41 protein-coding genes (2 of these 41 cut by a window edge) are annotated in these 57,671 nt (G+C 32.3%); 20 read left to right on the top strand and 21 right to left on the bottom strand.

What is annotated here, in order from left to right:
• The 3 genes from asnB to secDF form a co-directional block, all read left to right on the top strand.
• A protein-coding gene (asnB, locus tag F0000_RS04515) for an asparagine synthase B (RefSeq protein WP_149623514.1) crosses the window boundary here: on the top strand, positions 1 to 207 show its final stretch. Its footprint begins 1,461 nt before the window's first position; the window shows 207 of its 1,668 coding nt (coding positions 1,462–1,668); its start codon lies beyond the left edge, outside the window; the stop codon is at positions 205 to 207.
• 260 nt (positions 208 to 467) lie between these two features.
• Positions 468 to 1,088: a hypothetical protein gene (locus F0000_RS04520; protein WP_149623515.1), complete on the top strand. Its 621-nt coding sequence runs from the start codon at positions 468 to 470 to the stop codon at positions 1,086 to 1,088.
• A gap of 181 nt (positions 1,089 to 1,269) precedes the next feature.
• Positions 1,270 to 4,365: a protein translocase subunit SecDF gene (secDF, locus tag F0000_RS04525; RefSeq protein WP_149623516.1), complete on the top strand. Its 3,096-nt coding sequence runs from the start codon at positions 1,270 to 1,272 to the stop codon at positions 4,363 to 4,365.
• Positions 4,366 to 5,291: 926 nt separating this feature from the next.
• On the opposite strand, the gene F0000_RS04530 is transcribed toward secDF, so the two are convergent.
• From F0000_RS04530 to F0000_RS04590, 13 genes are all read right to left on the bottom strand, one after another.
• Complete coding sequence (locus F0000_RS04530) at positions 5,292 to 5,783, bottom strand: DUF192 domain-containing protein (protein ID WP_149623517.1); 492 nt, start codon at positions 5,781 to 5,783, stop codon at positions 5,292 to 5,294.
• A 148-nt stretch (positions 5,784 to 5,931) separates the two neighbouring features.
• Positions 5,932 to 6,834: a tail fiber domain-containing protein gene (locus F0000_RS04535; RefSeq protein WP_149623518.1), complete on the bottom strand. Its 903-nt coding sequence runs from the start codon at positions 6,832 to 6,834 to the stop codon at positions 5,932 to 5,934.
• A 669-nt stretch (positions 6,835 to 7,503) separates the two neighbouring features.
• A complete protein-coding gene (locus tag F0000_RS04540; RefSeq protein WP_188112020.1) occupies positions 7,504 to 9,075 on the bottom strand; it encodes a DUF3843 family protein in 1,572 nt (523 codons plus the stop codon).
• 157 nt (positions 9,076 to 9,232) lie between these two features.
• On the bottom strand, positions 9,233 to 10,591 hold the full coding sequence (creD, locus tag F0000_RS04545) for a cell envelope integrity protein CreD (protein WP_149623520.1): 1,359 nt from the start codon (positions 10,589 to 10,591) through the stop codon (positions 9,233 to 9,235).
• Positions 10,592 to 10,617: 26 nt separating this feature from the next.
• Positions 10,618 to 11,271: a DUF1361 domain-containing protein gene (locus F0000_RS04550; RefSeq protein WP_149623521.1), complete on the bottom strand. Its 654-nt coding sequence runs from the start codon at positions 11,269 to 11,271 to the stop codon at positions 10,618 to 10,620.
• Positions 11,271 to 11,585 (bottom strand): hypothetical protein, encoded by a 315-nt coding sequence (locus tag F0000_RS04555; RefSeq protein ID WP_149623522.1) that lies wholly within the window; start codon positions 11,583 to 11,585, stop codon positions 11,271 to 11,273. The genes F0000_RS04550 and F0000_RS04555 overlap by 1 nt, the downstream gene beginning before the upstream one ends.
• On the bottom strand, positions 11,582 to 12,055 hold the full coding sequence (locus F0000_RS04560; RefSeq protein ID WP_149623523.1) for a hypothetical protein: 474 nt from the start codon (positions 12,053 to 12,055) through the stop codon (positions 11,582 to 11,584). The genes F0000_RS04555 and F0000_RS04560 overlap by 4 nt, the downstream gene beginning before the upstream one ends.
• Positions 12,056 to 12,140: 85 nt before the next feature.
• The gene (locus tag F0000_RS04565) at positions 12,141 to 12,437 is read right to left on the bottom strand and encodes a transcriptional regulator (RefSeq protein WP_149623524.1); all 297 of its coding nucleotides are present in this window, start codon (positions 12,435 to 12,437) and stop codon (positions 12,141 to 12,143) included.
• 28 nt (positions 12,438 to 12,465) lie between these two features.
• Complete coding sequence (locus tag F0000_RS04570; protein WP_149623525.1) at positions 12,466 to 13,071, bottom strand: hypothetical protein; 606 nt, start codon at positions 13,069 to 13,071, stop codon at positions 12,466 to 12,468.
• A 249-nt stretch (positions 13,072 to 13,320) separates the two neighbouring features.
• Entirely contained in the window at positions 13,321 to 17,967 is a 4,647-nt protein-coding gene (locus F0000_RS04575; RefSeq protein ID WP_149623526.1) for a CHRD domain-containing protein, read from the bottom strand.
• Positions 17,968 to 18,446: 479 nt separating this feature from the next.
• Positions 18,447 to 19,235 (bottom strand): DUF5777 family beta-barrel protein, encoded by a 789-nt coding sequence (locus F0000_RS04580; protein WP_255452616.1) that lies wholly within the window; start codon positions 19,233 to 19,235, stop codon positions 18,447 to 18,449.
• 76 nt (positions 19,236 to 19,311) lie between these two features.
• On the bottom strand, positions 19,312 to 19,857 hold the full coding sequence (locus F0000_RS04585) for a YceI family protein (RefSeq protein ID WP_149623528.1): 546 nt from the start codon (positions 19,855 to 19,857) through the stop codon (positions 19,312 to 19,314).
• Positions 19,850 to 20,284: a hypothetical protein gene (locus F0000_RS04590; protein WP_149623529.1), complete on the bottom strand. Its 435-nt coding sequence runs from the start codon at positions 20,282 to 20,284 to the stop codon at positions 19,850 to 19,852. Before F0000_RS04590 ends, F0000_RS04585 begins: the two co-directional genes overlap by 8 nt.
• Positions 20,285 to 20,826: 542 nt before the next feature.
• Between F0000_RS04590 and F0000_RS04595 the strand changes: the two genes are divergently transcribed.
• Both F0000_RS04595 and F0000_RS04600 read left to right on the top strand, forming a co-directional pair.
• Positions 20,827 to 21,951 carry a LytTR family DNA-binding domain-containing protein gene (locus tag F0000_RS04595; RefSeq protein ID WP_149623530.1) on the top strand — a complete coding sequence of 375 codons (1,125 nt, stop codon included), beginning with the start codon at positions 20,827 to 20,829 and terminating at the stop codon, positions 21,949 to 21,951.
• 190 nt (positions 21,952 to 22,141) lie between these two features.
• Positions 22,142 to 22,504 carry a DUF1801 domain-containing protein gene (locus F0000_RS04600; RefSeq protein WP_149623531.1) on the top strand — a complete coding sequence of 121 codons (363 nt, stop codon included), beginning with the start codon at positions 22,142 to 22,144 and terminating at the stop codon, positions 22,502 to 22,504.
• Here the strand turns inward: F0000_RS04600 and kdsA are convergent.
• The 3 genes from kdsA to F0000_RS28085 form a co-directional block, all read right to left on the bottom strand.
• Entirely contained in the window at positions 22,491 to 23,309 is an 819-nt protein-coding gene (gene kdsA / locus F0000_RS04605) for a 3-deoxy-8-phosphooctulonate synthase (protein ID WP_149623532.1), read from the bottom strand. The two genes, F0000_RS04600 and kdsA, sit on opposite strands and share 14 nt — an antisense overlap.
• 138 nt (positions 23,310 to 23,447) lie before the next feature.
• Positions 23,448 to 24,179, bottom strand: coding sequence for a CAP domain-containing protein (locus F0000_RS04610; RefSeq protein ID WP_149623533.1), 732 nt, complete (start codon positions 24,177 to 24,179; stop codon positions 23,448 to 23,450).
• A gap of 283 nt (positions 24,180 to 24,462) precedes the next feature.
• Entirely contained in the window at positions 24,463 to 26,727 is a 2,265-nt protein-coding gene (locus tag F0000_RS28085; RefSeq protein ID WP_223148871.1) for a carbohydrate-binding protein, read from the bottom strand.
• Between the two features lie 940 nt (positions 26,728 to 27,667).
• On the opposite strand from F0000_RS28085, the gene typA reads away from it, so the two are divergent.
• On the top strand, positions 27,668 to 29,467 hold the full coding sequence (gene typA, locus F0000_RS04630) for a translational GTPase TypA (protein WP_149623534.1): 1,800 nt from the start codon (positions 27,668 to 27,670) through the stop codon (positions 29,465 to 29,467).
• Positions 29,468 to 29,893: 426 nt separating this feature from the next.
• A complete protein-coding gene (locus F0000_RS04635) occupies positions 29,894 to 30,829 on the top strand; it encodes a GNAT family N-acetyltransferase (RefSeq protein WP_255452617.1) in 936 nt (311 codons plus the stop codon).
• Here F0000_RS04635 and F0000_RS04640 read toward each other — a convergent pair whose 3' ends face one another.
• The gene (locus F0000_RS04640; protein ID WP_149623536.1) at positions 30,830 to 31,975 is read right to left on the bottom strand and encodes a glycosyltransferase; all 1,146 of its coding nucleotides are present in this window, start codon (positions 31,973 to 31,975) and stop codon (positions 30,830 to 30,832) included.
• 185 nt (positions 31,976 to 32,160) lie between these two features.
• On the opposite strand from F0000_RS04640, the gene F0000_RS04645 reads away from it, so the two are divergent.
• Genes F0000_RS04645 through F0000_RS04660 form a run of 4 tightly spaced genes read left to right on the top strand, consistent with a single transcriptional unit; the run spans position 32,161 to position 36,107 of the window.
• Positions 32,161 to 33,279 carry a DegT/DnrJ/EryC1/StrS aminotransferase family protein gene (locus F0000_RS04645; protein WP_149623537.1) on the top strand — a complete coding sequence of 373 codons (1,119 nt, stop codon included), beginning with the start codon at positions 32,161 to 32,163 and terminating at the stop codon, positions 33,277 to 33,279.
• Between the two features lie 4 nt (positions 33,280 to 33,283).
• The gene (locus F0000_RS04650; RefSeq protein WP_149623538.1) at positions 33,284 to 34,588 is read left to right on the top strand and encodes an O-antigen translocase; all 1,305 of its coding nucleotides are present in this window, start codon (positions 33,284 to 33,286) and stop codon (positions 34,586 to 34,588) included.
• Positions 34,589 to 34,614: 26 nt separating this feature from the next.
• On the top strand, positions 34,615 to 35,694 hold the full coding sequence (locus F0000_RS04655) for a glycosyltransferase (protein ID WP_149623539.1): 1,080 nt from the start codon (positions 34,615 to 34,617) through the stop codon (positions 35,692 to 35,694).
• Positions 35,664 to 36,107 carry an FdtA/QdtA family cupin domain-containing protein gene (locus tag F0000_RS04660; protein ID WP_149623540.1) on the top strand — a complete coding sequence of 148 codons (444 nt, stop codon included), beginning with the start codon at positions 35,664 to 35,666 and terminating at the stop codon, positions 36,105 to 36,107. The genes F0000_RS04655 and F0000_RS04660 overlap by 31 nt, the downstream gene beginning before the upstream one ends.
• On the opposite strand, the gene F0000_RS04665 is transcribed toward F0000_RS04660, so the two are convergent.
• Entirely contained in the window at positions 36,090 to 37,040 is a 951-nt protein-coding gene (locus F0000_RS04665) for a glycosyltransferase family 2 protein (protein WP_188112021.1), read from the bottom strand. The two genes, F0000_RS04660 and F0000_RS04665, sit on opposite strands and share 18 nt — an antisense overlap.
• A complete protein-coding gene (locus F0000_RS04670; RefSeq protein WP_149623542.1) occupies positions 37,040 to 37,918 on the bottom strand; it encodes a glycosyltransferase family A protein in 879 nt (292 codons plus the stop codon). The genes F0000_RS04665 and F0000_RS04670 overlap by 1 nt, the downstream gene beginning before the upstream one ends.
• Before the next feature lie 59 nt (positions 37,919 to 37,977).
• Between F0000_RS04670 and F0000_RS04675 the strand changes: the two genes are divergently transcribed.
• Complete coding sequence (locus F0000_RS04675) at positions 37,978 to 38,808, top strand: 2OG-Fe(II) oxygenase (protein WP_149623543.1); 831 nt, start codon at positions 37,978 to 37,980, stop codon at positions 38,806 to 38,808.
• Between the two features lie 67 nt (positions 38,809 to 38,875).
• On the opposite strand, the gene F0000_RS04680 is transcribed toward F0000_RS04675, so the two are convergent.
• Both F0000_RS04680 and F0000_RS04685 read right to left on the bottom strand, forming a co-directional pair.
• Positions 38,876 to 39,583: a methyltransferase domain-containing protein gene (locus F0000_RS04680; RefSeq protein WP_149623544.1), complete on the bottom strand. Its 708-nt coding sequence runs from the start codon at positions 39,581 to 39,583 to the stop codon at positions 38,876 to 38,878.
• 36 nt (positions 39,584 to 39,619) lie between these two features.
• Entirely contained in the window at positions 39,620 to 40,303 is a 684-nt protein-coding gene (locus F0000_RS04685) for a cell division ATP-binding protein FtsE (RefSeq protein ID WP_149623545.1), read from the bottom strand.
• Between the two features lie 229 nt (positions 40,304 to 40,532).
• Here F0000_RS04685 and F0000_RS04690 point away from each other — a divergent pair, with 229 nt between their 5' ends.
• The 8 genes from F0000_RS04690 to F0000_RS04725 all read left to right on the top strand — a co-directional run.
• A complete protein-coding gene (locus F0000_RS04690; protein WP_368668068.1) occupies positions 40,533 to 41,855 on the top strand; it encodes an MBOAT family protein in 1,323 nt (440 codons plus the stop codon).
• A 3-nt stretch (positions 41,856 to 41,858) separates the two neighbouring features.
• Positions 41,859 to 42,803 (top strand): hypothetical protein, encoded by a 945-nt coding sequence (locus tag F0000_RS04695; protein ID WP_149623547.1) that lies wholly within the window; start codon positions 41,859 to 41,861, stop codon positions 42,801 to 42,803.
• A gap of 164 nt (positions 42,804 to 42,967) precedes the next feature.
• The gene (locus F0000_RS04700; RefSeq protein ID WP_149623548.1) at positions 42,968 to 45,982 is read left to right on the top strand and encodes a tetratricopeptide repeat protein; all 3,015 of its coding nucleotides are present in this window, start codon (positions 42,968 to 42,970) and stop codon (positions 45,980 to 45,982) included.
• Between the two features lie 24 nt (positions 45,983 to 46,006).
• Positions 46,007 to 47,749, top strand: coding sequence for a TonB-dependent receptor (locus F0000_RS04705; protein ID WP_149623549.1), 1,743 nt, complete (start codon positions 46,007 to 46,009; stop codon positions 47,747 to 47,749).
• 735 nt (positions 47,750 to 48,484) lie between these two features.
• Positions 48,485 to 51,703 carry a LamG-like jellyroll fold domain-containing protein gene (locus F0000_RS04710; RefSeq protein WP_149623550.1) on the top strand — a complete coding sequence of 1,073 codons (3,219 nt, stop codon included), beginning with the start codon at positions 48,485 to 48,487 and terminating at the stop codon, positions 51,701 to 51,703.
• A gap of 327 nt (positions 51,704 to 52,030) precedes the next feature.
• Positions 52,031 to 54,586 carry a PQQ-dependent sugar dehydrogenase gene (locus F0000_RS04715; protein ID WP_149623551.1) on the top strand — a complete coding sequence of 852 codons (2,556 nt, stop codon included), beginning with the start codon at positions 52,031 to 52,033 and terminating at the stop codon, positions 54,584 to 54,586.
• Between the two features lie 544 nt (positions 54,587 to 55,130).
• On the top strand, positions 55,131 to 55,943 hold the full coding sequence (locus tag F0000_RS04720; protein WP_149623552.1) for a M23 family metallopeptidase: 813 nt from the start codon (positions 55,131 to 55,133) through the stop codon (positions 55,941 to 55,943).
• 175 nt (positions 55,944 to 56,118) lie between these two features.
• Positions 56,119 to 57,671 carry the 5' portion of a DUF885 family protein gene (locus F0000_RS04725; RefSeq protein ID WP_149623553.1) on the top strand. 247 nt of this gene lie beyond the right edge of the window, so 1,553 of the gene's 1,800 nt are visible here — the first part of the coding sequence; it begins with the start codon at positions 56,119 to 56,121; its stop codon lies beyond the right edge, outside the window.

Here is a 57,671-nt window from a genome sequence, read left to right on the forward strand (position 1 = left end):
CAGACACCACAAAATAAAGAAGAGTTTTATTACAGAACTATTTTTGAAGGACATTTTCCTAGTGATGCAGCTGCCTTAAGTGTTCCACAGGAACCTTCAGTGGCTTGTAGTACCAAAATAGCGTTAGAATGGGACGAAGCTTTTAAAAACATGAATGATCCTAGCGGTAGAGCAGTAGCCAATGTGCATGATGAAGCGTATAATTAGTACCATCTGGGTTTTAAAATATTGAAAATAAAATTGAGCCATAGCTACTGCTATGGCTTCTTTATTATAGAGTTTCAACAAAGAAGAAAGTAAACTTTACATAAGGATCTGATAGTTATTAAAAATTGAAATGTATTTATGATACAATTTATTCAAAATTTTATAGTTTCCCTTTTTATCTCTTACATAATTTAACTAGTGTATATGATATTTATGCGAAGACGTTATAAATGCAATTTTTATTTTTTTATATTTGCGGCATGAAGAAAAAATGGTACTTCGGCACTTTGCTGTCTGCACTTGCATTATTTGTTGTTATTCAACAACAAGCTGTGGTACCTAACCAGGAAATTGTATTAGAATTTGTTCACAATGAAGTTAGTTCTACAGAAGCCCAAAATGCGGTTTCTATTGTAAAGAAGCAATTACAATCAATAGGGGTTCAGTATACAAGAATAACAAGAGGTTTTAAAAAAGGCACTTTCAAAATTGCATATTATAGTGATGAAGATGTAGCCTATATAAAAAGAATTCTCTCAGAGGAAGAAAACCTGACATTAGATCATGTTTTTTATGATCACCATCAGGATGAGGATCAATCCCCTTCAGATGAAAAGTCAAAAGAGTATAATCTGAATGTTTATGAAATCCATAAAAATACTGATTTTGACACCAATATTAATAACAAATATGTTTTAGAAGTTGTACCTGAGCAATATGGAAATTCTAATACTAGTTTGTACGGTTTTCTGCCAGAAATTGATATAAATATTACAAATAAGCTCACAAAAACAGCTTATAAAATAAATACGAATATTGCATTAGCAATAGATACTACTTCACATACAATTCCAGAAGTAAGAGCTGGACCCATTACGTAATTAAAATAAATATTTTATATAAATTTTCAAAAAACAGTTACTGTTTTTTGTCAAGTAGCTTATCAATATTCGTTTGATAAAGTTTACACTCACACACTATCAATACATTACTAATTATCAAACCTGAGATAAATTTTATAAATATGAATTATAAAAGGTTTGACCAAAAAATAAACAAATAATGCAAAATAAAGGACTCATTAGGGTATTTGCGATTTTATTCGGTTTGGTATGTTTATACCAATTATCGTTTACGTATTTAACCTATACAAAAGAAAAAGAAGCAGAAAATTATGCTTTAACGAAATACCCGGGAGCTGATGCTTCTAAGGAAAGAGAAATTGCAGAAGGTGCTTACCTGGATTCTATAGGAAAAGAACCAATTTTTGCAAATTTTAGCTACAACGATGCTAAAAGTAAAGAGCTTAATAAAGGACTTGACCTTAAAGGAGGAATCAATGTTATTTTACAAATCTCTGTAAAAGATATATTAAAAGGATTGGCAAATGATTCTAAAGATCCTTCTTTTAATCAGGCACTGGCTGCTGCGGATCAGACACAGAAAAATAGTCAGAAGACGTATGTAGAAGATTTCTTTATTGAGTTTGAAAAAATTCCGGATGCGCAATTAGCTTCTCCAGATATTTTTGCGAATAAAAACTTAAGTGATGATATTACTTATGATATGTCTAATGATGTTGTAAAACCGATACTGAAAAGAAAGATTGATGAATCTGTGATTTCTGCATTTGAGGTATTACGTAAACGTATTGATAAGTTTGGGGTTACACAACCTAATATACAACGTTTAGGAGAATCAGGGCGTATTCTGGTAGAGTTGCCAGGAGCAAAAGATGTAGATCGTGTTAAGAAATTATTACAGAGTACAGCTCAATTAGAGTTTTGGGATGTATTTAATATTAATGAAATGTCCTCATTTCTTGGGGCAGCAAATAATGTATTAAAACAGGATCTTGAAAAATCTAAGAAAGAAGGAAAAGAGGAAGAAGTAAAAAAAGTAGTAGATACTACTCAGGTTGATACAACAAAAACGGCTAAAGACAGTGCGGTTGATAGTTTGTTAAAAAAAGAAGTAGATTCTACTCAGGTAGATACTGCAAAAACGGATAAAGATGATGCCATTGCTGATTTATTAGAAGATGCAGAAGATTCTACGGATGTGGTGGCACAGGTAAATCCAATTTTTGATCTTTTCTCAGAGCAATCCAATGTATATCAGGGGGGACCTATTTTGGGAACAGTTGCTATCAAGGATACAGCTCAGTTTAATAACTATCTTAAACACCCGAAAGTAAAGTCTTTACTATCCGGAGATCAGCGTTATGCTAAGTTTGTTTGGAGTAAGCAGTCAAAAGATGCCAATGTTGTTGATCTATATGCGCTAAAAGGGAATCGTGATAATACCCCAGAATTGAGTGGAGGTGTAATTACAGATGCTACTCAAACCTATGATCAGTTAAATCAGGTGGTAGTATCTATGCAGATGGATGGAAAAGGAGCTAAGAAATGGGAAGAAATGACTGGACGTGCCTTTACGCAAAGAAGTCAGATTGCTATTGTACTTGATAATATTGTGTATTCTGCTCCAGGAGTATCTAAAGGAGCTATTAGTGGAGGAAGAAGTGAGATTTCTGGTGATTTTACTGTAGAAGAAGGACAGGATTTAGCGAATGTGCTAAGAGCCGGTAAATTACCTGCCTCTGCAGATATTATACAGAGTGAAATTGTAGGGCCCTCATTAGGGCAAGAAGCTATAGATAGTGGTATTATGTCTTTTGCTATAGCATTGGTATTAATACTAATATGGATGATTTTTTATTATGGTAAAGCTGGAGCCTTTGCAGATGTTGCGTTAGTGGTGAATATTCTGTTTATTTTTGGAGTATTAGCTGGATTAAAAGCAGTATTAACGCTGCCTGGTATTGCAGGTATTGTATTGACAATAGGTATGTCTGTAGATGCCAATGTACTGATTTTTGAAAGAATCAAAGAAGAGCTCGCAAGAGGTAAATCACAAGCAGATGCTATCAAAGATGGATTTAATAATGCATTATCATCGATACTCGATGCCAATATTACGACAGGTCTTACCGGTTTAATTTTATTGTTAATCGGGACAGGTCCAATTAAAGGTTTTGCAACTACTTTATTAATAGGTATTCTTACTTCATTATTCACGGCTATTTTTATCACTAGATTGTTCATTGATGGATATGGTAAAAATGGTAAAGAATTAGCCTTTTCTACTGCTGCCACTAAAAACTTGTTTAGAGATATCAATATCAATTTCTTAAGAAAAAGAAAGATGGCATATGTTGTTTCTGCTATCATTATTTTGGCAGGTATAGGTTCGCTTATTACTCAGAGTTTGGATTATGGTGTAGACTTTGTTGGAGGTAGAACGTATACGGTTCGTTTTGCAAAGGATGTAGTACCAACCGATGTGGAGAAAGATTTAGTAACAACCTTTGGGAGTGCTCAGGCAAAAACACTTGGTGCTAATAATCAATTAAAAATTACCACAAAATATAAAATTGACGAAGCTGGTGAAGCAGTAGATTCTGAAATCTCTAATAAGCTATATGAATCTCTGAAACCTTATCTTACTAATGGATTGACATATGGTGAATTTATAAATGGAGATGAAGATAAGCAGGTAGGGGTTATGTCTTCTATGAAAGTAGGGCCTACTATTGCGGATGATATTAAGCAGGCTGCTTTTTGGTCGGTTTTAGCTTCATTAATTGTAGTATTCTTGTATATCTTATTTAGATTTAGAAGATGGCAGTTTAGTTTAGGTGCTGTAGCTGCGGTATTCCATGATGTATTAGTCGTATTAGGTATATTCTCATTAACCTATAAGTTTATGCCTTTTAATATGGAAATAGATCAGGCATTCATCGCAGCAATATTAACGGTTGTAGGATATTCTCTGAATGATACGGTGGTCGTATTTGATAGAATTAGAGAGTATTTGAACGAACATACAGGGTGGACATTAGATAAGAATGTAAATGCGGCATTAAATAGTACATTAGGTCGTACATTAAATACTTCATTAACTACTTTACTGGTACTTATTGCAATCTTTATTTTTGCTGAACCATTAAGAGGATTTATGTTCTCATTAATTATAGGTGTGGTAGTAGGTACCTATTCTTCATTATTCATTGCAACTCCAGTGATGTATGATACTGTGAATAAGGTAGGTCTTAAAGAAAAGAAAAAACCTGAAGCAGTAGAGGTAGAAGCATAGATACTATATTTTATCTTAATATATATAGAAAAGCTAGTTGCAATTGTAACTAGCTTTTTCTTTATACACAAGTAATACGATTTATAACTAAAAATTTCGCATATTCATCGTTTCTTTTTCCTTTCTACTTCGTTTAAAAAATAAACCGTAGCTATAGCTATGCTTGATTTTTTTGCCTTGCATAAAGAAAAAATAATTCAATGAATTTATACGAATTTTTTAATCACAAATCGTATAATACAAATTCTCAAATGAAATTACCTGCCAAAATCATTTCTTTCTCTTTCACTCACACTTCAAAATAAAGGGTTTCGATAAGGCTGCTATTTATGAATGTTCTTTCTCGCTTGAATTAAAAAATAATTTGATTCAGTTTGCGATGATTTTATCTAAGAACGAGTCAATGATATTGAAATAATAACCTGAACTCGATTATTAATGTTCAAGATTAAAATTCGTTAATTTGAGACATCCAATAAAATTTTTATTCAGTGTTTAAATTGACAAAAGAAACATGTGTTAAGAATCGGCTTTTGAACCAGAGGGACTTGTTTTTTGTACAAAATTCTTATCAGAATTTTATTCAAACTGATGCGTTTGGCACTAATTGAACTCGCTCCATCAATATAAAGACCGAAAAAAGCTATTTATCAAATAAAATCTGCATAGAATATTACTCGATAATCGAGATTTAAACCCTCCGGCTTGTCTCAACATCAAAATGTTTTTTTTTCAATAAATACCTAGTAGATTTGTCCCGAGGTAGTTTGCTAACTATCAACTAAAAACGCTTTATTTAATTTTTTTGTAAAACATTATATCGAAACTAAGTTTTTAGCTGATAATCTAGGTTGAAATACTATGAGACTTACTCAGAGATATTACCAGTTTGATGAATATTTAACGTAGTCGGATATTACTTCTTTTTATATTTTTTTAAAAGAAATAGAATCTCCAACTGCCAAATTTAATTTGTCAGATAATCCAGCATTGATCTCCAAAACATATTTAGCGGGTTTTCCAGAGGGTAAAGAAGTTTCATCTAATGGTTTTGCTTGTTTCTGAAAACTTACAATTTTAAAATTAGTATCTATATAAATGATATCCAGCGGTATTAAAGTATTCTTCATATAGAAGCTTTGTGGTCTGAATTGCTTCTGAATAAATAGCATACCTTGATTAGACTCCATAGATTTTCTATACATCAAACCAGTTTCTCTCTCATACTCATTATCTGCAATTTCTATATCAATTTTTTTAATCAATGTTGGGATAGTGTCTTTTTTAGTATATAAAGATAATTCTCCTTCTTTAGAGAATAAGATTTCTTTTGTAGAAATATTGGTATTTTCTGATTGTTGCTTGCATCCTAGAAAGATAATTATCCCAAAGACTGCAATTGTATATTTAAGTAACATATTACTTTTTTGGGATAAAGATATTTAAAAAAATAAGTAAATCAAGGTAAGTGCTTATTGCAGTCAAAAAGAACTTGCTATAAAGTAAGCGGGGAAGTGAATAGTTCGCTTCCCCGCTTTTATGAAACAATTTAACCAGATGTTTTATTTATTTTTTAATTATTTTTTTACTGTCAATTTTTTTGTTATCTATAAGCAAAGAATAGAAGTAAATACCAGGGGTCAGTTTTTGATTATTGATATCTAAAAAAACATTTCCTCTTTTGGCCACAGGATATGTGTCTATAGTAGTACCCATATTATCAATTAGTACAATTTTAGCATCCGTGATAGTATCGTCCAGGTATAATTCTATGGTTGAAAACCCTTGCGTAGGATTAGGATAACTTCTTATTAGTTTAGATGATGATGTATTATTAGGATTGTTTGTATTAGTGTTGTTAATCTTTTGTTCAAGTTCTGTTACCTTTAACTGTAAACTTTTGATAAGTTCTTGCTGCTCTTTTAACGCTTCTACAAGAATAGGAGTCATATGCGAATAAGAAATTGATTTTCCTTCTATTCCTTCGACGCTTCTTACGAGCTCTGGGAATACTTTTTCGACATCCTGAGCCAGAAAACCAATCTCTTTCTTTTTGGATGCATCTTTTTTCCAGTTATAACTTACCGCATTAAGTTTGGATAATTTATTGATATAAGAATCATCGATCTCCGTGATATTCTCCTTATCATTTTTGTCTGATCTCTCATATAGTGTTTTAGCGTAGATGTCTATAAAAGATGCTCTGGGAGTATTGAAGAATACAATATATCGTTCTGATTCCAATCTGGGATCTGCCGCAGTTGTATTGATATCAAAAGCACGTCTTCTATAAGGAGATGTATTGCTAAATCGTACTCGTAAAGATCCACCTTCTATATCAAGCTTCTTTCCAGGAGAAGTGGTACCGATTCCGACTCTTCCATTTGAATCAGTATATATTTGAGCGCTTATGTCATTGGTAAATGATAATACGAGTGCAAAAAATAGTGTAAAGAATAAGTTTTTCATGATTTTTTAGTTTTAAGAATTAATCTTGGTTTTAAGGTTAAATTGTTGTCATAGTCTTTTTTAATGTGTGTTTAGGTATTAATGTTATATTCCAAATATATTTTATAAACAGGGATATTTCCCCACCCTTTTCGGGTAGTTTTTATCAGTATTACGTTAAAGGGAGCTTTTTTTGAAATTTAGAAAGAATAGATAACGATTTCTCTATTCGGTAAGTTTTTCATACCATGTTAATAGAAATTAGATAGAATAAATAATAAACCCATTTTAAAGAATGTGTATTGATCAATCATCAGGTTAGTTTCTCGGTATCATAGTATAGATTACTTCAATTTCTAAAAAATCGTTTTTGTAAAATATTTTTGCTATTTGATTTGAGGGAATTTTTAAGAGTATGTTTAAAGGTTGTAATAGTGATGACTAATAGGCAGCAGGGTTTTAAACAGACTCTAATAAAGATTAAGCCAGTACATTGAATTCATTTTAATCCTTATCAGAAAAAAGTTTTACTTACGGACATAAGATACTTTTCCAAAATATATCCGAAACATGGGGTTGATTTTGAAAAAACTACTAACTCTTATTGTACAAAAGGTTAGATCGTTTTTTTACTGTATGATCAGGTTAGTAATTATAATGCAAGAATCGGAAATTTAGAATATAACATTTTTACAAAACTGTTATCGCTGGTTTTGTCTCGTAGTAATCACATTTCCAAAACCGAAGTAAGAAGTCAATATCTTCCAGAATTTTTTTACCATTTTGTGTTTTTAAATATTGTATGTGATCACCATAATTTTCAATGGCATACAATGCTAATTCTGTAGAAAGATTAGAATCCATCAAAAGGTACTTAAAGTCTTCTTCTTCTGTTTCCGGATCATAAAAAGGATTTTCTGATGTAGGGAATGCGCTATTAATATCAAAACCATATTCAATACCTCCATTGGGGTTAAAGAAAAGCAAAGCTCTTTCGTCGGTTGCTGTTTTGCCGGGTTCGAAAGAATATTTTTGATTAGGATCAATTTTATTATTCAATCTATCATTATGGAAGGATATGAATTTTTTATGAAACGAATCCAACGCTCCCGATGGTAAAAATACAATCAGGGAGTTGTTGTTAAACTCCAGAAAGGATTCTTGCATCTTTTTTAAAGTCTCTATATTCTGCTTTTTAATTTCGGGATTTAATGAGTTTACTTTATTGATCTCTATCAGAGATTTTTTTTCTTGATCAACTATTTTTTGATCATACTGATAAGATAAAAAAGATCCGGAAAGCCACCACTCTTCTTTCCAGAATGACATGCCGAAATATAAGATATCGTCTATTTCCTTAGGATAATTGTCTTTAGAAAAAGATTTTTTAGTAAGGTTGAACATTTTTCCTGACGCTATATGTTGGGTAAAAATTGTTTTTTCATCCGCTCCTTTGTAAAAAAACATACCTCTTATTTTTCTGGGAAGTTTGCAAATATCCTGATATAAAGGATGACTGACACCAATAATCTCTAATATCCATTCATCTCCGGATATAGAGAGTAATGCTGTTTTACTTTCATTGATGATTCCATCAATTGCATCATAAAGAACTTGAGGTTTATACCTAGAATCGATAGAATCGTTTTCGATAATAGATATTTTTTGTTCTGTATATCTATATAGAGTGTCTGGAAAAAATAAATAGCTTTTTAGGAGAATAGTTTCACAAAATTTTTTAACCTCATAATATGCATCGTCTTCATTGATTATTGATAATCGATAATACGATTGAAGAAGTGTATTCTCTGGGGCATATTCGTACTCCTCTTCTAAAACGATCATAACTTCATTGGCCAGCAACATTATCAGAGGGTGATTTGATTCTAAAAAAGAATCTCTATCCAGACAATTTATAAAATACCAAATTAAGAAAGCAACATCTTGATGATTAATTTCTTTTTCTATATATTCTGATGTGTCAAAAAATGGTAATGGTTTTCCATACTTTTTTTTATGAAGCGAAATAAAAGAATTCCAGAGATTCGTCTCAGAAATTTGATCTTCAAAATAAGATACCAAAAAACAACATAATGCGTTAATCTCTTTACTAGATAGAAATTTGCTGAGTTCATTATAGCACAGAGGACTGATATTTCTTTTTACTTCATTGCTTAATTTCAGGTAGTATATATCAGTAGTAGTTTGCTTGCTATAGGGTTTAAAGAAACTCCATTCTTTAATATAAATTTTTTTATTCAAAATCGGTTAAATTTGTTTTTTTTCAAAGGCTAGAAACATACTGATTTATTATAAAAAAGTCTTTTTTCGTATCAGAAATAAGACTTTTTAATTACCCCCAATTTTATGTTTTTGTGAGCTGTTTAATATTTTAAGAAAGTTTGTTTTTTGGACTGAATTATTCTCCCCAGTCAATTTTACGAGATATCATCATAATCGTACCTAAAATTAAGAACAATCCGATACTTCCTACAAGCAGCGCATAGTTCTCTAATTGAATAATTACAAAAATAAAAGCATATAGTGCCGCAAGTGATGCTCCTATTAATCCCATAAATTTTAAACTTTTAAGAATTGCTTTGGAGTAGGTTGCTATTAATAGTATTACAGAAGAACCGGCAATTCCATATGCGTATAAAAAGCTAGAATGTTCTGAAATGGATATTAATAAGGTGTAAAACATCGTTAGCGCTAATCCGATCATTAAGTATTGGAAAGGATGAATATTGATCTTGCTTACTGCTTGAATCAGGAAGAAAACCAGAAAAGTAAGTGCAATTACAAGATATCCGTATTTAGTTGCTCGTTCGCTTTTTTGGTATTCATCTACAGGTATGAATAGTTTTACTCCAAAAGCGGATGAGTTTATCTGTGGCAGTTCTCCGTAGAATTCTTGTTCGAATTCTCTGTTGATTTCTAATACTTTCCAATTGGCTTTAAAACCATCTTTAGAGATGACTTTAGTTTTTGTATCTGGTAAATAATTACCATAAAAACTTGGCGAAGCCCAGTTAGAATTCATAGAAACATTGGTTTCGCTACCCACAGGTATAAAACGTAGATGTTCACTGCCGTTAATTTTTAAATCCAGATTAAAATCTATTGTATTTTCTTTTGGTAGCGAAGCTTCTTTTAGAAAGGTTGTTTCCAGCGTGTTTGTATATGAATTCTGAGTATAACGAGAACGCAAGGGATAATGTTCTGCGCCTAACTGTAATTGCAAATTGCTTTTGATTCCTTTTAGGTTTGTAGAGTTTATAATTACGGTTGCTTTATTCCATAAAATATCCTCTTTAGGAATATCCTGAGTTTCAAAAGTTGGAATAGTAAAAGTGCCTTTTATTTTCATGGTAGCAGTATATACAGCAGATTTATAGATTCCTCTTTTCAGATTTTTAGCATCCACATCGATATTAGAATCAATATTTAATGTATTAGGAAAGAAAAAAGCAGTATGTACAGAAATAATATCTTCTTCAGTATACGATTTGGTCTTCTCATCCCAGGTTTTTTTGAGTGCATGGGTTTGATATGGAATCTTAAGAACTGGGCCATACAGTAATACCTCATTACCCCATTTCTGATTAATTTCGCTAACAACTTCTTTTTGTCTAAAAGAGCGTTCCTGAATTAAATTCTTTATGTATGATAATGGAATAAGTAGCACCAGAATTAATATTCCAACCATAAGCATGCGGATTGTAATCGATGTTTTTATCCATTGACCAAAAGATTTTTTTTGTTTCTGTGATTCCATAGTTTCTGTTATTTATAAATATTTTTTTAATTGTTTTCTTTTTGATAATACTGTATGAACTGATATGTAATGATTAAGAAACATCCAAAGCCTATAGTAAATGCCCAGGTGTTTATATGTTCAATAGGGAATAAAACTCTTTTAGCGATATCTCCTATGATATCCAGCGGACGCGTTAGTATATCCCAGCTATTCCATCTAAGGACTCTCCCTAGGTAAATCCCGAATCCGCAAAGAAGCAATACGATGTAGATAATAAGAGTTACTGTTTTTACAGAAAATCGCTCCAAAAGAAGGCTTTGCATAGTACGTAAAGAAGCAAAACCTACGATAAGCCCATTAATGGCGAATGATAAAATCAATAATACATCAAACCATACTGATTGTAGTGTGCTTAATCTAATATGTTGTAAATCTGTTATTATATACGGAGCATTAGGTAGGAAGCTCAACCAGACGGTAAATCCAAACCAGAATAACCATCGATTTTTGTGGATCTTTTTAAAACTTAATAGTAGTGTAATACCATAAGGAATGCTCGCCAAAAAGAGATTCCAGATCAGAAATGAGAAAAATAAAGAGTCTGTTTTAATTATTCTGATGAGTAATAATACACTACTAAAAGTGACAGCAATAATGAATTTCTTGACAAAGGAAATATGTTTGTATACAGTATCCATTAGAATTGGATGTATTGAAGAGGATTATTAATGACAATAAACAGATACCCGACAGTAATCGGTATATTGAGTAAAAAGATTAAAATAGTAGTTAAGTTTTCTCTGTAATAGTGATAATTAACAACTGTATTGGCAAGTAAGCCAACAAAAGTAATTCCGTTGAGAACAGTTGCTATGAGTACATAAAATATTCCTAAGAATACTAATTGATCCCAACCGGTAATAAGATGTGATAATAATAGTATAGTGCCTAATAAAAAGCTTATTGTCGCTATGATAAGGGCATTTTTGTTAATTGATTGTATAATTTTCATCTGTTACTATTTATTGGTTTTATTAGAAAAGTAGTACGTATCGTATCTATTGAATGATCTAGTAGTTTTTTGTAATCCAGTTTATGAAAAACAAAAGCGTGCCTTCCGTTTTGAAAAGCTTCCCTGAATAATCGAAATTTATCAAGGTAGAGTAGTGTACCAATAAGTATAACTGTATACAAGTAAATGCTTCTTTTGCCATTACCTAAAAGATAGTACTGCATAGATATTTCTTCAGGAACAGTAATTCCTGTTTTGGTTAATACATGAAATACATCGTGGTTTTCCAGTTTGGGTTGTGGTGTAAAATCATGTTGTAATAAAAAACTACCTAAATGAAATCCTAAGCTGATATTAGGATACTGTAATAATTGAGCTATGGAGATGTTCCAAGGTTCTTCTTTTTTAAACCATTTTTGATAGGGTATTTTACTCCACTCATATAACGTCTCTAATACTAATGATCTCATTTTTTTGTTTTAAAAGTACTTTGAAATTCAAAGTAATTGATTAAAAAAATATATTCCTTTTTTCTTTTAAAATATGAGCTGTCTACTATTGTTTCTTTAGTAATTTCTCAATAGCATCTACATGTTTTTTAAAAGCAATTTTTCCTTCTTTGGTAACACTGTATTTAGTATTTGGTTTTCGACCTATAAAAGATTTCTCCACATTTATATATTCTTCTTTTTCTAAAGCTTTGGTATGACTTGCCAGGTTGCCATCTGTGGCGCCTAATAGTTCTTTTAGCGTTTTAAAATCTGCATATTCATTAACCATCAATACAGACATGATGCCTAACCGAATTCGATGATCAAATGCTTTATTTATATTGTCTATTATGTTTTTCATGGCTATTTCCAGTGTGCCTGGAAACTTTTTATCGATCGTGTTTAAAATAAATTAGACTACCGTATATTATATGCATTACTCCAAAACCGGCTACCCAAAACCAAAATCCGTATCCAGGGTAGATAGCGCAGATCAAACCTAATACAATTTCTATATATCCCAAATACTTTACATTACCAATTGTATATTTTGAAGCATTTACTAATGCTAAACCATAAAAAATAAGCATCAAGGAACCTGTGAGCCCATAATGATTACTGAAAATTTTTATCAGAATATAAATTCCACCTGTAATTAGTGGTACTAAAAAGGCGGTTAATAATCTTTTGGAAGTTCCATTCCATAAAGATTCCTTATTTTTTTTAGCTTTTCGATTACTTAATATCGCAGCGGTAAATATGCTCAAAAATGCAACAGCAGCAAGGTCGATTAAGATATAATTAAAGGTCTGACCATCGAGAATTAGATATGCTCTACCACTGATACTTACCAAATAATAGGCTACGGCAGCACCCAGCAAAGCATATATGCCTGCTAGTATACCAGACAAACCGCTTAGAGAAAAAAAGCGAGATGATTTATTCATCATATCTTTAATCTCAGTAATATCTTTTAAATAATCTTCTGTGCTCATTTTTAAAGTACTTTGAAATACAAAGTAAAAATAAAATAATGAGTTATGCAAATAAAATAATGAAACTGGCACAATTTTTTGAATACTATAAAAATTTCATTTAGGAGTAGAATAAGGTAGATTTATTTAGAGATGTAAACTTCATTCTTCAACTTTTTGAAACTCTTTTAAGGAGTCATATTTATAAAAAAGAGTGCTACTAATTAAAGCAGCACTCTTCCTTTCATAACCAAACAAATAAGAAAAACATTATTTTTTAATTAATCTTTTGGTGACAGTAGTGTTACTCTCTTTATCTGTAATATTCAATAAATACATTCCAGATTCAAAGGATGAAACATTAATTTGTAATGTACTATTCAAGTCTGAAGTGTTATTATAAATTCTCTTACCAGAGATATCATATATTTCAATAGCCACGTTGAATATTTGATCTAAACCGCTTCTAAGATTAATGATAGAATTTGCAGGGTTAGGATATACACTAAAATTAGCTGCATTTTCGAATTCTTCAACACTTAGGATGGCATCCCGGGTAATGGTAATTGTAAATGGAGCTGATGGTGTAGATACACTTCCGTCTGATGCTAACACTCTGTGATATAATATTGCAGAGTCACCAATGGCTATTCCGGCATTTTCTAAAATCGTATTGATCTCCTGATTGTTAGACTCAAGACTTAAGCTAGTACCTACTTTAGCATTAAGTAATAAATTGTTGAAATCAGCATCTGTTGCAAGTTGAAAAGTGTATACTAACAGGTCTTCGTTTACATCTGTTGCAGCACTCCAATTCACAGTAAATGGTGTATTTATGTCACCATCAATGATTACAGAAGTATTATCTGCCGGAAATGTTATTGCACTTGCAGCCGGAAAAGCATTATCATCTCTCAATATCTGTCCTCTTAACTCTCCTGCTGCGTTTGTTGTAGTATGAATGTTTACATATACTTGTCCGTTCAACAGGTTTTCTTTTTGAGCATCATCTAGTATAAAAGTATTATCAATGGCATGATAAACACCTCCTTTTAAATCAGGATCAACAGTCGCATTCAATAAGATAGTTACATCTCCATTATTAGCAGCATCTGCAATATGTAGATGAGAACCACCAGCAACTGTAGCGTCAAAATCGCCGTCTAGTCCGCTAAATCCACCTGTAACTACTAATTGATTTCCAGTGATTTCGAATTGAATGTTTCCAATCGCTTCTGTCACTACAGGTTGGATTTCATTTTCACCAGCTAAATTAGTTCCTAAATATGTGTTAGCAAACGGCAATACCTGACCTCTTAACTCACCAGAAGGAAATTCTAAACTGTGAACATTTACATAATATCCTCTACTAAATAAAGTTTCTATCTGCTCTGGAGAGAATGCAAATGTATTATCTGCTGGTAATAATACTGCACTTCTATTATCTGCCGATACTGTTGGAGATAGGACAAAGTCTACACCTGCATTTGTTCCTGCAAGACCAGGGTGTAAATGGATGCCTCCTGCTAGCGCTGTATTCAGATCATCTAATAAGTTATTGAATGAACCGCTCACGGATATGTTTCCTTGACCATCGTGTGTTAAAACGATACGACCTGTTGCAGTAGAGTTTATTGCTGGTACTTCTTGAGCTCCTGTTAATTCTGCTCTGAATATAGCAGACGAAATCGGGGTAATCTGACCTCTTACTTCTCCTGCTCTAAATGCTTCAGAGTGTACATTGACATAATTACCTTGACTCATTAAAGTAGTCATTTGACTGGCATCTAATGTAAAAATATTATTTGCTGCTTCTATTATAGCTCCTCTATTATCAGGATCTAATGTTAGATCTAAAACAAAAATCACACCGCTATTACGACCGGCAACAGCATCATGAATATGAGCTCCTCCAGCTAAATCTACAGCAACATCTCCTGTCAATTCATCAAAAGATCCAGAAACAGTCAATACATTTCCTGCCAGTTCAAAAACCAGGTTACCACTAGCTTCTGTACTAATAGAGGGTACCTCATTGCTTCCTAATAAGTTTGCTTGCAAATATTGATCAGAATTTGGTAATATCTGACCTCTTAACTCACCTCCCGGAAAAGCTTCAGAATGAATATTAATGTATAATTCTCGGGTGTTTAACGCAACTAATTGTTCATTAGTAAGCATAAATGTATTATTAGCAGCTTCATAGGTTCCGCCTCTCAGATTTGGATCTACAGTAGTGTTTAATAATAATTCCACACCTCCATTACGACCTGCAATTGCCTTATGTATATGAGCACCACCAGCTACATTTGCATCAAAATCAGAAGTTAATCCTGTAAATGATCCAGACACAACTAACATAGTACCTGTTAAGGTAGCGCTAATAGTTCCATAAGCTGTTGTCAATGCAATAGGGTTTTCCTGTGTTCCGCTCAATACCGCTGTAAATTCTGTTACTGCAGCCATATTATCTCTAATCACTGTTACGGCATTATCAGAAATATCAGAACAATCAACTGCCTGAAGATCTGCTAACGGACTACCTATAAATGAAGCCCCATTATCAGCAAGTCCTCTATAGGACCATCCCCAAATTTGACAGGTTCCCAATCCTGCATTTTCAAGATCTATAGTTGATGATGGTGTTATATTAAGAATTTCTGAAGCGTCTTCGTTAGTGATTACATATCTGTATGATAAATTTTCTGCTAATGGATTAGAATGTGTTACTTCGATTGGATTACCAATTGCATCACCTACCAGAATCGTTGCAGAATTTTCATTGGTAATCACAGTAGTTCCTCCTGCATTATCTGTATTTGTAACATCAATAGCAACGGTACCTCCGTCTGCTTCTTCGCGAATCACGGTAATGCTGTTGTCTGAGATATCACTACATGGTAGTTCATCTAATGCTGATAATGGCATGCCTACCTGGTTCAATCCATTCCCTTCTACACCTCTGTATGACCATCCCCAGATCTCACAAGTTCCCGCACCTGCACCATCTAAGCTAATGGTATTGGTATTAACGACATTAAGGATTAAACCGGTAGTTGCATCTGTTATTACATATCGATAGGATAAATTCTCTGCTCCTGGATTATTATGAGTAACCACTAAACCATCTGCACGTCCATCGACACAGATAACTGCTTCAGTATCTCCATTAAAAGAAGTAGTGTTATTTGGATTTCCGGTAGCAGCCAGATCGATTGCAACAGTACCTCCGATAGCTTCTTCGCGAATCACGGTAATGCTGTTATCTGAGATATCACTACATGGTAAATCATTTAAGGATGATAATGGCATACCTACCTGGTTCAATCCATTCCCTTCTACACCTCTGTATGACCATCCCCAGATCTCACAAGTTCCCGCACCTGCACCATCTAAGCTAATGGTATTGGTATTAACGACATTAAGGATTAAACCGGTAGTTGCATCTGTTATTACATATCGATAGGATAAATTCTCTGCTCCTGGATTATTATGAGTAACCACTAAACCATCTGCACGTCCATCGACACAGATAACCGCTTCAGTATCTCCATTAAAAGAAGTAGTGTTATTTGGATTTCCGGTAGCAGCCAGATCGATTGCAACAGTACCTCCGATAGCTTCTTCGCGAATCACGGTAATGCTGTTATCTGAGATATCACTACATGGTAAATCATTTAAGGATGATAATGGCATACCTACCTGATTCAATCCATTCCCTTCTACACCTCTGTATGACCATCCCCAGATCTCACAAGTTCCCGCACCTGCACCATCTAGGCTAATGGTATTGGTATTAACGACATTAAGGATTAAACCGGTAGTTGCATCTGTTATTACATATCGATAGGATAAATTCTCTGCTCCTGGATTATTATGAGTAACCACTAAACCATCTGCACGTCCATCGACACAGATAACCGCTTCAGTATCTCCATTAAAAGAAGTAGTGTTATTTGGATTTCCGGTAGTAGCCAGATCGATTGCAACAGTACCTCCGATAGCTTCTTCGCGAATCACGGTAATTGCCTGGTTAGAAACATCAGAACAGTCAGCATCTCTCAAGTCTTGTAATGGACGACCACCAAAAGTTGCAAGAGCACCAGATTGACCTCCTAAACCAGAATACGACCATCCCCATATTTTACATGTTCCTGCACCCGCACCATCAAGGCTAATTTCATTTGAAGAAACAATATTTAGAATAGTTTCTTGTGGACTATTATCTGTAATTACGTATAAATAAGAGCGTGTGGCATCTGTTTGGTGGGTAACAGCAATTGGATCGGGACGCCCATCTACACAGATAGTTACTTCTAATTCTCCATCAATACTGGTTGTGCCATTTACGTTTAAGGTATTGGTTCTATCGGTATCAATAGCTATTACCCCGGCATCGGCATCACCCCAGGCTCCTGGACTTCCTCCTCTGTTACCACCAGTACTGATTTCTCCCGAATTATTTTCTGGAGCGCAGGTAAAAGAAACTGAAGCCGTTTCAAGGTTCCACCTTCCTGAAGTTACCCCTTGTGCAGTTCTAAAATTACTTGTAGTTCCCCAACGTACGTAATCTCTGAGTTGAGCAGGATTACTGCTGCCAAATGAAGTACCTGTAAATAGAATTAATGTACCACTTCCTGTGGTTGGAATATCACTCCACGTTACGTTAATAGAAACTCCCGATGCTAACATGGTACTTTCTGTTGTAAGTGACCCAACAGAATCATATCGAAACCCATCGGTACATAATTGATAATTTCCTATATCAACAGCCTCATTACCAATATTGGTAATAGTGACTTCTTGACTAGAAGGATTCAAAGTAGTAAAAACAGGATCTGCCTGTGCTCTTCCTTGTAATACCGGACATATTATAAGGATAATTAAGGCTAATTTGAAAAGTAGATTCTTTTTCATTTTTTCATTATTTTTTTATATTGAACACAAGATGAGTTCATTAATTATGGCACAAATAAAATGGATGAATAGACCTTAATGCAATTAAAATAGCGTGAAACGGAAAAAAAAGCTTTAAAAAGGAATTTTGATAACGCCTTATTTCATAAGGGTTTTGGAAGATGTGGTTATAAAAATCTCTTTTTTGGATAGTAATATGGAAAATTAAAGACAGGGACTAAAAAAAACAAGAATAGTCATAATATAAAACTTCTTATTTGCATAGATCAAAAGATAATTTCTATATGAGTAAGTAGTCATCGCTATTGTTAATGATGTTATTCTCAATCTAAAAGTACCTATCTAAATTTGCCTCTTTTTCCTGTATACTTCAAAATAAAAAGAGGTCATGTCAATATCTTGATTTTCTTGTATTTATGACTAGACGTTAAATAAAAAATGTAGTTTTTTACGTGAGTATTTCTAAAACAGAATTGGTATTACAGCTGTATATGATATGTAGCATGAAATCCGAAATAGAAGTTTCCATCTCTGAAATTAAAGTTTTGCCCTGTCTGCGTAATAAATGCATCTTCTGTAAAAATCTGATTATTTGTCATTTTAAATTGTAGTAGCAATTTACTGACTTCCCAATTAACTCCTAAAACGAAAGCTCCATAAGTATCTATGGATTCCAGTGGATTTGCAACATAATAATATTCAGAAACAAATGAAACATGATTACTTACTTTGTATCGGGGACTAAATCCTATCGCAAATTGATTGTGATCATCGATATCAAATCGGGAAGAAGTTCTATGTACAAATGTTGGTGAAATTTGAAGCGAAAAATTTCTTGTGAACTTTCGGGCAATTAAGACTTGTGTAGTAAAAGCTAATTTGTCCCCAAAACTATCGCGCTTTTCGATACCGAGAATATTTCTAGATCTATATGTACCTGTTTGTAATAAGGTGATGCCAAAAAGACTCCCTTTGTTATCTGCCCTTTGCTGCATTAGTCGATATTTAAAGTATCCATCAAAAATACCATTGGGATTCCCGGTGCCAAAACCAACCGTTAATTTATCCGAAATTCCATAATCTAAACCAAAACGAGTACACATTCTATCAGCAATAAAAGAATCACTTGTTTCTTCAGGAACATTCCAATAACGACTCATAAAAGAAATTTCTAACGTATTCTTTTTACGGGTTTCTATAGAATGACCTATGGATATACGAGTCCCTTTAAATGTGGACATTACATATTCTCGACTTTCGGTTTCCACATTGCTTATTTTATCTAAAAGACTTTGAGCTTTTATATATGTAGATATACTCAAGAAAAGAAAAAAAACTATACACTTACTCTTCATAAGGAGCATAATTAAAATTGAATGAAACTTCTATTTTTTTTGAAATATTGGGTGATAATAAGGAAGGAACATTAATACTGTAGTCATCTATTAAAACATCTAAGCTACCCTCGATAGTATATCCTATATCAGTTCTTGTAATTTTAGCTTTTATTTCGATTGGTTTTGTTCTATCTTTTAGTGTAAAATCACCCTTAATAATTCTTGTTTGTGTTTCTTTTTGATCTGGATCAAAATCTATAATCGAACCATTAAATGTTGCTTTGGGATATAAATCCGATTCAATATAACTTTCATTAAAATGTTCGTGCATTAATGATTTTTTAAAGACAAAAGCTCGCATTAATATGCTAACTGCTATTTCACTGGTTGTAGGATTAAACAAACTCAATACTTGATTGTTAGTAGCTTGTATGTTTTCGACTGATGTATAAGAGAAAAAAGTTACTTGCCCTTGTCTCTCAATAAATTCTTTATGTTCAACCGTAAAACCAAAACAAATAATAAATGTAACCAAAGATAAAAGTTTATTCATAGATCTCTTTATCTAAAATTATGCAATTTAATAAAATGATGTCCATTAAAAATCCTTTCAGTATACCTTTCAACTTCACATTTTCTCCTGGTTTGAGTTTTGAAATCTTACTATTTTGATCTGCTTGCATTTCGCATAAAATATAAAACTTGTTTTCATTTCCTTTTATAAGTAAAGAATATTTGTGGTGCTTATAGACTATTTCTTTTATTTCTCCTTCTATCTCTATAGCTTTCTCTATTAAGCTTTCCAGATTCAAGTTTTTATGATTAGATTCTAATAATAACTGGTTTGCATGAAAAGCTTTGTAGGTCTGTATTTCTTGAGTTTCCTTCATCTCTCTATCAAAAATCAGATATTTTAACAAAAAACAAATACAAACTAAACTTAATAGTAGGAATAATCCATATTTTATTCTTTTTTTCATTATGACTTAAAGAAAACATTTTTCTGTTTATAAATGTACTAAGTAAGTATAAGTTTTCTAGATTTTAAAAATAGGTATTTCCTATAGTTTTAACTATTTAAAGTTGGCGAAATGGAATTATTAAGGTTAAACCTGAATTTTTATTGGTCGATATTACCTTCAAAGCGTGTTAATAAATTGAGGTATCTAGTATGTACTACGATTTGTGATTAAAAAATTCGTATAAATTCATTGAATTATTTTTTCTTTATGCAAGGCAAAAAAATCAAGCATAGCTATAGCTAAGGTTTATTTTTTAAACGAAGTAGAAAGGAAAAAGAAACGATGAATATGCGAAATTTTTAGTTATAAATCGTATACAAGGCTGCTTGTTGTTATATCGATGCTTTAATTGAAAACATTAGTTAAAAACAGAAAAGCATAGAACAGTTTGTTTAAATTACAACTGGCAAAAGATTCTTACTAAAAAGTTTACTGATTGTAAGTGCTATAAATATCTTGCAATTATTAATTTAGTAACTTGAAAAAATCATTTTTAGAGAATGAAAAAATATAAAATATATTTTTATACTACTGTGGGTTTTGCAATAATATATGCGGTATTAATTACTTTTTTTGTGATACCAACCATTATAAAATTCGGGATCACTTCACAATTACAAAATGAGATCAATTCGGCTAAAAAGGAAACACAACAATTAGCTATTCTAAGTGGAGAAGCCTTATCACAAAACTTAAAAAAAGAAAGCATACTAACTACTATTCAAAAAGTAATCACAGGCAGTGAAAATGAAAACATTTTTCTTTCAGTTTTTGATTGGTCAGGAAAAACAGTCAGTTATCCGGATGTTACCAAGATAGGAGAAAAGGATATGCATAAAAGTAATACTATCTCGAATATAGAAAGTGTGATTACAGGATCTGAGCTATATCAACTATTGTTTAAAACCAAAAAGGAGCAAAACGCACTGATAGATTCAGAAATTATTATGATAAAACCCATTCCTAATTCTGATTGGATTATTGCTGCACATCTGAATATAAAAAACACAAAATTACAAGAAGATGGTTTTAAAAAGCAATTACAAATGGTCTGTCTTGTATTAGGGCTGGCATTATTATTATTCATCTTAGGGATTATCAGAATAGCCTCTAGTTATTACGAAACGATAATTGAACAAAAAACAGCTACATTAGAAGATGGAGTATTAAACCTTTCAAAACTAAATACATCCTTAGAAACCTATCAAAAAAGCTTTACTGAATTAAAAGAAATTAAAAGGGATACCACCATACAGAATACTGATGAAAGTGAAAGTAAAGAGTTACCAAAACAACGATTACTCACGTATATAAGAAATGAATTAAGACCAATTGCAGTAGAGGAGATATCATATATCTATTTAGAAAACTCTATAACATATGTCGTTAGAAAAGATGGGAAAAAACTAACTGCAAGCGAAAGTTTAGATCAAATATATTATTCTCTGGATGAAAAATTATTTTTCAGGGCTAATAGACAGATTATTGTCGCTATTTATGCTATTGACAAGATTATAAAATATGGAAATAGTGCTCTTAAAATTGAAATGAAACCAGTATCAGAAACTGATATTGTGATAGGCAAGAATAAAACATCTGCTTTTAAACAGTGGTTGGATAGGTAGTTTAGTGTGCCAAATAATAATCGAGTTTATCTTATTTGATGGTTGTTAGGTTTATAAAAAAATAATACGCTAAAAATCATGAGTATCAATTTGATAGACCAATTAATTCTAAACGACTTAGTTTGTAAAACAGGTGTATATAATTTTGAGTACATTTGATAATAAGAAAACGATCGTATAGTTTTAAAATATGAAACCTGCAGAAGAATATATTCTAAACCAACCAGAGCCGTTTAGGTCAATATTACTGCACTTACAAGTAATTATTGAAGCGACACTGCCAGAAGTTGAATTACTCTTTAAATGGAGAGTTCCTTTTTATTATATAGGGAAAAGCCCTATTTGTTATCTAAATGTAACCAAAGGATATGTTGATGTAGGGTTTTGGAGTGCGCAATATTTTACAGAATATGTAGATAAGTTAGAAGCCGATAAAAGAAAATATGTAATGTCAATTCGATATAATTCTATAGCGCAGATAGATGAGATCGTTTTTATAAAACTGTTACAACAGGCTAATCTCTATAAAAATGAAAAGTTTATAACGAATTAACAGTTTGTCTGATAGCTACTAAATTACGTAATAATTTTTCTAAATATTGTAGATCTAACATATTAGCTCCATCACTTTTTGCATTTGCCGGATCAAAATGAGTTTCTAGAAATAAGCCATCTACACCGGTAGCAATACCAGCTCTGGCTATCGTTTCTATCATGTCAGGTCTTCCGCCAGTGACACCACTGGATTGATTAGGTTGCTGTAAAGAATGAGTAACATCCAATACAGTTGTACCATACTGCTTCATTGTAGGGATTCCTCTAAAATCTACAATCATATCCTGGTAGCCAAACATCGTACCGCGATCAGTAATCATTGCTTTGTCATTACCACTATCTTTTACTTTTCTTACGGCATGTTGCATCGCTTCGGGACTCATAAATTGTCCTTTTTTTAAATTCACTGTTTTTCCAGTATTTGCGGCGGCAACAACCAAATCTGTTTGGCGAACCAAAAAAGCTGGAATTTGTAAAATATCTACATACTCGGCAGCTATGACTGCGTCTTCATTCTCATGAATATCAGTAACTGTAGGGATTTCAAAAGTTTCTCCCACTTTACGCAGGATTTTTAAAGCTTTCTCATTTCCAATACCAGTAAAACTATCGATACGACTACGATTCGCTTTTTTAAAAGACCCTTTAAAAACATAAGGAATTTTTAGCTCAGAAGTTATTTCTACAACTTTTTCTGCAATGCGCATAGCTATTTCCTCTCCTTCAATAGCACAGGGACCTGCCAAAAGGAAAAAGTTATTGGCATCAAGATTTTTTAATTTTTTAATTTTTGCTAATTCCATAGATTTCTTGTAAAAAAAGCAAAGATACACTTTTCCTGATTTGCTTACCCGGCATATTTTGATTCCAGAAAAACGAATACATATGTTTCTGCTAAAAGAAAAATGAGCTTACAAATTATGGATTTTTGGGTTATAGAATTATTGTTTTAAGATTTTTAGAGCTTTATTATTAGGGATCGTAAGGAAATAAATACCCTGCGGCAAATGATTCAGGTTTACTACGATGTCTTCATTTACCGGGATAGTTCTTTTATAGACTATTTGACCAGTTATAGTTGTAATATTTAAGTCGGTAGTTACCTGAATTTTATTGCTGATATTAATATGTAATTTATCCTTAACAGGATTAGGGTATATTGCCATGCTAGTAGTTGTTGTATGGTCAGTAATAGATAAGGTTTCATCGCCTTTTCCGAAAATCTGAGTCCAATAGTGCGTATACCGTGAGCCATTAACAGCAGCGTGACCGATGCCCATCTCATTATGACCTTTGTTTAGCATATTACTTAAATGTCCAGGACTGTTTACCCATTGTTGAAAAGTAGCTTCTACTGTGGCACCGCCTGCTGCAATATTTTCGCCTTGGGGAAATCCCGTATATCCTTCGGCTATGGCGCGCTCACTAAAATTAGAGCCATTTAACCCCGTATGACTAAAGTAATTATTATCTCCCATATCTTTAGAATGATTAAAAGCAGCTTTATTTAGATTTGTGTTTAATCGTAAAGGTTGCGCACCTTCCTGTGCACGCCTTTCATTGACTAATCTTAACATCTCTATAGCTTCATCATTAGTTTGTGAATATCCATTTTGAAAAATAGTCAAGAGAAATATTGCCAATATAATGGTGTGAAAATTTAATAGTTTCATAATGGTTCATGTTTTCATTAAAGTTTTAAACGAAAACAACCTTTCCTGTAGTACTTTGGGTTAAGTTAAATAGATGTCAATTAAAGTTAATCATATGCAAATGTTTTTTAATTCAACTACGCTTGCTACTTCTGGGCTAAAATCAGAAATGGTTTTAGTCTATTAAAAAAATATTTCATTTCGTTTGAGTATTTTAAACCGGGAGTATTAAAAACAAAACCGTCCAGATTTTTTAATTAATACCTGGACGGATAGAATGATTAGAATAGATTCTTGATGAATACTATTGTTTTATGAATCGAAGTCTCTTTTTTCCTAAAACAGATACAAAATAAATTCCAGGCGTTAGTGAAGTAGCAGAAATTGTTTCATTTTCTGAGGTAGCTTCAAGTTGTAATACTTTACTCCCGAGTATATCATAAATTGTAATCATATCATGCTGATTAAGACCGTCTATAGTAACAAAATCTTTGACAGGATTCGGATAAATTTTAAGTATTTCATTAGCTTCTTTAATATCATCTTCAAACGCTCTTTGAGAAGCGTAAGAGATTACTAATTTTGCAGATGAATTACTGCTATGTTCTTTTGAGGCAAAAGCAAAATCATTTCCTGATGTTAGTCTTAATACTAAGGATAATCTATTTCCTGAAATATCATTTTCTCTAAGATTTATAGTTTCTGTGGCATTCAGCGAATACGTTTTATTTATCGAACCTAATAATACACCGGCTCCGGGTTTATTACCGTTTGATAAATTAGTTTCGCTCCAGTTATTCGAAGTCCCTTTATGTACTGTGAGATTACCATTACCAGCATCGCTAGTGACCTCAAATTTTAATTTTGCATCTGTGATCGCTCCATTGATACCAGAAAGGTCAAACATTAGGTAACCTTCTCTCTTTCCACTTTCTATTCTGATTAAAGTGTTATTTTGATTGTTATTACCTTGCATATAGCTATCGTTAACAGGAGATAGCGTCACTGTTTGAGAACTGTTTCCTCCTCCACTTATTCTTTTTAAGATTATCTTATCTAGGTTCCATTGCCAGGGGTTTGATCCAGAAGCTACTACTCGGACTGTATGTCTGCCAGCGCTTAAGTTTGTAATAGTACTTGATGAAACCAAAGAGATATAATTATCCCATGTACCATTATTTCGTACATTATCTGTAGCAACGACAGTACCATCTATTAATAATTGAATCTGAGCATTATCAGAAGGAGAAGATACCCGATACGAGACATTATAATTACCTGCACTAGCCACATTAATACTATATTCTGACCAGTCGCCACTATTTACATAATTAACCCCCGTACTTGTAGCATTCATACCAAGACCAGGACCGCCGGCACTGGCATCATTAAACGTACCATCAGTATTTGTAAAAGTTTCTGCTTCAATAATAATATCACTTCCTGATGGAGGTGGAGGTGGCGTATTATCATTGACAGTTATTTGGCTTGTAGCTTTTTTGTTACCATCAGCAGTTGTTACGGTAATGGTTGCAGAACCTTCTGATATTGCTGTAACTAACCCATTGGAGTTTACCGTTGCAATAGCATTGTTATTGGATGACCAGCTTACAGATTTGTTAGATGCATTATTAGGTCTTACTGTTGCATTTAAGTCTCTGATCTGTCCTGTATTCAAGGTAACATTACTATCAGAGATACTTACTCCTGTTACCGGGATTGTACTACTGCCATTTTCTAATTTATAGGTACGCACCCAATCCACGAGCATGGTATTCTTTGCGTTATTGTTAAGGTTTTCAACTTTTGGTAATCCTATATTAGGAACACCTGCTTGGGCAAACGGAAAAACTTCTGTATCAAAAACCATCTTAAGGTTTTCGTCAAAAGGAATGCGAGGAACTATTCTCATTACTTGTCTGCCATCATAATAGAATAATAATTCTGTTGGGCTTTTCCACCAGAAGCCATAGGTATGAAAACCATCACGCCCTCTGGTAGGCATTCTCCAGGAAGCTTTTTTATTAGGTTTGCCATTGTGCGGGCCATAATAATGTGTATTTGCTGCATACTCAAAAGGAAGGTCATCCTGTCTGTTGTCTCTGGAAGGATTTCCTATATGTTCAATAACATCTATTTCTGAAAACTGACCTACTCTAAACCAAAATGAAGAAGTCATAGAAAGAGAAGAAGCCTTAAATCTGGCTTCATAGTAATAGCCAGACCTCGCAGTTTTCCCTTTGGATACACAGGCAGCAGAGTTTACCCAAATATCACTAAGCGGATTATTGACAGAGTTTGGATTTCTAAGAAGGGTCGAGCGTAATTTTAAATATCCATCTTCAACAAAGGCATTTCCTTTTTTAAATTTGCTGGGAGGTCTACCTGCCCAGTGCGGATGAAAGTCATCCCATTTGCTGCTATTTATAGAATTACCATTAAATTCATCAGTAAGTTCTGAGACGGCAACCCATCTTTTTCCGTTAGGAGGAGTTGGTGTTTGCGCGTATGAGCTTTGGTAACAATTACACAAAAGTGCGGTTAAAATTAAAAGTGTGAGTTTTCTCATAATGGGTAAGAATGTTTGTGTTGGCTTAGCTATAAATAATTATACTATGAGGTATAACTAAGCGTAGTTAATGTGATTTAACGTTTTAAAAAAAAATGTATACTGCTGTTAAACAATATTTTATATTAACAATAGTTGGTTGTAATAAGTTGTTTCCTTGATTTTTTTTCATAGTAAAAGACCTACATTTGATTTTGTTGTCAAGAAGTCTTCATTAATTAATAAGGAGTTTATATCCTTTTCATACTGTTTCAGAGAATAGTTCTGTTACAAGCAATAACTACTTAATTTAGATATGTACAGCAATAATAGTGATGACTTTAGCACTTAGGTTATCTTATATAAACCTATTAGAGGGGGGACTTAAGAATAAAAGGTTAAAAAAATAATCAAATGAGATCATTAAGTCATTGAAGTTGGTTTCATAGTAATTGAGTTTATGTTATTGTTTACAATAGTAGCGATTTACGTAATAATAAACGTTAGTTTTACATTTATCAAAATCATTGTAAAAATACGAATATTTTCTTATTCGTTAATCATTCGGGGGCTGAGTTTTTATAAAAACCGATATTTGAATTACAAATTAAAGTATCTGAATAATGTTTTTCTCAATAAAAAAGAGGCGTTTTCTTGATAGTATACAGAATACATTGAAATCTAATAAAAAAGTATTTAAAAAAAAATAGAGAGCATAAAAATATTGGTTTTCGATCTTTAACAAAAAAAGTCTGATAATGTGTCATTGGTAATTCATAAGTGGTTAGCATTATTTTAGTTACGGTATTTTTTATGCAATTCTTTGTAAATTCCCATTCTACATACCGTAACTAAATCAAGCGATATGAGTATATAAAAATATCTTCAAAAATTCTTATTAGATTTCTTATCAAAGATGTTTAAATATAACGTACATTTGCACCCTTAAAATCAGGCGTATATGACTGCTATAAAAAACATTGCTATTATTGCTCACGTAGACCACGGTAAAACTACTCTGGTAGATAAGATTATGTATCACTGTCAACTTTTTCGTGAAAACGAAAATACTGGTGATTTAATTTTAGACAATAATGATTTAGAGCGTGAAAGAGGAATTACTATTACCTCAAAGAATGTTTCTGTTACCTACAAAGGAACAAAGATTAATATAATTGATACACCGGGTCACGCCGATTTCGGAGGAGAAGTAGAGCGTGTATTAAATATGGCTGATGGTGTATTGTTGCTGGTAGATGCTTTTGAAGGCCCCATGCCGCAGACCCGATTTGTATTGCAAAAAGCAGTTGATCTGGGTTTAAAGCCTTGTGTTGTAGTTAATAAGGTGGATAAAGAAAATTGTACACCCGATGAGGTGCATGAAAAAGTTTTTGACCTAATGTTTGAATTGGGAGCAGAAGAGTGGCAATTAGATTTTCCTACAGTATATGGTTCTGCTAAGAACAACTGGATGAGTGATGACTGGAAAAATGAAACGGATACAATAGAACCTTTATTAGATATGGTGATGGAGCATATACCAGCTCCCAAGGTTGAAGAGGGTAACTTGCAGATGTTGATTACGTCTTTAGATTTCTCATCTTTTACTGGGCGTATTGCTATCGGACGATTACAAAGAGGAGTGCTTACAGAAGGGATGCAGGTTTCTTTGGTAAAGCGAGATGGTACCATAAAAAAATCTAAAATTAAAGAGCTTCATACTTTCGAAGGTTTAGGAAGAATGAAAGTAGAAAGAGTAGAAGCAGGAGATATTTGTGCATTGGTAGGTTTAGAAGGATTCGAAATTGGTGATACTGTTGCTGATATAGAAAATCCTGAAGGGCTGAAAACTATTGCTATCGATGAGCCTACAATGAGTATGTTATTTACGATTAATGATTCTCCATTCTTTGGAAAAGATGGGAAGTTTGTAACTTCGAGACATATTAAAGAACGATTAGCAAAAGAATTAGAGAAAAATTTAGCTCTGAGAGTTAATGAAACAGATAGTGCTGATAAATTCCTGGTATTTGGTAGAGGAGTATTGCATTTGTCAGTTTTGATAGAAACAATGCGACGTGAAGGTTATGAGTTGCAAATTGGTCAACCACAAGTGATTATCAAAGAAATTGATGGTGTTAAATGTGAGCCTATAGAAGAATTGACGATCGATCTTCCGGAAAGTGTTTCTGGAAAAGCTGTAGAGATGGTTACTTTGCGTAAAGGAGAAATGCTGAGTATGGAAGCCAAAGGTGAACGTATGGTATGCGAATTTATGATTCCGTCAAGGGGGATTATAGGGTTACGTAATCAATTATTAACCGCTACGGCTGGAGAAGCAATTATGGCACACCGTTTTAAAGAATATCAGCCGCTAAAAGGTGATATTCCAGGACGTATTAATGGTTCTTTGGTCTCTATGGAAAAAGGATCTGCTATACCATATTCTATTGATAAACTGCAAGACAGAGGTAAATTCTTTGTAGATCCCGGAGAAGATATTTATGAAGGTCAGGTAATCGGAGAAAATTCTCGAGGAGATGATATGACAGTGAATATTACTAAGACTAAAAAGTTAAGTAATGTTCGTTCTTCTGGGGCTGATGATAAGGCTAAAATAGTTCCGGCAATCAAATTTTCTCTGGAAGAAGCTTTAGAATATATTCAGAAGGATGAATATGTAGAGGTAACTCCGAATTACTTAAGATTAAGAAAAGTGTATCTAACAGAGGTGGAGCGTAAACGAAATAAGATAGTATAGTATATAGTTATTGAAACTATTTCTAAACAAGATTAAAAAAATCCCGAGAATTTTCTCGGGATTTTTCTTCTTAAAATTTTGGGGTAAATTAGGGTTTTGGGGACAGTTCGCTGTTTTAATTTACATTCTATTTATGCGATTTTTTCAATAAGCTGATTACAAGAGTATTTCATAAGTATTGACGGTATATATACTTTTCTAATGCGAAACATTAAAAAACTTTGTTATAGTAATTTTGTGGGTAGTTTGACTAATCTATGAGATGCATACTATTAGTTGTCATTTATAATTTTGAGAGTAATTACTTGTATAACTTTTCTAGTTATTTTCAAAAAAATAAATGTTATCTTTTCTTAAACTAAATATAAGACTTATATTCCACATACTCAAAAAAATTAGCTATTTTAAATTATATAACTGTTTATTTTGCAAGCATATACGATTAAAAAATATCAAAAGTCAAATTATTTTCAATGGAATGATTTTGTAGAGATTTCTAAAAACGGAACGTTTCTTTTTCATAGAGATTTTATGGAGTATCACTCTGATCGATTTATAGATTTTTCTTTATTAGTGTATCAAGAAGGAAGATTGATAGGGGTATTTCCTGCGAATATTATAGATAATAAAGTGCATTCACATCAAGGATTGACTTATGGAGGGCTGATATTGGCAAAGAGTATTGGAGGAAAAAAAGTAAAGGAAATACTTTTAGCCCTACATACTTTTTTTATCTCTAATAAGATTGAAACGGTTTTTATAAAATCCATTCCTATATTTTATCACAAGTATGCCTCTAATGAGTTTGATTTTTTCTTTTCTGATGCAGGTGCTGATTTATATAGAAGGGATTTGAACTTAGCTATAGATTATAGATTTCCATTAGAGATTCATAAAAGTAAACTGAAAAAATTCGAAAACGGGAAAAAAAATAGCTTTACGATAGAAGAAGTGAGTGATTATACTGGCTTTTGGAATCAGGTATTAATTCCTAGATTGAAGGATAAACATGATACAAAACCAGTACATTCATTAGAAGAAATTATGCTGCTTAAAAAGAGGTTTCCTGAATCCATAAAGCAATTTGTTATACTTAGTAATAATGAGATACTGGCAGGGATAACAATTTTTAAAACAGAACAGGTAGTAAAATCTCAATATGGTGCTGTCACCGATCTGGGAGAAAAACTCAGAGCACTGGATTTCCTTTTTATTACGTTGATCAAAAAATATAAAGAAGAAGGATATCGTTTTTTTGATATGGGGACAGTAACAGAAAATAATTTTGGGTTGCTCAAGCAAAAAGAAGAGCTTGGCTGTAAAATATATACTCAGGATTTTTATAAACTAGAGATACAATGATTAGATAGTAGTTTTCCAAAGCTGCTCATATTTTTTGGCAATATGGAGATAATGATGTTCTTTTTTTATAAAATCTCTAGCTCTTTTTCCAATTTCTAAGATCTCATTGGGATTACTAATCAATTGCTCTAATTTTTCTGCAATCAACTTGCTGTCAGGTACTGTGTCTACGGCAACAGTTTCTTGGAGATTGTAATAGTTGGTAAAAGCTGCACCTGCTCCTGTAAAAACAACTTTGCCCATTGACATAGCTTCTAGAGCATTGTATCCCTGATCATGTGCATATGTCTGATCAAGAATAATATGAGCTTGTAAGAAATGTTTAATATATTTAGAATAGGGTAGATCTTTGGTAGTGATCACCTCTATTTTATCAGGATATTTTTGTGTGATAATTTGTAATGCCTCCTCAAAAAATCGATTCCCTTTTTTTATGTAATTAGAACTGTTGATTCCGTGCAGAATTTTAATTTTCCCATCAATAGTCATAGGAACGTATCTAATTTTATCTATATTAACGGGATTCGGTATCATTGATACCGTTTTTTTTGTGTTTTGATATGCTATATTATATTCAATACTTGCTGGGATAACCGCTTTTATATGATTAAATACAAAATTGTGAATTTTTTTTTGTTTAGGTGAAATATATTTTAATGTGCTTTTATATACTTTTTTTAAAGATTTATCATTAAGCAATGGTGTGAGTGTACTGTATCCAAACTTACCAGAAAGAGAATAGGAAATGTAGGTATAGTCATCTCCACAAGCTAGCAAAAAAACATTTTTGTTATGAATGAAAAGAAAGTGTAATAGTTTTTTTTCAAAATAAGGATCTATGTTAAAAGGAGTTTCATTAATTAGTTGTACAACGTCATAATTTGTGAGTGTATCTTTATGTTTCCTGAACTTTATACAAGTTTCTATAGAAGCGATATCAATAGTTGTCAACTTAAAAATGAGATGTCTCATTTTATTTAACAAAAAACTATTTTTTATAAAACTACTATCAATATTAATATCAACAGGATATTTTTTGAAAACATCACCATTTCCAACAAGAGTTACCGTATGCCCGTTTTTAAGTAATCCTTCTTTAAGTGAATTATGTAAGCGACTATATTCTCCTACTAGTAATATTTTCATTAAAATAATATTGAATGTAAATAGTTATGGTTATAAAAAAAAAGCATACCTTCTTTAAGATATCCGAAAAAAAATATCTTTGCCGTAAAGGTATTTTTAATACTTTAATAATAAAAACAGAATCCTACTGAATTCTATTGCTCTGAATTAAGGACATAAAATACAGTAGTAAGATATATTTGAGAATGAAAGATCAGAAGTTATTAATTCCTTTTTTGGATCTTTATAAAATAAACAAACCTTATCATGAAAAACTTAAAAGTTGTTTTTCTGATTTTTTAGAATCAGGGATATATATAAGAGGGAGGGGTGTAGAAAAGTTTGAGCAAGATTTTTCTCAGTTTTGTGGTAGTCGATATTGTGTGGGTGTTGGGAATGGGTTAGATGCACTTACATTAATTTTGAGAGCTTATATTGAGTTGGGTAAAATTCGTGTTGGTGATGAAGTAATTGTCGCTGCGAATACTTTTATAGCAACGATACTATCGGTTAAGCATGCAGGTTTGAAACCTGTACTTGTAGAGCCTGATGAAGAAACCTTTACTATAGACGTTGATTGTATTAGAGAATCTATTTCAGAAAAAACCAAAGTAATCCTTCCTACACACCTCTATGGGCAATTATCACCAGTAAAAGATATTAATAAGCTGGCCAAAAATAATGACTTGTTAGTCGTTGGGGATGCCGCACAAGCGCATGGAGCAAGGGATGTAAATGGAAACATCTCCGGGAACTTATATGATGCCTCTTCATTTAGTTTTTATCCAGTTAAAAACCTGGGAGCATTTGGGGATGCAGGAGCGATTACAACGAATGATAAAAAGCTGTCAGAGGTAATAAGAAGTTTAAGTAATTATGGCTCGTCAGTAAAATATAGAAGCGATTATTTTGGAGTAAACTCAAGGCTAGATGAATTACAAGCAGTTTTTTTGAGAGAGAAGCTTAAAAATATAAGACGAGATAATCAAAGAAGAAGAGAAATTGCACATCAGTATCTTACAGAAATTAAAAATAATAAAATAAAATTACCATTTTGGGATGGTACAGACAATCATGTATTCCATCTTTTTGTAGTTAGAGTAAAGAATCGAGAACAATTTTGTAGGTATTTAGAAAAATCAGGAATTGGCTATTTAATTCACTACCCAATTCCCCCGCATAAACAAAAAGCATTACCAGAATTTTTTCATCTATCTTTTCCTATTACTGAAAAAATTCATGAAGAAGTAGTTAGTATTCCTTTACATATAGGATTAGAAGATGCTGAAGTAAGACAGATAATAAAAACCTTAAATCTATATTAATCAGGTGAGTTCATACTTTGATAAAGTAAAAAACAATGTTTTAATAAAGATTAGCTCTATAAATGCAGTTAGTGTTTTGGTTGTATCGGTCACCGCGTTAATAAGTTCTAAAGTAATAGCTGTTTTTTTGGGAGCAGAAGGAATGGCTTTAATAGGAAATCTTAGAAATTTATTGACAGCTATTCAATCGATTGCTACTTTGGGTCTGTATAATGGAGTTGTAAAATATATCGCAGAGCATAAGGATAATAAAGAAGAGTTGATAGCCATGTTATCTACATCTTATTACATCTGTTTTGTGGTTACCATGTGTATATCTGGCTGGTTATATTTTGACCCTGTATTTTGGAATAATATGATTTTTGGCAAACAACATGATTTTAGTTTTGTTTTTGAAGCCATGGCACTTGCATTACCATTTTATGCAGCAAATATATTGTGTTTGGCTATTATTAATGGATTTTCAAAATATAAAGTATATGTACTGATTAATATAACAGGAAGTATTTTAGGTTTATTGATTACAGTGTTACTAATATGGGAGTTTAGATTAGAAGGAGCTTTTTTTGCAATAATCCTGAACCCCGCAATATCTTTATTGATTACGCTGGTAATTATTATGAATCAAAAGAATTTTGCAAAGCTACTTTTAGCCAATAGAATTTCTTTAAAGTATAGTAAACGGTTAAGTACATATGCGATCATGGCGCTAACCTCTGCTATAGTTTTACCCGCTATCCTGATAAAAATAAGGAATTTTATAATTAGTAATGAAGGAGTTAATGAAGCTGGATATTGGGAAGCGATGCAAAGAATTAGTAACCAATATATGGTTTTTGTAACTACACTTCTCACATTGTACTTACTGCCAAAATTAGCAGGGATTAAAAACAGTAAAGATTTTAAATTAGAAGTATTGAATTTTTATAAAATCATTTTACCAATATTCTTAGTTGGATTTTTATTAATTTACTTTTTAAGAAATATTATTATTAGCGTATTATTCTCAGATAGTTTTGTATCGATGGAGCCTCTTTTTTTATGGCAGTTACTAGGAGATTTTTTTAAAATAGCTTCATTAGTTATTGCGTATCAATTTTTAGCTAAAAGAATGTTTTGGCATTATATTATTACAGAAATTATTTCGTTTACTTTTATATATTTTGTTAGTATGTATTTCATAAAAGAATATGGTTTTGTAGGTGCTTCTATGGCTTATTTTTTTAATTATTTTTTTTATTTCTTAGTACTAATTTTTGTGTTCAGAAAATCATTTTTTGGACCTGATAGAATTATAGAATCAAGTTGAAGCAAAAAATAAAAATAAAAATTTGTTTGGTTGTATCTTCATTAGGAGTTGGAGGAGCGGAGAGATCTAGTGCTATTTTATCCAGAATGCTAGAAGATACAGGCTATGAGGTTACTATTATCAGTATTCTTAATAAAATATCTTATGCCTATAAAGGAAACTTAATTAATCTGGAAGCTTTAACAGATACATATAGAGGACTACACAAACGAATACGCAAGTTTGTTATATGTCAAAACTTGATTAAAAAAGAGAATTTTGATTATATAATTGATGCCAGATCGAGACCTGATTGGTTAAGACAATGGTTTATTAATTTTTTTATATATCAAAAGACACCGGTTGTTTTTGTAATACATAATTATAAATTAGAAGATTATTTTCCTGAAAACAAATTTTTAGCAAGATGTTTATATAGCAAAGCCTATCAAATGGTGGGGGTTTCTAATGATTCTGTAACTCATTTTAAGGATAGATATAAACTGGAAAAAGGCATTTGCATTTATAATGCTTTTGATAAAGAATATTTGGATGAACTCTCAAAAATTAAAACAGATGATATATCGCCAGATACATATGTTTTAATTTATGGCAGGATTGTAGATGAATCCAAAAACTATAGTTTTTTAATCCATGCATATTTCAAATCAAGATTGATTAAAAATGGAGTAAAGTTATATATATTAGGAGATGGTCAGGATAAAGATATGATCCAGAGTTTGGTAAAAGAATATGGGATAGAAGATTTTGTTATTTTCAAGAAATTCTCTCAAAACCCTTTTCCCTATGTAAAAAATGCTTTGTTTACAACACTAACGAGTAATTATGAAGGCTTTCCAATGGTTTTAATAGAATCTTTGGCAATGGGTACACCAGTGGTGTCTGTAGATTGTAAGTCAGGGCCTTCAGAGGTAATTGAAACAGGAAAGAATGGTGTTTTAGTACCATTCCAGAATGAAAATGCATATATTGAAGCCTTAAATAGAATGGTAGAAGATCAGGATTTTTATAAAATGTGTAAGCAAGGAACCAAATCGAGTGTTTCAAAATTTAAAATAGAAAATATAACCCCACAATGGCAAGCAATACTTCCCCCCAGAGGATAGAGATTATAAATACTGTTAAAGATTGTAGAATTATAGAGATTCCAAAAATTATGGATCCGCGAGGCAATATTGCAGTGATAGAGAAAGATGTTATTCCTTTTGAAACTAAAAGAGTCTACTATTTGTATGATGTTCCTAGTGATGCATGTAGAGGTGGGCATGCACATATAAACCTTTACCAATTTTTAATTGCGCTAAGTGGCAGTTTTGATGTGTTATTAAACGATGGGTATAATAAAAAAAATATAACGCTCAATAAGCCTAATAAAGGATTATTGATTAAACCTGGTATTTGGAGAGAATTAGAAAATTTCTCTTCTGGATCTGTTTGTTTAGTACTAGCTTCAGAAGTTTTTGAAGAAAAAGATTATATTAGAGATTTTGATAGTTTTAAATTATTCAAAACTAGATAATTTAAAACCAGCCATAAGAATAAGCTTGTTTTGAATTGTCTTAAAAGATATTAAGAGCGTTCTGGGGAGCCATAATAGTATTTTTTGTTTTGTATTTAAGTTTTTATAATTAATCTCAGTACGATAATTTTTTGCTGTACGATAATCTCCCGCAATTTTATAAAGAATAGATATGGCGTATCTATTTTGGTCAAGATATTTTTTAAGACTTTGATTTATTTTTTCTTCTTTTTTGAATTTATTAAAATCTAAAAAACGTCTTTTAAGAGTGTTTGTATTTGAAATTCTATTAGTAGCATCCAAATTATATGTTGCGGTTATGAAGGTGGCGAGTGCTACCTCAAAATGAAGGGCAATTCTTATCCAGAGATCGGTGTCTTCTCCAGCTCCATGAGTAATAGTATTGTCAAACAATCCAATAGAATCAAAGATTTTGATAGGTATAGCACAGGCAGAAGTCCAGACGATCTGGTCTATCGTATTTGAATCAAAAAAATCATCAACAATTAAAAAGTCTTCACCTTTAGCGTCAATGTTTCTGAAATTAGCAGGAAATGTAGATTTAGAATTATATCTTTTTTCGTACGAAGTTGAATATAATCCAGCCTCAGGAAATTTTAGATATAATTGAAACAATACTTCCAGATGGTTAGGATACCAATAGTCATCTGCATCCAAAAAGGCAATGAACTTTCCGGTAGCTTTTTTTATGCCTAGATTCCTGGCATCAGCAACGCCTGAATTCTCTCTGTAAAAGTATTTTATTCTGGAATCTTTAAAATTTAATACAATGTCTTCGCTATTATCCGTAGAGCCATCATTAATAATTACTATTTCAAAATCTTCATAACTTTGTTCAAGGACTGATTTTAATGTTTTGCAAACACTACACTCTTTATTATATAGTGGTATGATGACAGAAAAAAATGGCACTATTTCTTGTTTTTTTTTAAGCAAAAGTAACCTAAACGATAGAAATCATAGCATAAAATTAACGGATAAGAAGAATTTAAGTTTTTTTTGAGCAGATTCCGGGTTTTTTTAAAAACAAAAAAAACAACTTTATCCAGCCCGATTTTATTTATTTTATAATAAATGTCAGAAACTTTATACCTGTTTTTAGGTAATTTTTTTGTATTTATTAATTCAATTAAATTTTCGATAGCGCATTCTGTTTTTTTTATAAAGGCAGTTGCATCATCCCGAGCATCATGGATTACTGGATTATCTATATGATGAATTGTAATTCCCTTATTGTAAATAGTGTCAAAAAAAATAACATCTTCACATCCATACTTTTTTAAAGATTCATCAAATTTGTTTACTTCAAAAACTTCTTTCTGGATTAAAAAATTAGAAGAACAGATAACAGCGTGTTTTTTAGAATGATTTACAGGTGTTGATTCTCTTTTTTTTGTATACATCCATCTTAATTTAAATGGTTTTTTCGGAGGTTTTTTCAAGCAGGTCATACCACCTGTCACGACTGGATGTTGTATGTTGTCCAGATAAGATTGAATAAATTTTCTGTTTTCAGGAAATGTTCCGGAATCTATAAAGAGTAAGGTGTTGTAGGTAGCTTCTGATGCTAATAAGTTTCTTATGGCACTCCTTCCTATATTTTGGTCTAAACTATTAAATTTGCAATAAGATAAGTTATTAATAGCATTATTTTGATCGATATAGGTATGTGACCCATCATCAAAAACTATTATTTCGAAATTAATACTGCAAGATAATGCTTGACGATGTATTTCCTTAATTAGGGGGAATGCATTATAATTATAAACTGGGATTAAAATTGATAACATTAATATATGTTTTACTAAAAGTTTATAATTATTTTTAGGACAAAATTGTAAATGAATACATGGATAGCTTAGATAGAAACGAAATTGCCAATTTAATTCTTGTAAGGCTCAAAGATAATAAAGATGTTTTAAAAAAACATTTTGATGCCACAAGCCATGGTATTGGGTATTTTTATCTAGATGATTTACTACCAGAAAAATTAGCAGAAGAGATATTTTGTAATTTTCCTTTAGTGTCAGATGTGCAGGTTAAAAAAAGTATCAGAGAATATAAGTATGTAGCAGCTCAGATGAATAAGTATCATCCGCTATTAGAAGAAGTAATATATGCATTTCAGGATAGTAGCGTTGTCCAGATAATTGCAGAGATATGTAATTATAAAGGAATTCAGCCTGATGAGAATCTATATGCAGGAGGACTGTCAATGATGGGAAAAGGAAACTATCTAAATCCTCATCTGGATAATTCTCATGATAAAGATATCAAGCTTTGGCGTGTTCTTAATCTTTTGTATTACGTTACACCCAGCTGGGATCCTAAAGATGGAGGAAATTTAGAAGTCTGGCCTAACGGATTAAAAAATAATCCAGTTACAATAGATGCAAAGTATAATAGATTAGTAGTTATGGCAACTCATAAAAAGTCCTGGCATTCAGTTAGCAAAGTAACTGTTGATGCTGTACGATGTTGTGTGTCTAATTATTACTTTTCTAGTCAATCTATAGATTCAGAAAAATCATTCCATGTAACTACTTTTAGAGGAAGACCTGATCAATATTTTAGAGATAAGGTTCTAAAATTAGATTCATTTTTGAGAATGGGGGTTAGAAAACTATTCAAAAAAGGAATTAGAGAGAACCCTCACGTGTATAAAAAAGATAAATTATAAATACAAGACAGCTTTATATAGTACTTATGAACAATAGGAAAAAAGCTATATCTTCCTTGAAAAAAAATTATTTAATAACTTCAATAATGGCTTCTGTTGCTTTTAATCCATAAATATCATTCTTGTCATTATTACTAAATTCCCTGATTTTTATTTTAGCAAAATTAGTAGCTTCTAGTCTTTTTTTCAGATCATGTGCAGAATAGATTCTACAGTGATCCTCTTGTCCAAAATGTTTTAATCGATCTTCAGGAGAAGTTATTGTATCATTCTCATAGGTTTGACCATCTTTGAAAGGAGTTTGAATCAAGATCGTTCCATTAGTTTTTAATACCCTATACAGTTCCTGGATTGCCAGCTTGTCATTTTGGATACGTTCTAAAATATGATAACAAATAATAAAGTCAAAAAAATTATCTTCTACAGGGATTTTTGTAATATCATAGTGATGATCCGCGATAAATTCATTTTCAAAATCACTGCTGTAATATTGTAGTCCTTTTTTTTGCTTTAATCTTCTATATAAACATCTTGATGGAGAAAAATGGAGTACTTTATTACTCAGTTTATACTCATTGCTGAGTAAATTATATAGGCGTCTTGTTCTGGATAAACTACCACAAAACGGACAAAGTTTTTCTTCAGTAGAAGTTACAACGAATCGTCGTAATTGATGATTGTAAATATTGCACTGGTGCTTTTTCCCGAGATAAAATATTCCATATCCAAGTCTTATAGACTCTTCATATGTGTATAAAATATGCTTAGGAACTATTTTTTAAAGTATTTTTTATCGATGTATAGTACATAATTACCCTTTTCGTTGCACCACCTCAAAAACCTTACTGCCTTCACATTTTAGTGTTTTTGAAGGATATTTTAGCAACAATGCATAATCATGGGTAGCCATTAAAATCGTATTTCCATTTTTATTAATATCCCGTAATACCTCCATGACTTCTACAGAGGTTTGAGGATCTAGATTTCCTGTGGGTTCATCTGCAAGAATTAATTCTGGGTCATTCAGCAATGCGCGGGCAATAGCAATGCGTTGTTGTTCTCCTCCGGATAGTTGGTAAGGAAACTTAATTCCTTTAGTTTTCATGCCTACTTTGTCCAGAACATTATCAATTTTGCTATCCATAGCTTTTTGATCTGTCCAGCCAGTAGCTTTGAGTACAAATACTAAATTATCTTTTACAGTTCTGTCATTAAGTAATTTAAAATCTTGAAAAACGATACCTAATTTTCTTCTCAAAAACGGAATTTGATTTTCTTTCAGGGTACTTAGATCAAAATCTACAATGCTGCCTTCGCCTTTTTGTAAAGGGATGTCACCATATAATGTTTTCATAAAACTACTTTTACCAGTACCTGTTTTTCCTATTAGGTATACAAAATCTCCTTTGGTAACTTCTACGTTAACATCAGATAGAATTAAACTTTCTCTTTGATAAATGGAAGCATTTTTAAGGCTAAGAACCAGATCGGACATAATGTGAAAATCAGAATTTGTTAATTTTAGTAAAAGTAAAAAGTTTACTCAAATATGTATTTATTAAAATTGTTTTTTTATCTACGTTGATTTTGAGTATTTTTCCAGCGAATTTATATGACTATACATTTTGCAATTTAACACTGTCGATTTTGCTGTATTTTTCCCAATTGTATTTGTACTTTATTGGTTTGTCTTTAATAAGTCTGTAAAAATTCAAAATGTTTTTTTGATAGCAATCAGTTATCTGTTTTATTCATTTTGGGATTGGCGTTTTTTATCATTAATTTTTCTAAGCTCTGTAATAGATTTTTTGGTTGCTAAATCGCTGAAAACAGCTACAGCTCCAATAAGAAAATTGTTATTAGGGATTAGCTTGTTTTTTAATTTAGGAATACTTTTTTTGTTTAAATACTTTAACTTTTTTATAGAAACGTTTACAGAATCCTTTTTGTTATTAGGAAAACCTATTACTTCTAATTCATTAGAGCTGGTTTTACCTGTGGGGATTAGTTTTTATACTTTTCAGACATTGAGTTATACGATCGATGTGTACAGAAAGAGGATAAAAGTGACAGACGATATTTTTTCTTTTTTTGCTTTCGTTTCCTTTTTTCCTCAACTAGTTGCGGGTCCTATTGAGCGGGCATCCAATTTGATTCCTCAGTTTCAGAAACGCAGATTTTTTGAGTATTCTAAAAGTGTTGATGGTTTACGCCTGATTCTCGGGGGGCTATTTAAGAAAATGGTAATCGCAGATAATTGTGCCTTGATCGTTAATAACTTATTCGAAAATTACAATGATTTCAATGGGAGTACATTACTATGTGGTGCTATATTTTTTGGTTTTCAGATTTATGGAGATTTTTCTGGCTATTCTGATATTGCAATAGGTACATCCAGATTGTTAGGTTTTGATTTAATGAAGAATTTTAATTTCCCATATCTATCAAAGAATTTGATCGAATTTTGGAGACGTTGGCATATTTCACTTTCTACCTGGTTTAAAGATTATGTGTACATCACTCTGGGAGGAAATCGAGTATCAGAAGTTAGATTGGTTTTTAATATTTTGATTGTTTTTTTAGTAAGTGGTTTATGGCACGGGGCGAATCTGACCTTTGTGTTCTGGGGGTTACTTCACGGAGTCGTATTGGTTTTTACTGTTTTTATAAATAAATATACAAATGCAGAAGAGTTCTTCAAAAAGCAACATCATATATTTGTTGATCTTGTTAGAATGGGAACTACTTTTTTTATTGTTACCGTCGCCTGGATTTTTTTCAGAGCAGAAACAATTACAGAAGCTTTTAAGTATATAGATAGGATTTTTTCTAATTCGTTATTTACCATGCCGCAAGGAAACAAATGGTTTTTATTGTTTTTGATAGGATATATGGGTATTGAATGGCTTCAGAAAAAGAATGAACATCTTTTGGATATTAGCGATATTTCATCAAAGAAAATTCGATATCTTATTTATTACACCACTACATTTTTGGTGTTTTATTACGGAGGGGATTTACAAACATTTATTTATTTTCAATTTTAAAGGATGAGGGGTTTTCTAAAGAACGTAGCAATTTTTCTAGTCCCATTAGTAATCGTTTGGGGAGCTTTAGAATATTTCTATCGCGCTACAGAATCTAATTACTCCTATAAGCATCAAAAAATTATTGAAAATTATAATACTATAGAAACACTGGTCTTAGGAGATTCTCACGCTTTATACGGTATTAATCCAGAATATCTAGATTCAAAAACATTTAATTTGGCTAATGTGAGTCAATCTATTTATTTTGATGAATTACTTTTTAAAAAACATATTGATAGTCTTAAAAACCTGAAACATATTATTATAACGATTAGTTATTTTAATCTGAGTCAAATAGAAAATACGAAAGAAGATATTTGGAGAAAATATTTTTATACGAATCAAATGGAACTGGAAGTACCCATTGTTTCTAAATTTAATATTAAGGAATATAGTTTATCACTTACTCGTCGATTTCATAGCTCGATAGAATTTATTCATTATTATAGAGAGCGAGGTACCTTGATAGGATGTACTAGTGATGGATGGGGAAACCTTTATACAGAAAGCCAGGATATAGATCTTTGCAAAAACGGAATTAGCAGGGCAAAAAGTCACGAGGACGGCTCGCAGGACTTTACCGAAAACTTATTAAAAATTCAATCCATAATAGCATACTGTAAAAATATTGGTTGTAAGGTGTATCTGGTTGATATGCCAGTGCATAAGTGTTATATCAATGCTTTGAACCCTGATAAATGGAATAAAATCACAACCTTCTGTAAAAATCTGGAAGAGCGCGCTATAAATACAACTTATATAAATCTCAGAGAAGATTCGAGATTAGAAGATACTGATTTATACGATGCAGATCATTTGACACACAAAGGCGCTAAAAAATATACGAAAATCATAAATGAAATTATATCTGCTCCAAAAAATGACGTGTCATGTAATTATCTCTAAAATATTTCGTTATTATGAGGAAGATTAGGGTATCTTTAACACAAAATTTATTCACTAGAAGCGATATTTACTTTAAAAATTACGGGTCAAGGTTTACCTTGAAATTTCTATTAAACAGTTATTCTGGTAGTATCCAGGGTTTTAACTCTAAAAGGAATATTTACATGAACAGATACATCTCTTTGATGCTTTTTGTCGCAATCTTGTTTTCTAAGATGTCTGCGCAACAATCTGCAATCTATACAAATGAGTTAGTACTCTTTAATCAAGCATTAGAATTGTACAACAACAAACAGTTTCTAGCAGCGCAGAACCTATTCGATAAAGTACGTGATGCTGTAGATGATGAAAATATAGATGCAGAATGCACTTATTACATTGCTAATTGTGCTGTATGGCTTAATCAGAAAGGAGCCGATAATCTGATGGAGGATTTTGTAACACAATATCCTACTAGTATTAAGCGTAATGCCGCCTATCTGGATGTTGCTAATTATTACTTTGACAATGGTAAATATGCATATGCCCGCAAATGGTATGACAAAGTAGATGAAGGGAACATGAGTCGTTCTCAAAAAGAGAAATATAATTTTAATAATGGATACGCATATTTTAAGATCCAGCGTTTTAATGAAGCCAAAAAGTTTTTGAACAAAGTTGTAGAATCGGATGAATATGGAGCGCAAGCAAAGTACTACCTCGGTTTTATTGCTTATGAAGGGGATAATTATCAAGAGGCAGACAGACTCTTTGATGAAGTAAAAGATCTGGAGACATACAATAAAAATTTGTCGTATTTCCAGAGTGATATGAATTTTAAGTCAGGAAAATTTCAAGAAGCTATTGATGAAGGAAAAGCGCAGCTTGCTAGCTCAAAACCTTCAGAAAAATCAGAACTTAATAAGATTATAGGTGAGAGTTATTTTAATCTGGAGCAGTATGACAAGGCTATCCCGTATCTAAAAGAATATAAAGGCAGAAAAGGAAAATGGAATAATACCGATTATTATCAATTAGGTTATGCTTATTATAAACGAGGAGAGTATCCTAATGCGATTTCAGAATTTAATAAAATAGTAGATGGGCGTAACGCTACAGCCCAGAATGCATATTATCATCTGGCAGAATCCTATCTTAGGTCTGATCAAAAGCAACAAGCATTGAATGCTTTTAAAAATGCATCAGAAATGGAATTTGATGCGGATATTAAAGAAGATGCCATGGTCAATTATGCAAAACTAAGCTATGAGATAGGTAATTCGTATGAAGGAGTATCCAAAGTATTATTAAGATATCTGGAGCAATATAATAATCCAGAGCATAAAGAAGAGATAGAAGAGCTATTGATCAGTTCTTATATAACCTCTAAGAATTATAAAGAAGCTATGGATCTGCTGGAAGGCAGTCGTAATTTTGAGGATAAAATTATTTATCAGAAAGTAGCATATTTTCGAGGTATAGAACTATATAATGAAGGGAACTATTCTGAAGCAAAGGTGTATTTTGATAAATCATTGGCCAAACAGACTGATCCCAGATTTACTGCCAAAGCAATATACTGGAAATCAGAAAGTGATTATTTACAGAATAATTATGACGATGCCTTAATAGGTTTCAAACAATTTAAGGGGAGTACAGATGCTGCTAAAACAGCAGAATATTTACATATTGATTATCATCTGGGATATACTTATTTTAAACTAAAGCAATATCCGCAAGCGGCAGATTTTTTTGATAAATATGCAAAGGGGAATGTAGATGAAACACGATTAACAGATACGTTTTTGAGATTAGGAGATAGCCATTTTATTTCTAGCAAATATTGGCCGGCAATGGAGGCGTATAATAAGGCGATCAAAAATGGAGGTGTAGACTCTGACTATGCACATTATCAGAAAGCAATCAGCTATGGTTTTGTGAAAAAAAATGATAAAAAAATCAGTGATTTAGAAATGTTTCTTAAGCAATATACTACTTCTACTTATAGAGATGATGCTATGTTTGCATTAGGGAATACCTATATAGCAGAAAACAAAACGCAGCAAGGTATCGAGGCATATGATCGATTGATTAGAGATATGCCCAGAAGTTCCTATGTGCCAAAAGCATTATTAAAACAAGGATTGATCTTTTATAACGGAGATCAGGGGAATAGAGCGTTGTCTAAATTTAAAAAAGTAGTTGCAGAGTATCCCGGAACAGAAGAATCGATACAAGCGGTAAATACGGCAAGATTAATCTATGTAGATCTGGGTAGAACCAGTGAGTATGCAGATTGGGTAAAAGGATTAAGCTTTGTAGATGTTACAGATGCAGATTTGGATAATACATCGTATGAAGCGGCAGAAAAACAATTCTTAGAGAATAATGAAGATGAAGCAATAGTAGGTTTTCAGAAATATCTGAATGAATTTCCCAGTGGTCTTCACGCGCTGAAAAGTAATTTTTATTTGGCAGAGCTATATTTTAAAAAAGGGAATAAACAAGATGCAGTCCCGTACTATGAGTTTGTGCTGCAACAAGATCGTACAGAGTTTACAGAGCAATCTTTAGCAAGATTATCACAAGTATATTTAGAAGATCGTACGTATGCAAAAGCAATTCCGATATTAGAACGATTAGAGAAAGATGCAGATTTTCCTCAAAATATTATTTTCGCACAATCTAACCTGATGAAATCTCACTATCAGTTGATACATTATCAGAAGACGATCCAATATGCCGAAAAAGTATTAGAAAATCCTAAAATCCAAAATGATGTAAAAAGCGATGCACAAATATTTATTGCTCGCGCCGCATTACAAACAGGCGATGATACCAGAGCAGAAAAAGCATATACAGAGGTTAGAAAAATTGCCACAGGAGAGTTGGCGGCAGAAGCACTATATTATAATGCCTATTTTAAGAATAAAGAAGGTAATTATAAAATCTCTAATGAAATTATACAGAAACTCGCCAAAGATTATTCAGGATATAAATTATACGGAGCAAAAGGTTTAGTCTTAATGGCTAAAAATTTCTATGGATTAGAAGACGCCTATCAAGCTACTTATATTTTAGAAAGTGTGATAAAAAACTTTGTCGATTATAAAGATGTAGTTGATGAAGCACGATCCGAGCTTAAGAAGATCAAAGCAGAAGAAGCTAAAACAAATTCATCCATCCAAACCGAACAGTAATAAATAGTCATAAACCTGTTATATATGTCTAGATATATTAAGAAATTAATTCTGCTTACCTGTATTTTTATGGGTTGTTGCACAGTACTTTTTGCACAAGAAAAAGAAGAGGAAGAAACGATTGAAACAGAACGTGTGGTGATTGTTAAGGCATATACGCCCACCATTAGTGATGCTTTCAAAGTGAAATCTACACCAATACTAAATGATTCTGTAACTCAGAAGAAAAGAGAAATACGATATAGCATTTTTTCTGTTCCTGTGGCCTCTACATTTACCCCGGCAAAAGGTAAAGCAGCAAGTGTCGATAAACCAAAAAAAATACCATTATACGATAACTACGCCACCTTAGGATTTGGTAATTTTACTTCTGTATTAGCCGAGTTTTATAGTAACTTTCAGATTGATCGTACAGATAATATAGGATTGTATTTACATCATAATTCATCACAAGGAGGTATTGAAGATATACCTTTGGATGATAAGTTTTATAATACCTTTCTTGATCTTAATTATACATCAAGAACCAGGGATTTTGTTTATGGGATGGAGATCGGCGCAGAACATCAACTATATAATTGGTATGGTCTCCCGGAAATACCCGTACTGACTAATGAACAAATTGATTTGATCGATCCGACTCAAAATTATGTTGGAGCAAAAATAGGAGGGAAGTTTGAGTTTAAAGATCTGTATTTTAAAAAAGTAGCAGCAAGCTATCGTTTTTTTGGAGATGCGCTGAAATCAAAAGAGAATCATTTTAAAGTAACTCCCACCCTGGAATTCGAAATAGGAGATGAATTGATTACCACTAATTTTAATGTAGATTTCCTAAAAGGAAATTTTGATAAGCAATTGCAGTTAGGCGTAGGGAATGATTATCAAATTCTAAACTTAGGCATACATCCTAGTCTCTTGGTATTAAGAGATAATCTTACCGTCAACTTAGGAGCAGAAGTGGTTTATAGCGTAGATAGTATAGGAGAGGATAACGATTTTTTTATCTACCCAAAGGTTACCGCATCGTATAGGTTGTTGGATGAAGCCGTTATTGCCTATGGAGGATTAGAAGGAGGGTTACGCCAAAACACGTACAGAGATGCAGTACAAGTTAATCCATATGTATCGCCAACGCTCCGATTGACTCCTACGCACAATCAATTTGATGGATATATAGGGATAAAAGGAAAATTGTCTGATGTGGTGAGTTATAATTTTAGAGCAAACTATATATCTGAAAATGATAAACCATTATTTGTAAATAACAGACCAGAGATAATACCCATAGAAGGATATGATTTTGGTAATTCATTTTCGTATCGATATGATGATATAACCACATTGGCAGGATATATTGAGTTGAATTTTAATATTAATAAAAAATTTAAGCTAGGAGGCTCTGCAGAATATTTTAGCTATAGTACCGACAATGAATCAGAAGCCTGGAATTTACCAGATTTAAAAGTATCAGTCTTGTTTGATTATCAGATTACAGAACAATGGTTTGCTGGCGCTCAATTGTTTCATGTAGGCGAACGTAAAGATATAAATAATGAAGTATTACTGACACCGGCAACGCCGGAGGCAACCATTACTTTGGACACTTATTTTGATGCTAATATTAATCTGGGATATCGATTTAATGAAAAATTATCTGTCTTTATTAAAGGAAATAACCTCGTAGGAGAAAATTATGAGCGATGGGCTCACTTTCCCGTTCAGGGAATTCAAGTACTGGGAGGAGTTACATATAAGTTTAATTATTGATAGAGAGCTAAAATTTATATTGTAGAGAATTATCTACTCCAGTTCAGATTTTAGAAAAATATATATCACTATTTTTAAAAACGTTTTCCTGACCAGTTTTAGAAAAATAAGTATACAGTTGATTCACGACAGGTGAAATAATAGATTTCTGTATACTTTTTTTAATTAATTTTCGTTTACAACTGGGATAAGTATGATTTATGTTTTCATTTTACAATGAAGCGGTTTACACTTTTTTGATCAATTAAAGTGTTTTTATGTACTTTATAACAACCTTGTTATGTAAGAAAAATACGAAAATTGATTACTAAAGAACATCTTAATGACAAATTGAGAAAAATGTATACGACTTCAATAAAAGGAAATTGAGTTTTTTATTTATGTGAAAAAACTGTACAGTTGTAGTTGTTTTTTCTGAAACATAGAAAAAAAAGAGTGTCTTATTTCAGGAAATTATATGAATCTTTAATTCAGGGTTTCATATAGCGCAAAAGTCTTGTAGAAAATTCACATAATTTTTTCTTTATGGTAAGTTCGTTTCCAGATAAAAAGTTAGAATGACTTCAAGGTAAATTTGAATATAAAACATGCTTGTTAAAAATTTAATTTAAAAAATGCTGTAAAACTACACAAACCTTCAAAGAACTAATTTTTTAGTATAGATTATTGTTTCGTTATTACTCAATATTTTGACTCTTTGTTGCAATTTAAGTTGAAGCATTACAATTGTCAGCTATGAAAACAAACAAACACTCAAAAACTATTTTTTTTATTCTATTCTGCTCACTCGTTAGTGTAAATCTTATAGCAAATACTATAAATGTTACCAAAAGAGGTGTTATACCAAATGATAATATTGATGATGTAGATGCTTTGAATATCATTTTCAGAGGACTCAATGATGGAGACGAAGTATACTTTCCGCAAGGAGTATATGATTTTAGATTACCTACATTTGTTAACCTTGCAAATAAAAAAAATATTCGAATTTATGGAGATACCAGCGGAAGCGGAGTAACACTTCGAAAAATTGGGATTGATCCTACAATAATTTCGAATCAATACAGTCAATCCATATTTCGTTTTGTTAATTGTGAGAATATTCGGCTAGAAGGAGTAATGATAGATTTGGACAAACCTTACGGGATTAATGGAGAAGTTATTAGAAAAGGGAGTGATGAGATGGGGGCTTTTTATGAATTACTACTCCCAGATGAATTTGATATTTATGATACTGTTATTGAAAAGATAAAAATAAAAAATGAGTTGAGTTATGATAAAGATGGTACACCTAACTATCATTTAGGAACTTCATACAATACACAGGGCGATCTTAGTAAACTGCCTAAGGTTGTAAAAGTCAATAATGAACGTATAAAAATTTATAATAGTGACGGCTATTTAGGTAGACTTGTCGTGGGTGATTTAATGAACTTAAGGCTTGGTCGGGATGGAGCTCCCGTAGTACAAGTTTTAAATTCAGATGATACCTTAATCAAAGATGTTACAGTCTGGGAATGGTATGGTTTTAATTTCTTTTTTGGAGATAATTCAGTTAGAAATTCACATTCAAAAAATGCAACTTTTGATAATTTTAATATTAAAAGAAAACCTGGTTCAACAAGGCTGTTGATAAGTGGTGCTGATGGGATACATGTCAAATCACTTACAGGTAAGTTGATTGTAAAAAACTCAACCTTTGAACGATTAGGGGATGATGCTATAAATGTTCATAACAGAGTTGGTCTGATAAGTAGTTTTGGTCAGAATCAAGCAAAACTCATCAATCTTTTTGATGACAAGGGTGTTGGGAATAAATGGGCAAGGATTGGTTCAAAAGTTAATTTTGTTAATAAAGAAAGTGGCTTGATCATTGGATCATCTGTAATTGTTGCCAACAAAGGAGGAGATACCTATGCTTTTGATAATATTCCTACAGGTATAAAAGTAGGTGATTTTGTAACGAATGTTAGCAAGACACCCGAAGTAGATTTTATGAATTCAACAGTTAGATATTCCAGAGCTCGAGGCTTAGTTTTACAAGTGCCAAAATTAAGAGTAATTAATTCTGTATTCGAAAATATATCAGGCCCAGGAATATTGATTACTACAGGTTTTGACAGATGGGCAGAAGGCCCAGGAGTTACTTCGGCAGTCATTAGAAATAATAAGATAAGAAAATGCGCTAATTACCTAAATTCTTTAGGAGCAATATTGATTTCATCCAATCACGACAATGCTAGAGGTACAGAACGATCTCCAGGAGTACATAGAAACATAAGAATCGTCAGAAATGATATTAGAAATACCAATTCCTCAGCAGTTTTTGCATCTGTTACCGATAAAATTAATGTAGTCAAAAATACTTTTGTAAATGTAAATCAGCGCCCAAATTCACTTTTTGCTGGGGCTGTTTTTATGAAGAATTGTAAGAATGGAGTGATTAAAGATAATTCGATTTCATCAAGCGGTAAAAAAATTAGTTTTGAACATTCCTATAATATTCGGTTAGATAATACAATACATAATCCAATAAAATATAAAGATACAGATGTAATTGCTGTATATAATTTTGAAGATCCTATTCTACGAGAAAATCACGTTTTTGAATCAGACAACAGCAATAATAACATAAATTTATCGCGAATGATTGCTAACAGTACTTCAAATGAAGTTTTTTCGGTAAATGGTCCCACTAATTTTGGGAGTGCCATAAGCTTGTATAAAACAAACAATTCTTCTTTAGAATCAGACAAAATTAAGACATCAAACATTAGTCTTACAAATAAAGTTTCAATGGCGACGTGGTTTAAAGTTTCTAATGATTTGGAGAACGGACAATTAATTAAATTGGTAAACTTAACGAATGCCAATCAAGATGAATTATTGTATGTAGGATTAAGACGAAAAAATGATGGAGTTTATACCATTGCAGTACCAGGAAAAATTGCAAATAGCAATTTTAATACCTATACTACTTCTTTGAAAATTAATACCTGGAATCATCTGGCAGTGAACGTTCAGGATGGTAAAGCAGCACTTTATATTAACGGTCAGTTTAAAACCAGCTTCAATGCTCAGAATGAATTTACAGATGATATCAATATGATTAGAATAGGAGATAACACTGCTGCTACTTCTGTAAAACTTTCAATAGATGAAGTACACGTTTTAAAACGAACACTATCCGAAAATGAAATAAAGGATTTGATCACAGCCTCAAATTCACCAACAGTAACAACCGAAATTGTTGAAGGCATTTTTAAAATTCAAAATGATGCGAATCGTCAAAATGTAATTGCTCCTGATTGGAACAATTTCAATTCCCGGATGTTTAGAGATTTAAATGCGAATGACCAAAAATGGGAATTCAAACATTTGGGCGAAGGAACCCATACGATCAAAAATATAGGAACAGGAAGGTATCTCCAAGTTGATTCTCCTATATGTATCAGGAATAATAATGTAAGTACTCAAATCTCTGCAACCGCTGATCATCATAAATGGATTATTAAAAAAATAAAATCTAATTATTTCTTGCGTCCTGTAAATTGTGATAATTTTGCTCTGGATAAAAGTAGTAATAATAACGGGAATGTTAAACTTTGGAGTTTTAATGAAGATAATAACAACCAAAAGTTTAATCTTATTCCCACAAGTGTCCAAAGAGAATTAGATGACGTATCAGCGGTAGAAAAAATTGATGTGTACCCAAACCCTACTCGAGAAACGGTAAATTTTAATCTTGAAAACCATATGGGGGAGAGTATCTCTTATTCAATTATTTCTTTGACGGGGCAACAGTTAATTAATGATGTTTTTCAGAAATCTCATAAATCTGAGGAAACTATTGATTTAAGAAACCTAAGGGATGGCGTTTATTTTATAAATTTCAGAACACCTGATGGTATACATATATCAAAAAAAATAGTTTTAGCTAAGGGAGGTGATTAATCATTCATCTTATGTATTCATAGATTTTTTTTTATCGTTTTAACAAAAAATCTAAATGGATTCAATCAGATTTTTTTAAAATAATATCTAAAAACTAGAAAAGAAATTGATAAAAGTATTTAACTTTTATCCCGAATATTAGATATAGGTTTCATTAAATGATTTCCTAATATTATTCAAAGTTATTATGAGAGTAGTCAGATTACAAAACGAGTAAACATAAACTCAAAATATGATTAATAATTTAAGAAGGTCTCTCTTATAAAAATACTATAAATGCACTTTTTGCGTTACAGAACAAAACGCATACATTATAAACTCAAACTAATGACAATCTTAACCAAAACTTCTATTGTTTTTTTAATACTTTTTTCTTTTTTTAATGAGCATATTCAGGCTCAAATTACGTATGAATCAGCATTTCCCAATGTTGGTTTTGAATTTCCTGTAGAAATACAATCTCCACTTGATGGTACAGACAGAATGTTTGTGGTAGAACAAAGAGGTCGGATTAAGGTATTTCCCAGAAAAACAGATGTCACACCAGCCGAGGTAGATACCTTTCTTGATATTACAAATCGAGTGCGTTTTTTTACAGGACAGGAATTAGGCTTGTTGGGACTGGCTTTTCATCCGGATTTTGATACCAATGGATACTTTTATGTCTATTATACAGCTAATAGCCCTGTACAAGGTGTATCGGTTAGAATGGTCTTATCAAGATTTCAGGTAGGTAGCAATAATCAAGTCGATCCAGATAGTGAATTGGTAATTTTCAGATTTGATAAAAATCAAAGAAATGGAAATCACAATGGAGGTAAAATTGCTTTTGGACCCGATGATTACCTATATATATCCTTTGGAGATGGAGGAGGAGGAAACGATCCTAGGAGAAATGCTCAGAATATAAATAATGTATTTGGTAGTATTTGTCGTATCGATGTAGATCTGGATGGGAGTAATCCTGTAGAGACAAATCCTATTTTACCTAATGGCAATTATGAGATACCTAGTGATAATCCTTTTGTAGGCGTAGATGGATTAGATGAAATTTTTGTGTATGGTATCAGGAATACCTGGAAATTTTCTTTTGATAATACTACAGGTAGAATGTGGGGAGCAGATGTAGGGCAAAATGCTTTTGAAGAAATAAACCTTATCGAAAATGGCAAAAACTATGGATGGAATCGTTTTGAAGCTACTTCTGTAGCGAATAGTAATATTGTGATCAATGAACCTACTACCTTCCCTGTGTTTTCTTATAATCGCTTAGCCGGAGATGTTTCCATAACAGGAGGATATGTGTATAGAGGTTCAAAAATAACAAGCCTAAGTCCAGATATTAATTCCAAATATATTTTTGGGGATTATGTGAGTGGTAGAGTATGGGTGCTGGATTATAATCCTTCTACAGGAGATGCCAGTAGGACATTACTCTTTAAAACTTCTGGAGAATTTATTTCTTCTTTTGGATTAGATAAAGATGGCGAGTTATACTTTAGTGATTATGGAAGTGATTCAAGACTCTTTAAACTGGTAGACGGTACTTCTTCTCCTTCGGCAACAGCCGTGGATGGTATTGGAGAGTGGAGCTCTTTAAACCAGGGAGTCACAATGGGAACAGTACAAGCAGTTGCTACAGATGCAGATGGAAATGTGTATCACGGAGGTACTTTTGATCAGGCTGGTACAATAGCAACAAATAATATTGCTGTGTGGAATGAGACTTCAGGATGGGCAGCATTAGGAACCGGAGCTAATGGCAGTATAAATACATTAAAAATAGCTCCGAATGGAAATCTGTATGCAGGAGGTTCTTTTACAGAGATTGACGGAGTAAGAGCTAATAACATAGCCGTATGGGATGGAAATTCCTGGCAAGCTGTAGGTTCTGGAATCGAGGGAAGTATATTAGCGATGGAAATAGATACAGATGGAAATGTGTATGTGGGAGGTGTTTTTGAAACAATTAATAATGGAGTGACTGCCAGAAATATTGCTTTTTGGAATGGAAATCAATGGTCTGAGTTAAGTGATGCCACAACATCAGATGCAGGAACCAATAATGAAATTAGATCGCTGGCAATCGACGGAGATGGAATCCTGTATGTAGGAGGAAACTTTGATGAAGCCGGAGGGAATACAGCGAATAGAATTGCAACCTGGAACGGTACAAATTGGGGAACACTCGGTGATGGAACCAGTGGATTTGTAGAAGCTATTGCGACAACACCACTTGATGTTTATATAGGAGGAAATTTTGCACTTGCAGGAAATACTACAGTAAATCGCATTGCCCGATGGAATAAATCATCTTCCTCCTGGTCAACCTTAGGAAATGGAGTAAATAATAATGTAACAGCTTTAATTCACGACGGAACCTATTTATACGCAGGAGGAGCTTTTAGTACAGCAGGGATTAGTAGTGGTAATGATATTATAGTTAATAATGTTGCACGCTGGAGCGAGTCAGATAATTGGGAAGCAATGGGTACTGATACTAATGTAGGTGTAGATATTAAGATAAATGCAATGAGCTTTGCTGCAGATAGTAATGCTACAACAACCAAGATATTTGCTGGAGGTAATTTTTCTGAAGCAGGAGCGGGTAATGCTAATAATACAGCGCAATGGATATCTGAGAATACACTCAGTGTAACTGATACCATAAATTCTGATAATACAGGTGCAGTTTTTTATCCTAATCCAACTAGTGGAATTATAAACCTTTCTAAAGAATATGAATGGGTGCTAATAAATGATCTGGGACAGGTTGTTAATACAGGAAATAGTTCTTCAATTGACTTATCCAAATATGCAAAAGGGCTGTATTTCTTAAAAGCAGAAAAGGAAGGGACTACTGTCAAGATTATCAAAGAGTAAATAAAAGAGCATTATAACTATATTTATAGTAACAATTATTCATAGTAAGATTTTATTTCAGGCTGTAAAAAAAGATTTTTGCAGCCTGTTTTGTTTTTTAGAGAACCAACTCATACCATTTTCGATTTTAATATACCCATTATAAAGTTTTCTCTTTTTTCTGTATATTTTAAAATAAAAACAAGTCGTAGCTATGGATTATACCTTGATTTTCTTTTTTTCTAAACAAGAAATTGTTGTTTTTTATTTGAGTGTTTTAAAACCAAAAAAGGAATGACACGATTTGTGATTAAAAAATTCGTATAAATTCATTGAATTATTTTTTCTTTATGCAAGGCAAAAAAATCAAGCATAGCTATAGCTACGGTTTATTTTTTAAACGAAGTAGAAAGGGAAAAGAAACGATGAATATGCGAAATTTTTAGTTATAAATCGTATGACAGGAGCAAATCTTATCGAATAGTTTTAAGATGGAGGGTGGTATCTTAGCAATTATAAAATAAAAACCTTATTTTTTATATGGTAATTGGAAAAAAAATAAGGGATGAAAAGATTTATAGTATTCTTGATAAGTATCTTGACAATATCCTCTTCTGCCCAGAAAAATTTTAAGGTATATTATGAAGAAGGAGAAAAAGGATATACAGTTTTTGCAGATAATGGAGAATATAGCCCTGTTTCTGTAGAGATAAATTTTAAGATAGATAACCTCACATCAAGTATTGGTACTAGTAAAATTATCGTGGTTCCAGCGCAAACAACCAAGTACTATATTGCAGATCTGACAGTGATCGAAATTCGAAAAGCGATTAAATTAGGGTTTGGTGTGAGATATAATCATGGGAATCATTTACAAAAAATATATGATGCAGATTATGAATATCAGTTACCTTTTCAGAAAGGTACGAGTCACGTAGTAACTCAGGGGTATAATGGTGCGATCTCACATAAAGATGAATATGCGTTGGATTTTAGAATGCCAATAGGTACCAAAATTTATGCGGCGAGAGAGGGAGTAGTTGTGTTGGTAGAACAGGGTTTTAATAAAACATGTACCGATGCCAATTGTGCAAAGTTTAATAATTATATATTGGTCTATCATTCTGATGGAACCTTTGCAGAGTATACCCATATCAAAAAAAATGGAGCTGTGGTCAAAGCTGGAGATGCCATAAAAACAGGTCAATTCATTGGGTATAGCGGTAATATTGGATGGTCTACGGGACCTCATCTTCATTTCATAGTTTTTTTACAGCGATTTACGAAACGAGAAACACTACCAACAAAATTTTTAATAGACGCTGGAAAACAAGCGCTGCTATTAGAAGAAAGGAAGGAGTATTCTAGAAAGTACTGATAACAACTGATCCTATTACAATGTCTATATTAAGAAAACGATGTTTGAGTTTAAAAATACTATTGTTTCATTAAGAAAACCTTAACTTAAGTGATGACATTATATGTTTACTTTTAGCTTTAAATTAACTTTTATAGAAATGAGTTTTATTTTTTTTATGCAAAATTGTAATGAGATGATCAAGAGAATATTATTGATAATTTGTCTATCCGCTTTTTTTATTTCCTGTAAAAATGATACTTCAAAAACTGAAAAAACAGTTGTAGTATCACCAAAAGATACCAGTGCAGATTTTAATAAGATGCTGGATGAATATTATGAAGAAGGGTTGAAACTTGATCCTGTACAAGCTACTTTTGCAGGAGATAATCGTTACAATGATCAGTTTCCTAATCCATTAGCAGATGAAACAGTAAGCAAATTAAAAACATATTATCACGCTTATAAAACTAAATTAACAGAATTTGCAGATGTAGATTTATCTGACAGTCAAAAAATGACAAAGAAGATATTACAATGGGAATGTGATATGAACTTGGCTGGGTTTAATTTTCGTAAGGATTATTTTCCTATTGATCAGATGTGGTCTATTAATTTGGTCGTAGGGCAATTGGCTAGTGGAGCAAGTGCGCAACCATTTAAAACTGTAGAAGATTATAATAATTGGTTAAAGCGTCTGGATGGATATTTAGCGTGGATGACATCTGCAGAAACAAAAATGCGAGAAGGAATGAAAAAGGGATTTGTGCTTCCTAAGTCATTGATTAAAAAAGTAGTACCTCAATTAGAAGCACTGACTATTGAAGAGCTGGATAAGCACCTTTTCTATACTCCTGTAAAGAATTTCCCGAAAGAGTTTACTGATGAAGAAAAGAAAATACTCGTTGAATCCTACAATAAAACAATTTTAGAGAAAATTATTCCTGCATATAAAAGCGTATATCAGTTTATGAGTGCGGAGTATATGGATGCCGGAAGGACAAGTTCAGGGATTTCTGAAATTCCTGAAGGAGCCTCTTTTTATCAACATCAAATACGGTTGTATACCACTACAAATATGACTGCAGACGAGATTCATAGTTTAGGACTTTCTGAAGTAGCACGCATTTCTGAAGAAATGAAAAAAATAAAAAAGGAAGTTGGGTTTGAAGGGGATTTAAAATCTTTCTTCGATCATGTTCGTAATAAAAAAGAATTAATGCCATTTACAGAACCTCAGCAGATACTTGATAATTTCAATGCGATTCATGATCGTATGAAACCACAAATCGAAAAACTATTTGATGTGAAGCCCAAAACAGCTTTTGAAGTTCGTCGTACCGAAGCATTTAGAGAAAAATCAGCTAGTGCAGAATATAACCCTGGATCATTAGATGGTACAAGACCTGGTATTTTTTATACGCCAATACCCGATGCTACAAAATATAATGTCTATAGCGATGAATCTTTATTCCTTCATGAAGCAATTCCTGGTCATCATTACCAAATATCGCTAACTCAGGAAAGCAAAGAATTGCCGAAATTTAGAAAAACCTTATGGTATAGCGGTTATGGAGAAGGGTGGGCGTTGTATTCAGAATCTTTAGGCAAAGAATTAGGATTGTATACAGATCCGTACCAATATTTTGGAATGCTTGGAGCAGAAATGCACAGAGCAATTCGTTTAGTGGTAGATACTGGATTGCACGCAAAAGGATGGACACGAGAACAAGCTATTCAATATTCTTT

Origin of the sequence: Aquimarina sp. RZ0 (assembly GCF_008370685.1) — a bacterium.
Lineage (GTDB): Bacteria > Bacteroidota > Bacteroidia > Flavobacteriales > Flavobacteriaceae > Aquimarina.

Coding starts and splice junctions, on each gene's coding strand:
- F0000_RS04520 (WP_149623515.1), top strand. CDS start 468: ATGAAGAAAAAATGGTACTTCGGCACTTTGCTGTCTGCACTTGCATTA.
- secDF (WP_149623516.1), top strand. CDS start 1,270: ATGCAAAATAAAGGACTCATTAGGGTATTTGCGATTTTATTCGGTTTG.
- F0000_RS04530 (WP_149623517.1), bottom strand. CDS start 5,783: ATGTTACTTAAATATACAATTGCAGTCTTTGGGATAATTATCTTTCTA.
- F0000_RS04535 (WP_149623518.1), bottom strand. CDS start 6,834: ATGAAAAACTTATTCTTTACACTATTTTTTGCACTCGTATTATCATTT.
- creD (WP_149623520.1), bottom strand. CDS start 10,591: ATGGAATCACAGAAACAAAAAAAATCTTTTGGTCAATGGATAAAAACA.
- F0000_RS04550 (WP_149623521.1), bottom strand. CDS start 11,271: ATGGATACTGTATACAAACATATTTCCTTTGTCAAGAAATTCATTATT.
- F0000_RS04555 (WP_149623522.1), bottom strand. CDS start 11,585: ATGAAAATTATACAATCAATTAACAAAAATGCCCTTATCATAGCGACA.
- F0000_RS04560 (WP_149623523.1), bottom strand. CDS start 12,055: ATGAGATCATTAGTATTAGAGACGTTATATGAGTGGAGTAAAATACCC.
- F0000_RS04565 (WP_149623524.1), bottom strand. CDS start 12,437: ATGAAAAACATAATAGACAATATAAATAAAGCATTTGATCATCGAATT.
- F0000_RS04570 (WP_149623525.1), bottom strand. CDS start 13,071: ATGAGCACAGAAGATTATTTAAAAGATATTACTGAGATTAAAGATATG.
- F0000_RS04575 (WP_149623526.1), bottom strand. CDS start 17,967: ATGAAAAAGAATCTACTTTTCAAATTAGCCTTAATTATCCTTATAATA.
- F0000_RS04585 (WP_149623528.1), bottom strand. CDS start 19,857: ATGAATAAACTTTTATCTTTGGTTACATTTATTATTTGTTTTGGTTTT.
- F0000_RS04590 (WP_149623529.1), bottom strand. CDS start 20,284: ATGAAAAAAAGAATAAAATATGGATTATTCCTACTATTAAGTTTAGTT.
- F0000_RS04595 (WP_149623530.1), top strand. CDS start 20,827: ATGAAAAAATATAAAATATATTTTTATACTACTGTGGGTTTTGCAATA.
- F0000_RS04600 (WP_149623531.1), top strand. CDS start 22,142: ATGAAACCTGCAGAAGAATATATTCTAAACCAACCAGAGCCGTTTAGG.
- kdsA (WP_149623532.1), bottom strand. CDS start 23,309: ATGGAATTAGCAAAAATTAAAAAATTAAAAAATCTTGATGCCAATAAC.
- F0000_RS04610 (WP_149623533.1), bottom strand. CDS start 24,179: ATGAAACTATTAAATTTTCACACCATTATATTGGCAATATTTCTCTTG.
- F0000_RS28085 (WP_223148871.1), bottom strand. CDS start 26,727: ATGAGAAAACTCACACTTTTAATTTTAACCGCACTTTTGTGTAATTGT.
- typA (WP_149623534.1), top strand. CDS start 27,668: ATGACTGCTATAAAAAACATTGCTATTATTGCTCACGTAGACCACGGT.
- F0000_RS04640 (WP_149623536.1), bottom strand. CDS start 31,975: ATGAAAATATTACTAGTAGGAGAATATAGTCGCTTACATAATTCACTT.
- F0000_RS04645 (WP_149623537.1), top strand. CDS start 32,161: ATGAAAGATCAGAAGTTATTAATTCCTTTTTTGGATCTTTATAAAATA.
- F0000_RS04660 (WP_149623540.1), top strand. CDS start 35,664: ATGGCAAGCAATACTTCCCCCCAGAGGATAGAGATTATAAATACTGTT.
- F0000_RS04670 (WP_149623542.1), bottom strand. CDS start 37,918: ATGTTATCAATTTTAATCCCAGTTTATAATTATAATGCATTCCCCCTA.
- F0000_RS04675 (WP_149623543.1), top strand. CDS start 37,978: ATGGATAGCTTAGATAGAAACGAAATTGCCAATTTAATTCTTGTAAGG.
- F0000_RS04685 (WP_149623545.1), bottom strand. CDS start 40,303: ATGTCCGATCTGGTTCTTAGCCTTAAAAATGCTTCCATTTATCAAAGA.
- F0000_RS04695 (WP_149623547.1), top strand. CDS start 41,859: ATGAGGGGTTTTCTAAAGAACGTAGCAATTTTTCTAGTCCCATTAGTA.
- F0000_RS04700 (WP_149623548.1), top strand. CDS start 42,968: ATGAACAGATACATCTCTTTGATGCTTTTTGTCGCAATCTTGTTTTCT.
- F0000_RS04705 (WP_149623549.1), top strand. CDS start 46,007: ATGTCTAGATATATTAAGAAATTAATTCTGCTTACCTGTATTTTTATG.
- F0000_RS04710 (WP_149623550.1), top strand. CDS start 48,485: ATGAAAACAAACAAACACTCAAAAACTATTTTTTTTATTCTATTCTGC.
- F0000_RS04715 (WP_149623551.1), top strand. CDS start 52,031: ATGACAATCTTAACCAAAACTTCTATTGTTTTTTTAATACTTTTTTCT.
- F0000_RS04720 (WP_149623552.1), top strand. CDS start 55,131: ATGAAAAGATTTATAGTATTCTTGATAAGTATCTTGACAATATCCTCT.